General features: G+C 72.6%; 51 protein-coding genes and 3 pseudogenes (1 of these 54 only partly in view). 24 read left to right on the top strand and 30 right to left on the bottom strand.

From position 1 onward, the window contains the following. Window positions 1-658, top strand: the 3' portion of a protein-coding gene (locus ORI94_RS31875) for an SPFH domain-containing protein (RefSeq protein ID WP_266082062.1). The gene continues 662 nt to the left of window position 1, outside the view; 658 of the gene's 1,320 nt are visible here — the last part of the coding sequence; its start codon lies off the left edge, out of view; it ends in the stop codon at window positions 656-658. A 153-nt stretch (window positions 659-811) separates the two neighbouring features. On the opposite strand, the gene ORI94_RS31870 is transcribed toward ORI94_RS31875, so the two are convergent. The 17 genes from ORI94_RS31870 to ORI94_RS31790 form a co-directional block, all read right to left on the bottom strand. Beyond that, window positions 812-2,233 (bottom strand): NADH-quinone oxidoreductase subunit N, encoded by a 1,422-nt coding sequence (locus ORI94_RS31870; RefSeq protein WP_266082060.1) that lies wholly within the window; start codon window positions 2,231-2,233, stop codon window positions 812-814. Then, window positions 2,230-3,735 (bottom strand): complex I subunit 4 family protein, encoded by a 1,506-nt coding sequence (locus ORI94_RS31865; protein WP_266082058.1) that lies wholly within the window; start codon window positions 3,733-3,735, stop codon window positions 2,230-2,232. Before ORI94_RS31865 ends, ORI94_RS31870 begins: the two co-directional genes overlap by 4 nt. Before the next feature lie 5 nt (window positions 3,736-3,740). Further along, window positions 3,741-5,687 (bottom strand): NADH-quinone oxidoreductase subunit L, encoded by a 1,947-nt coding sequence (locus ORI94_RS31860; RefSeq protein ID WP_266082056.1) that lies wholly within the window; start codon window positions 5,685-5,687, stop codon window positions 3,741-3,743. After that, entirely contained in the window at window positions 5,684-5,989 is a 306-nt protein-coding gene (locus ORI94_RS31855) for an NADH-quinone oxidoreductase subunit NuoK (RefSeq protein WP_266082054.1), read from the bottom strand. The genes ORI94_RS31860 and ORI94_RS31855 overlap by 4 nt, the downstream gene beginning before the upstream one ends. After that, on the bottom strand, window positions 5,986-6,549 hold the full coding sequence (locus ORI94_RS31850; RefSeq protein ID WP_266082090.1) for an NADH-quinone oxidoreductase subunit J: 564 nt from the start codon (window positions 6,547-6,549) through the stop codon (window positions 5,986-5,988). Before ORI94_RS31850 ends, ORI94_RS31855 begins: the two co-directional genes overlap by 4 nt. Window positions 6,550-6,569: 20 nt before the next feature. Next, the gene (locus ORI94_RS31845) at window positions 6,570-7,499 is read right to left on the bottom strand and encodes an NADH-quinone oxidoreductase subunit H (protein ID WP_266082050.1); all 930 of its coding nucleotides are present in this window, start codon (window positions 7,497-7,499) and stop codon (window positions 6,570-6,572) included. Next, window positions 7,492-8,847 (bottom strand): hypothetical protein, encoded by a 1,356-nt coding sequence (locus ORI94_RS31840; protein WP_266082048.1) that lies wholly within the window; start codon window positions 8,845-8,847, stop codon window positions 7,492-7,494. The genes ORI94_RS31845 and ORI94_RS31840 overlap by 8 nt, the downstream gene beginning before the upstream one ends. Further along, the gene (locus tag ORI94_RS31835) at window positions 8,838-9,188 is read right to left on the bottom strand and encodes an NADH-quinone oxidoreductase subunit A (protein WP_266082046.1); all 351 of its coding nucleotides are present in this window, start codon (window positions 9,186-9,188) and stop codon (window positions 8,838-8,840) included. The genes ORI94_RS31840 and ORI94_RS31835 overlap by 10 nt, the downstream gene beginning before the upstream one ends. Before the next feature lie 1,238 nt (window positions 9,189-10,426). After that, the gene (locus ORI94_RS31830) at window positions 10,427-11,305 is read right to left on the bottom strand and encodes a PIG-L deacetylase family protein (protein ID WP_266082044.1); all 879 of its coding nucleotides are present in this window, start codon (window positions 11,303-11,305) and stop codon (window positions 10,427-10,429) included. Then, on the bottom strand, window positions 11,305-12,585 hold the full coding sequence (locus tag ORI94_RS31825; protein WP_266082042.1) for a glycosyltransferase family 4 protein: 1,281 nt from the start codon (window positions 12,583-12,585) through the stop codon (window positions 11,305-11,307). The genes ORI94_RS31830 and ORI94_RS31825 overlap by 1 nt, the downstream gene beginning before the upstream one ends. Further along, window positions 12,582-13,505 carry a sugar phosphate isomerase/epimerase family protein gene (locus tag ORI94_RS31820; RefSeq protein WP_266082040.1) on the bottom strand — a complete coding sequence of 308 codons (924 nt, stop codon included), beginning with the start codon at window positions 13,503-13,505 and terminating at the stop codon, window positions 12,582-12,584. Before ORI94_RS31820 ends, ORI94_RS31825 begins: the two co-directional genes overlap by 4 nt. Continuing rightward, window positions 13,502-14,989, bottom strand: coding sequence for a YcaO-like family protein (locus ORI94_RS31815; protein WP_266082038.1), 1,488 nt, complete (start codon window positions 14,987-14,989; stop codon window positions 13,502-13,504). Before ORI94_RS31815 ends, ORI94_RS31820 begins: the two co-directional genes overlap by 4 nt. Then, window positions 14,986-15,813, bottom strand: a complete 828-nt coding sequence (locus tag ORI94_RS31810) for an MBL fold metallo-hydrolase (RefSeq protein WP_266082036.1) — start codon at window positions 15,811-15,813, stop codon at window positions 14,986-14,988. The genes ORI94_RS31815 and ORI94_RS31810 overlap by 4 nt, the downstream gene beginning before the upstream one ends. Continuing rightward, window positions 15,810-16,961: a Gfo/Idh/MocA family protein gene (locus tag ORI94_RS31805; RefSeq protein ID WP_266082034.1), complete on the bottom strand. Its 1,152-nt coding sequence runs from the start codon at window positions 16,959-16,961 to the stop codon at window positions 15,810-15,812. Before ORI94_RS31805 ends, ORI94_RS31810 begins: the two co-directional genes overlap by 4 nt. Continuing rightward, complete coding sequence (locus ORI94_RS31800; protein WP_266082032.1) at window positions 16,955-18,202, bottom strand: class I SAM-dependent methyltransferase; 1,248 nt, start codon at window positions 18,200-18,202, stop codon at window positions 16,955-16,957. The genes ORI94_RS31805 and ORI94_RS31800 overlap by 7 nt, the downstream gene beginning before the upstream one ends. Continuing rightward, window positions 18,199-19,107, bottom strand: a complete 909-nt coding sequence (locus tag ORI94_RS31795) for a hypothetical protein (RefSeq protein WP_266082030.1) — start codon at window positions 19,105-19,107, stop codon at window positions 18,199-18,201. The genes ORI94_RS31800 and ORI94_RS31795 overlap by 4 nt, the downstream gene beginning before the upstream one ends. Window positions 19,108-19,145: 38 nt before the next feature. Beyond that, window positions 19,146-20,399 carry an inositol-3-phosphate synthase gene (locus tag ORI94_RS31790; RefSeq protein WP_266082028.1) on the bottom strand — a complete coding sequence of 418 codons (1,254 nt, stop codon included), beginning with the start codon at window positions 20,397-20,399 and terminating at the stop codon, window positions 19,146-19,148. A gap of 832 nt (window positions 20,400-21,231) precedes the next feature. On the opposite strand from ORI94_RS31790, the gene ORI94_RS35415 reads away from it, so the two are divergent. Further along, a complete protein-coding gene (locus ORI94_RS35415) occupies window positions 21,232-22,848 on the top strand; it encodes a YhjD/YihY/BrkB family envelope integrity protein (protein ID WP_323056106.1) in 1,617 nt (538 codons plus the stop codon). Window positions 22,849-22,860: 12 nt separating this feature from the next. On the opposite strand, the gene ORI94_RS31780 is transcribed toward ORI94_RS35415, so the two are convergent. The 3 genes from ORI94_RS31780 to ORI94_RS31770 are packed head-to-tail and all read right to left on the bottom strand — an operon-like array spanning window position 22,861 to window position 26,322. Beyond that, the gene (locus ORI94_RS31780) at window positions 22,861-24,354 is read right to left on the bottom strand and encodes a phytoene desaturase family protein (protein WP_266082025.1); all 1,494 of its coding nucleotides are present in this window, start codon (window positions 24,352-24,354) and stop codon (window positions 22,861-22,863) included. Window position 24,355: 1 nt separating this feature from the next. Continuing rightward, the gene (locus ORI94_RS31775) at window positions 24,356-25,480 is read right to left on the bottom strand and encodes a glycosyltransferase (protein ID WP_266082023.1); all 1,125 of its coding nucleotides are present in this window, start codon (window positions 25,478-25,480) and stop codon (window positions 24,356-24,358) included. Further along, a complete protein-coding gene (locus tag ORI94_RS31770) occupies window positions 25,477-26,322 on the bottom strand; it encodes a carotenoid biosynthesis protein (protein WP_266082021.1) in 846 nt (281 codons plus the stop codon). The genes ORI94_RS31775 and ORI94_RS31770 overlap by 4 nt, the downstream gene beginning before the upstream one ends. 187 nt (window positions 26,323-26,509) lie before the next feature. On the opposite strand from ORI94_RS31770, the gene ORI94_RS31765 reads away from it, so the two are divergent. From ORI94_RS31765 to ORI94_RS31725, 8 genes are all read left to right on the top strand, one after another. Next, window positions 26,510-28,210 carry an FAD-dependent oxidoreductase gene (locus ORI94_RS31765; protein ID WP_266082020.1) on the top strand — a complete coding sequence of 567 codons (1,701 nt, stop codon included), beginning with the start codon at window positions 26,510-26,512 and terminating at the stop codon, window positions 28,208-28,210. Window positions 28,211-29,471: 1,261 nt separating this feature from the next. After that, entirely contained in the window at window positions 29,472-30,593 is a 1,122-nt protein-coding gene (gene lxmK, locus ORI94_RS31755) for a class V lanthionine synthetase subunit LxmK (RefSeq protein ID WP_323056105.1), read from the top strand. Then, on the top strand, window positions 30,590-31,651 hold the full coding sequence (locus ORI94_RS31750; RefSeq protein WP_266082013.1) for a T3SS effector HopA1 family protein: 1,062 nt from the start codon (window positions 30,590-30,592) through the stop codon (window positions 31,649-31,651). The genes lxmK and ORI94_RS31750 overlap by 4 nt, the downstream gene beginning before the upstream one ends. 62 nt (window positions 31,652-31,713) lie before the next feature. Next, on the top strand, window positions 31,714-33,552 hold the full coding sequence (locus ORI94_RS31745) for an ABC transporter ATP-binding protein (RefSeq protein ID WP_266082011.1): 1,839 nt from the start codon (window positions 31,714-31,716) through the stop codon (window positions 33,550-33,552). Then, window positions 33,549-34,190: a flavoprotein gene (locus tag ORI94_RS31740; RefSeq protein WP_266082009.1), complete on the top strand. Its 642-nt coding sequence runs from the start codon at window positions 33,549-33,551 to the stop codon at window positions 34,188-34,190. The genes ORI94_RS31745 and ORI94_RS31740 overlap by 4 nt, the downstream gene beginning before the upstream one ends. A gap of 18 nt (window positions 34,191-34,208) precedes the next feature. Beyond that, window positions 34,209-35,000 (top strand): class I SAM-dependent methyltransferase, encoded by a 792-nt coding sequence (locus tag ORI94_RS31735; protein WP_266082007.1) that lies wholly within the window; start codon window positions 34,209-34,211, stop codon window positions 34,998-35,000. Between the two features lie 69 nt (window positions 35,001-35,069). After that, window positions 35,070-35,999, top strand: a complete 930-nt coding sequence (locus ORI94_RS31730; protein WP_266082005.1) for an ABC transporter ATP-binding protein — start codon at window positions 35,070-35,072, stop codon at window positions 35,997-35,999. 5 nt (window positions 36,000-36,004) lie between these two features. Next, complete coding sequence (locus ORI94_RS31725) at window positions 36,005-37,285, top strand: ABC transporter permease (RefSeq protein ID WP_266082002.1); 1,281 nt, start codon at window positions 36,005-36,007, stop codon at window positions 37,283-37,285. A 431-nt stretch (window positions 37,286-37,716) separates the two neighbouring features. Here ORI94_RS31725 and ORI94_RS31720 read toward each other — a convergent pair whose 3' ends face one another. Then, window positions 37,717-39,033 carry a M16 family metallopeptidase gene (locus ORI94_RS31720; protein ID WP_266082000.1) on the bottom strand — a complete coding sequence of 439 codons (1,317 nt, stop codon included), beginning with the start codon at window positions 39,031-39,033 and terminating at the stop codon, window positions 37,717-37,719. Further along, window positions 39,030-40,313: a M16 family metallopeptidase gene (locus ORI94_RS31715; RefSeq protein WP_266081998.1), complete on the bottom strand. Its 1,284-nt coding sequence runs from the start codon at window positions 40,311-40,313 to the stop codon at window positions 39,030-39,032. The genes ORI94_RS31720 and ORI94_RS31715 overlap by 4 nt, the downstream gene beginning before the upstream one ends. A 184-nt stretch (window positions 40,314-40,497) precedes the next feature. Between ORI94_RS31715 and ORI94_RS31710 the strand changes: the two genes are divergently transcribed. Continuing rightward, a complete protein-coding gene (locus ORI94_RS31710; RefSeq protein WP_078878571.1) occupies window positions 40,498-40,689 on the top strand; it encodes a hypothetical protein in 192 nt (63 codons plus the stop codon). A 101-nt stretch (window positions 40,690-40,790) separates the two neighbouring features. Here ORI94_RS31710 and ORI94_RS31705 read toward each other — a convergent pair whose 3' ends face one another. Together ORI94_RS31705 and ORI94_RS31700 are read right to left on the bottom strand one after the other, a co-directional pair. Next, the gene (locus ORI94_RS31705; RefSeq protein ID WP_266081994.1) at window positions 40,791-41,264 is read right to left on the bottom strand and encodes a hypothetical protein; all 474 of its coding nucleotides are present in this window, start codon (window positions 41,262-41,264) and stop codon (window positions 40,791-40,793) included. After that, window positions 41,261-41,533, bottom strand: coding sequence for a helix-turn-helix transcriptional regulator (locus ORI94_RS31700; RefSeq protein ID WP_266081992.1), 273 nt, complete (start codon window positions 41,531-41,533; stop codon window positions 41,261-41,263). The genes ORI94_RS31705 and ORI94_RS31700 overlap by 4 nt, the downstream gene beginning before the upstream one ends. A 65-nt stretch (window positions 41,534-41,598) precedes the next feature. On the opposite strand from ORI94_RS31700, the gene ORI94_RS31695 reads away from it, so the two are divergent. Together ORI94_RS31695 and ORI94_RS31690 are read left to right on the top strand one after the other, a co-directional pair. After that, window positions 41,599-42,576 carry an LLM class flavin-dependent oxidoreductase gene (locus ORI94_RS31695; RefSeq protein ID WP_323056104.1) on the top strand — a complete coding sequence of 326 codons (978 nt, stop codon included), beginning with the start codon at window positions 41,599-41,601 and terminating at the stop codon, window positions 42,574-42,576. Then, window positions 42,569-43,645 carry a hypothetical protein gene (locus ORI94_RS31690; RefSeq protein ID WP_266081990.1) on the top strand — a complete coding sequence of 359 codons (1,077 nt, stop codon included), beginning with the start codon at window positions 42,569-42,571 and terminating at the stop codon, window positions 43,643-43,645. Before ORI94_RS31695 ends, ORI94_RS31690 begins: the two co-directional genes overlap by 8 nt. Here ORI94_RS31690 and ORI94_RS31685 read toward each other — a convergent pair. Further along, on the bottom strand, window positions 43,635-44,336 hold the full coding sequence (locus ORI94_RS31685; protein ID WP_266081988.1) for a GOLPH3/VPS74 family protein: 702 nt from the start codon (window positions 44,334-44,336) through the stop codon (window positions 43,635-43,637). The two genes, ORI94_RS31690 and ORI94_RS31685, sit on opposite strands and share 11 nt — an antisense overlap. A gap of 325 nt (window positions 44,337-44,661) precedes the next feature. On the opposite strand from ORI94_RS31685, the gene ORI94_RS31680 reads away from it, so the two are divergent. The 4 genes and pseudogenes from ORI94_RS31680 (at window position 44,662) to ORI94_RS31665 (ending at window position 47,682) form a co-directional block, all read left to right on the top strand. Next, entirely contained in the window at window positions 44,662-44,868 is a 207-nt protein-coding gene (locus ORI94_RS31680; protein ID WP_266081986.1) for a hypothetical protein, read from the top strand. 73 nt (window positions 44,869-44,941) lie between these two features. Further along, window positions 44,942-45,334, top strand: a pseudogene (locus ORI94_RS31675) (transposase); the annotation flags it as partial. A 45-nt stretch (window positions 45,335-45,379) separates the two neighbouring features. Continuing rightward, the gene (locus ORI94_RS35410) at window positions 45,380-45,877 is read left to right on the top strand and encodes an ATP-binding protein (RefSeq protein ID WP_416237937.1); all 498 of its coding nucleotides are present in this window, start codon (window positions 45,380-45,382) and stop codon (window positions 45,875-45,877) included. 209 nt (window positions 45,878-46,086) lie between these two features. After that, window positions 46,087-47,682: a hypothetical protein gene (locus tag ORI94_RS31665; RefSeq protein WP_266081984.1), complete on the top strand. Its 1,596-nt coding sequence runs from the start codon at window positions 46,087-46,089 to the stop codon at window positions 47,680-47,682. Window positions 47,683-47,746: 64 nt separating this feature from the next. Here the strand turns inward: ORI94_RS31665 and ORI94_RS31660 are convergent, their stop codons facing one another. Beyond that, window positions 47,747-48,673 (bottom strand): phospholipase D-like domain-containing protein, encoded by a 927-nt coding sequence (locus ORI94_RS31660; RefSeq protein WP_266081982.1) that lies wholly within the window; start codon window positions 48,671-48,673, stop codon window positions 47,747-47,749. 347 nt (window positions 48,674-49,020) lie between these two features. Between ORI94_RS31660 and ORI94_RS31655 the strand changes: the two genes are divergently transcribed. Next, window positions 49,021-49,371, top strand: coding sequence for a hypothetical protein (locus tag ORI94_RS31655; RefSeq protein WP_266081980.1), 351 nt, complete (start codon window positions 49,021-49,023; stop codon window positions 49,369-49,371). Between the two features lie 42 nt (window positions 49,372-49,413). On the opposite strand, the gene ORI94_RS31650 is transcribed toward ORI94_RS31655, so the two are convergent. After that, a complete protein-coding gene (locus ORI94_RS31650) occupies window positions 49,414-49,668 on the bottom strand; it encodes a transposase (RefSeq protein ID WP_266081978.1) in 255 nt (84 codons plus the stop codon). Window positions 49,669-50,143: 475 nt separating this feature from the next. Here ORI94_RS31650 and ORI94_RS31645 point away from each other — a divergent pair, with 475 nt between their 5' ends. From ORI94_RS31645 to ORI94_RS31625, 5 genes are all read left to right on the top strand, one after another. Beyond that, entirely contained in the window at window positions 50,144-50,392 is a 249-nt protein-coding gene (locus ORI94_RS31645; protein WP_266081976.1) for a hypothetical protein, read from the top strand. A 111-nt stretch (window positions 50,393-50,503) separates the two neighbouring features. Beyond that, the gene (locus ORI94_RS31640) at window positions 50,504-51,844 is read left to right on the top strand and encodes a condensation domain-containing protein (RefSeq protein ID WP_266081973.1); all 1,341 of its coding nucleotides are present in this window, start codon (window positions 50,504-50,506) and stop codon (window positions 51,842-51,844) included. Further along, a complete protein-coding gene (locus tag ORI94_RS31635) occupies window positions 51,841-52,389 on the top strand; it encodes a C40 family peptidase (protein ID WP_266081971.1) in 549 nt (182 codons plus the stop codon). The genes ORI94_RS31640 and ORI94_RS31635 overlap by 4 nt, the downstream gene beginning before the upstream one ends. A 100-nt stretch (window positions 52,390-52,489) precedes the next feature. After that, complete coding sequence (locus tag ORI94_RS31630) at window positions 52,490-53,575, top strand: alanine racemase (protein WP_266081969.1); 1,086 nt, start codon at window positions 52,490-52,492, stop codon at window positions 53,573-53,575. A 120-nt stretch (window positions 53,576-53,695) separates the two neighbouring features. Beyond that, window positions 53,696-55,231: an MFS transporter gene (locus tag ORI94_RS31625; RefSeq protein ID WP_266081967.1), complete on the top strand. Its 1,536-nt coding sequence runs from the start codon at window positions 53,696-53,698 to the stop codon at window positions 55,229-55,231. Here ORI94_RS31625 and ORI94_RS35405 read toward each other — a convergent pair. Further along, window positions 55,134-55,802 (bottom strand): alpha/beta hydrolase, encoded by a 669-nt coding sequence (locus tag ORI94_RS35405; protein WP_323056107.1) that lies wholly within the window; start codon window positions 55,800-55,802, stop codon window positions 55,134-55,136. The two genes, ORI94_RS31625 and ORI94_RS35405, sit on opposite strands and share 98 nt — an antisense overlap. On the opposite strand from ORI94_RS35405, the pseudogene ORI94_RS31615 reads away from it, so the two are divergent. Then, window positions 55,701-56,016: pseudogene (locus tag ORI94_RS31615) on the top strand (response regulator transcription factor); the annotation flags it as partial. The gene ORI94_RS35405 and the pseudogene ORI94_RS31615 overlap by 102 nt on opposite strands. A 74-nt stretch (window positions 56,017-56,090) precedes the next feature. Here ORI94_RS31615 and ORI94_RS31610 read toward each other — a convergent pair. Together ORI94_RS31610 and ORI94_RS31605 are read right to left on the bottom strand one after the other, a co-directional pair. Further along, entirely contained in the window at window positions 56,091-56,708 is a 618-nt protein-coding gene (locus ORI94_RS31610) for a hypothetical protein (RefSeq protein WP_266081965.1), read from the bottom strand. A gap of 181 nt (window positions 56,709-56,889) precedes the next feature. After that, window positions 56,890-56,991, bottom strand: a pseudogene (locus tag ORI94_RS31605) (IS5/IS1182 family transposase); the annotation flags it as partial.

The following is a 56,991-nucleotide window of genomic DNA, read 5'->3' as shown; positions in this document are numbered from 1 at the left end:
CCTGCGCGGCTCGGACGTGGCCGACATGCAGGAGCTGCTCAACAGCCAGCTCTCGCGCTACGGCGTGCGCATCACCGGCTCCAACATCCCGGACGTCCAGCTGCCGACCCAGTACCAGCAGCACCTGGCCACCAGGGAGCGCATCGCCAAGGAGCGCACGGCGTACGAGCAGGAGTGGGGCCTGACCCGCAAGCGCCGTATCGACAGCCTGGGCATGGACATCGAGCGGGCGAAGAAGGTGCGCGACGCGCGCATCGTCGAGGTGAAGGCCGCGTTGAACAGGGCCCGTGAGCAGGTCGCCCAGCTGCTCGAGGAGCAGGAGACCAACGCCCAGCGGGTCCGTTTCGAGATCGAGACCCGCGGCCGCAGCGGCCTGATCTCCGCCGAGAACGAGGCCCGCGCGCAGCGCGCCCTCGCCCAGGCCTACCGCGACAACCGCGCGGTGCTGCAGTACGAACTGGCCCGTCGCCGCCTCGAGGTGGGAGCGGAACTGGTGCTGAAGGCACCGCAGCCGGTGGTCGTACGCACCGACGGGGGCAGCGGCGACCACTCCGCCCTCTCGACGCTGATCGCCGCACAACTGCTGCCGCGGATGGCGGGGCTGCCCGAGTCCGCGACGCCGCACTCCGACGGTGGAGGAGCGGACGGTGAGGCCTGAGGCCTGAAGCCTGAGGCGCGCGGCCTCGCGCGGTGCCGCGGCGAGGCGTGGGCACCCCCTCTCGAACGCGGTCAGAGGGTTTTTGTCGCCTCCCGGAAGGAGGGTGCGGATCCCGTCCCGGGCAGGGGCGGGATCCGCACCGCACCCAGCGCGTCAGCGCAGGAGGGGCCCCGCGGAGAGCGGAAGGAGGGCTTCGCCGGCGATGCCGAGGACGAGGGAGACGGCGCCGGCCGCGTAGGAGGTGACGGCGGCCCAGCGGCCCAGGACCGCATGGGTGCCGAGGGGCGCGGGCTCCGCGGTGGCGAAGAGGGGGGCGAGCCAGCGCAGGTAGTAGAAGAGGGAGGCGACGGTGTTGACGACGGCGAGGGCCGCGAGCCAGGTGTAGCCGCCGTCGATGACCGCGCTGAAGATCTCCAGCTTGCCGAGGAAGACGCCGCTGGGCGGGGTGCCGACCAGGCCGAGGAGGCAGACGACGAGGACGGCCGCGAGACCGGGGCGGTGGCGGGCGAGTCCGCGGTAGTCGGCCAGGGTGCGGGCGTGGGGGAGCTCGGCGACGACGGCGAAGGCGCCGAGGTGGGTGGCGGCGTAGGCGGCGAGGTAGAACAGCAGGCTCCTCTGGGCCAGGTCGGTGCGGGTGGCGACGGCGAGGGCCATGAGGAGGTAGCCGACCTGGCTGATGGTGGAGTAGGCGAGCAGGCGTTTGACGGAGGTCTGGAAGAACGCCGCGAGGTTCCCCAGGGTCATGGTGACGGCGGCGAGGACCGCGAGCAGCAGCGGCCAGTTGACGTCGCTGCCGGGGATCGCCTGGTGGAGCAGGCGGTAGCCGGCGATCAGGCCGCCGACCTTGGGGAGGGTGGTGACGTAGGCGGCGACCGGTGCGGGCGCGCCGTCGGTGACGTCGGGCACCCAGAAGTGGGCCGGGACCGCGCCGGTCTTGAACAGCAGTCCGGCGAGTACGCCGACGAGTCCGACGGCGACGAGGCCGTAGGGGGCGGTGGGCAGGGTGGTGTTCAGTTCGCGGTAGAGGGTTGCGTGGCCGGCCGCGTACAGGAGGGCGGTGCCGGCGAGCATGGTGGTGCCGAGCAGGGCGCCCATCAGGTAGTACTTCAGGGCGGCTTCGGTGCCGGAGGCGTCCTTGGCGAAGCCGGCGAGCGCGTATGCGGGGATGCCGGCGAGCAGGTAGGCGGCGAAGAGCATCAGCAGGTCGTTCGCGCCGGTCAGGGCCAGGGTGCCCGCCCCGGTCAGGCACAGCAGCACCCAGTACTCGGCCTCGCGTTTCTGGCCCCGTACGGTCTCCACGGACATGCCGATGATCAGCAGCAGGGCGGCGAGGACGATGAGACGGCCGACGCCGGTCGCGGTGTCGACGGCGAACGCGTCGGAGAACACGGTCTGTCCGCGGTCGGTGATCATGGTGACCGCGGTGGCCGCCAGCCCGGTCGCGCAGGCGGCGGCTGCCAGGAAGCCGATGATCCACTGGCGGCGGCGGGGCAGCCAGGAGCCGGCGAGCAGACCGGTGACGGCGGCGCCGACCAGGGAGAGTTCCGGGACGAGCGCGGTCAGGTTCTCGTTCACCGTGCCACCAGTCCGGTGAGGGTGCGGCCGGCCGGTTCGATGACGTCCAGGAGCCAGCGGGGTACGACGCCGATCACCAGCGCCAGGGCGAGCAGGGTGACGGTGGGCAGGGCCTCGTGGCGGTGCAGGTCCGCGATGCCGCCGGTGGGGATGGTCTGCGGCAGGCGCGGCACGCCGAGGAACAGGCGCCGCAGCGCGGTCAGGAACAGGGCCGCGGTGAGGAGGACCCCGGTCAGGGCGATGGCGGTGGCGACCGTCTGGGAGGCGAGGGAGCCGGTGAAGATCTGGAACTCGGCGATGAAGCCGGAGAAGCCGGGGATGCCGAGGCCGGCGAACGCGGCGACGCCGGTCACCGCCGCGAAACGCGGGGTGTGTGCGGCCAGGCCGGAGTAGGCGTCCATCGCGTACGTCCGTCCGCGGTCGTACAGCACGCCGCTGAGCAGGAACAGGGCGCCGGTGATCAGGCCGTGGCTGACCATCTGGGTGACCGCTCCGGTCACCGCCAGGGAGCGGGCCCGGGCATCGGTGCCCGCCAGGGTCCCGGCGGCGCCGACGGCGAGGACGACGTACCCCATGTGGTTGACCGACGTATAGGCGATCATGCGCTTGAAGTCGGTCTGCGCCAGCGCCACCAGGGCGCCGTAGACCACCGACACGGCACCGACGATCACGATGACCAGGGCGTAGTGGCGCCAGCTGCCGGGCAGCAGGGGCATCGCGATGCGGACGAAACCGTAGGTCCCCATTTTCAGCAGGATCCCGGCCAGGATCGCCGAGCCGGCGGCGGGGGCGTCGGTGTGCGCGGGCGGCAGCCAGGTGTGGAAGGGCACGGTCGGTGTCTTGACCGCCAGGCCGACGCCGATCGCCAGCAGGACGAGACCGGCGTACAGGCCGTGCCCGGCCAGCGGATTGGCACTGGTGAGGTCCACGATGTCGAAGGTGTGCGGGGCGGCGGCCAGGTAGAGGCCGATGAAGCCGAGCAGCAGGGCGAGGGAACCGCTGAAGGTGTAGAGGAAGAACTTCAGCGCCGTCGCGCGAGCGCGTCCGCCGTGGCCCCAGCCGGCGATGACGAAGAACATGCCGACGATGGACAGGTCGAAGAAGACGAAGAACAGGATGAGGTCGAGGGCGACGAACAGGCCGACGCTGACGGTCTGCAGAAAGAGGAACAGGCACACGTACGAGCGCACCCGCCGCCTCTCCTTCAGCGAGTACACGGCGACGGCCAGGAACAGCAGGCAGGTCAGCGCCACCAGGGGCAGGGACAGCCCGTCGACGCCCACGTGGTAGCCGACCCCGGCACTGGGGATCCAGCGCGCCCGCTGCTCGTACTGCATCCCTCCGCCGGTGTCGAAGCCCGCCCACAGCGCGACGACCAGGGCCAGGTCGGCGGCGGCGGTGGCGATCCAGACCCAGACGTACGCCCGGTCGGGGACGGCGCGCGGCAGGAGCGGCAGCACCGCGCACACCACCAGCGGCAGGAAGGTGACAACGCTCAGCACAGGGGTTACCTCACCAACAGGATGATCAGGACCAGTACGGCGAAGCCGACGGCGGCCTGCGCGTAGTACTGGTGCAGCAGTCCGGTCTGCGGGCGGCGCGCCCATCGGCCCAGGTGCCGGGCGCCCGAGGCGACCGAGCGGACGGCGGAGTCGATGCCGCCGTCGTCCACGCGGCGGGCGAGCCGGGCGGCCGCGAGCCCGCCGCGCGCCGTCTGCCGCACGGCGGAGTCGATGCCGCCGTCGTCCAGACGGCGGGCGAGCCGGGCCGCCGCGAGCCCTCCGCGCGCCGTCTGCCGCACGGCGCCGTCGACGACGCGGTCGTCGAAGAGGGCCAGAGCCCGTGCCAGCCCGAGCACGGGCCGGACCACGACGGCCTGCGCGGCCCGCTCCAGGTACAGCCATCCTTCGGCCCCTCGCACGGCGGCGCCGGGCACGGGCGCCGGTCGGGACGCCCACCACCACGCCAGACCGGCGGCGGTGAGCGCGACGCCGGCGGACAGGCCCAGCTCCCACGGCTCGGGGGACGGCTCGCCCGGGTCGCCGACCAGTTGCTTCAGCCACGACGCAGGCCCCGGCAGGGCCAGCACCCCCAGGGCGGCCGAGGCGAGGGTGAGGGCGAGGAGCGGAACGGGTGGCGTACGGGCGGTGCGGGTCCCCGGCCGCTCGGTGTCGTATCCGGACTCCGGGTGCGCGGGCAGGGGCCGGGTGACGTACCAGACGGCTTTGACGCTGTAGACGGCGGCGACGGCCGCCGCCGCCAGCCCCACGGCGTACAGACCGGTCGCCTCGGCGCGGGCGGCGGCGAGGACTTCGTCCTTGGCCGCCCACAGCGACAGGGGCGGCAGCCCGGCCAGGGTGAGCGCGCAGACGGTGAAGGCCGTGCCGACCAGGCGGTGGGAACGCGCCGCGCCGCTCAGGGCGGGCAGTTGCCTGGTGCCCAGCGCGGTCAGCCAGGCGCCCGCGGCGAGGAAGAGCCCCGACTTGGTGGCGGCGTGGGCGACGAGCTGGGTGGTGCCGGCGGCGACTCCGCCACTGCCGGCGGCCAGCACCATGAAGCCGATCTGCGCGGAGGTGGAGGCCGCGAGCAGTTGTTTGAGGTCCCTCTGGGCCACGGCGACCACGCCCAGGGCCAGGGCGGTGACCGCTCCGGTCCAGGCGACCAGCGGACCGGCCCAGCCGGTGGCGGCCAGCAGCGGGTGCAGACGCAGGAGCAGGTAGGCGCCGGCGGCGACCATGGTGGCCGAGTGGAGCAGCGCGGAGACGGGACCAGGACCCTGCATGGCCCGCGACAACCAGAAGGAGAACGGCAGTTGCGCGGATTTTCCCAGGGCGGCCGCGACGACGCCCGCGGTGGTCAGGTGCAGCCACGGCGAACCGGCGTGCGGCAGGGCGTCCAGGCGCAGTGAGCCGATGCCCGCGGCCATGGCGGCGCCGGCGGCCAGGTACAGGCCGAGGTCGGCGGCGCGGGTGGTGAGGAACGCGACGTCGGCGGCTTGCGCCCGTTCGGGCTGGTGCCACCAGTAGCCGATCAGCGCCCAGCTGGTGGCGCCCATCACCTCCCAGGCCATCAGCAGCAGCGGCAGCGTGGTCGCCGTGACGGTGACGAGCATGGCGCCGGCGAAGACCAGCATCAGTCCGAAGAAGCGGCCCTGGTTCTCGGTGGCGGTGAACTCGCCCACGGCGAAGGCGAGGACGGCCGTGGTGACGGCGGCGACGGTGACCACCATCACCGCGGACAGACCGTCCACCGCCAGCCCCGCCCGCATCCCGGCGAACAGCGGCGCGTCGTCCTTCGGCCGGGTCGCCGCGGCGGCGACGGCCACGCCCAGCGTCGCCACGGCCACCACCACACCGAGGGCGGGAACACCGCGTCGGCGGCGGGGCCCTGCCAGAGCGAGCACCGCGCCCCCACCCAGGGGAAGGGCGATCAGCAGCCATACCAAGCCGTTCATCCCTTCAGTTCCCCTGCCATGTCGGTCATGTCGACCTGGCGGGCGCGGTAGATGGCGGTGGTGACGGCGAAGCCCACGGCCATCTCCACCGCCATCGCCACCACGGCCGCCACGATCACCACCTGACCACTCGCGGCGGCCGGGGAGAGGAAGTGCCAGAAGCAGGCGGCGGCCACGATGATCCCGCCGATCATCAGCTCGATCCCCATCATGATCATGACGATGGACTGCTGGGAGAGCGCGCCGAACAGACCGGTGCAGAACAACCCGGCGGCGAGGACCAGCAGGAGTTCGAACGTCATCGGCCCACGCCCCCGCCGGCCGGGTCGTTCGCGGGCCTTTGCCCGAGGTCGTCGCCGAAGCGGTCGTAACGGCCCCGCCGGGTGGCGAGCACGGTGGAACCGACCATGGTGGCCAGCAGGACGAACCCGAGGGTGACCATGGTGAGCATCTGCTCTTCCATCAGGGACATGCCGACCTGGAAGGTCGTGTCCGCCGGTCGGGTGCCCGCGCGGTCGGGCCACTGCACCAGGAAGACCCCCGCGACCAGGGCGGCGAACACGACGCCGCTGACGGCCGACGCGCCGCGCTTGTTGTGCAGCATCGACATCGGCATCAGGCCGGCCGGGTTCATCATGTAAGCGATCATGAAAACGGCCATGATCACCATCTCCATGACCATCATCAGCACGATCACCACTCCCAGGTACGGCAGTCCCAGCACCGTCACCACGCCCCCCACGCAGACCAGCGACGCCAGCAGCGCGAAGGTGACCCGGGCCATCGAGTCCAGCGTGAACACCAGAACGCCGAAGACGAGGGCAAGCGGACCCAGCACCCACAGCAGCACCGTGCCCATCATGCCCATGACGTGGTCCTTTCCTAGAGGGTGAGATTGACCAGGGCCGGCACCAGGGCCTGGAGGACGGCCAGCGGAAGAAGCACCACCCAGGCCAACTCCACGTACCGGTCGGCGCGGACCACCGGCAGCCGCTGCAGCACCCACACCAGCACCGCCAGCACCGCCAGCGTCTTGACCAGGGACCAGGACCAGGCCGGCAGGCCAGGTCCGGCCCCGCCGCCCAGGAACAGCGGCACCGCCATCGCCGCCCCGGCCGCCAGCCACAGCCACCGCCCGGCCTGCAGCAACAGCCGGTCCACCCCGGACGTCTCCCCCAGCACGCCGCCGGCCACGTCCCGCCCGGCCGGGTAGGCGAACGGCCCCAGGAAACTGAAGGCCAGTACGCCGGCCAGGTAGACGGCGAAGGCGAACGGCATCCACACCGCGTACCACAGGCCGTGCTGGGCGCCGGCGATGTCGCCCACCCGCAGCGACCGGGCGCCGGTGGCGGCCGAGATCAGCGCGAACATCAGCGGCAGCTCGTACGCCAGGCCCTGGGCGAGGAAGCGGTAACCGCCGACCAGGGAGAACGCCGAGTCGGGACCCCAGCCGGCCAGCCACAGCCCGGCCCAGGTCAGCACCTCCATGGCGTTGAACCACACCACCCCGACCGACAGGTCGGCGACGGCGTGGTCCCCGAACGGGATCACCAGCGTGGACAGCACCGCGGCCACCGGCACGGTGACCACCCCCAGCCGCCACAGCAGCCGGTCCGGTGCGGGCAGCCGCCGCGGCTGGGCCAGCAGCGCCCGCGGCACACCCAGAAGCGGCCGCACCGCAGTTCCCGGGGTGACCGGCCGGCCCGCGCTGCGGGCCTCCAGCGCCGCGTTGCCGGCCACGGCCAGCACCGCGAAGCCGAGCAGCATCGCCGGGGCGGCCAGCAGCGTCCACCACGGTCCCGCCTCAGCCACGGACCACCTCCGACGAGCGGCCGGCCAGCTCGTCAGGGTCCGGGTCGAGGCTGGCGACGACGAGACGGGCCGCGCCCAGCTCGGCCCCCACCAGCAGGCGGGGAAGCAGCTCGGCCAGGGCGGCCGACGGCGGGCGGCCGGCGTCCCACCGGCCGCGCGGGCTCTCCCGTACCGCAGGATCGAGGGGTGCTGTCCCGCCCAACTGCCGCACGTCGTCCACGACGTCGGTGAGCCACTGCCGGTAGCGGGCCGGTACGTCCCCGCCGGCCCGTGCGGCCGGGCCGGTGACACCGGCGGCCCGGGCGTCGGCCGCGCTCAGCAGGCCGACACCGCGCGTCAGCCAGTACAGGGTCCGTGACCGTCCGACCCGCCGGGCGAAGCGCTCCACTCGGGGCAGGACCACCGAGGCGGGTGCCCCCTCCAGCAGGTCGTCACGCAGCCGCCCGGCCGTCACCGCCTCGGCGGGCCAGCCGACGACGGACAGCAGCCGGCCCAGACTGTCCAGGTGCGCCGCCGCCCGCCGCCGGGCGGCCTGCCCCGTACTCACCGGCTCGCCTGCCGCGGCCCGGCTCCAGGGCCGGGACCAGAAAGGATCGGCCGGCCTCCCGGCGGGCGGCTCGTCGAGGTCGGCCTGCTGGACGACGTCGCCCTGCAGCACCACACGGAGGGTCAGCCCCGCGGGCCAGTCGGCCAGGAACGGCCCCAGCGGCACGTGCAGACGGTCCAACGTCAGGCCGTCACGGTCCTCGCCCCGCTCGGCCATCGGCAACCCGCCCGGCATCTCCATGCCCCCGTTTCCACGGCCGCCGTGTCCGCCGCCGTGGCCCGCGTGTCCGTTGTGGCCGCCGTGCTCCGCCCCGCCGTCGTGGCCCTGCTCCGACGCGTCAGGTGGGTCCTGGTGACCGGCACGGTCGTCGTCGTGGCCTTCGTGGTGCGCGTCACCGTCCTCGTGCTCCTCGCCCTGGCCACCGCCGTGCGGGGCGTCTTCGCGGTGCCCGTTCCCGCGGGCGGTCCGGCGGGCGTCGGCGCGCTGACGGTCCGGTGCACCCAGCCGGGCGCTGCCGGCATCGAGCATCGACGGCACTTCGTCAGCCGTCGCCGCTCGCACGCGTGCACGGGGCTGCGGCATGTCCTGCCACAGCCGCTCCAGTGCCGACCGCAGCCGCGGGCAGTCAGGGCCCGCGACGACCATCAGGTCGGCCCCGGCGGGAGTGGAAGCCGGCGGCCAGTCCCGTGACCGCAGCTCGTTCTCGGCTGCCAGCCGCACCGGCGTCCCGCCCGGAGTGGTCACCAGCAGCACGCGCGGCCGGGCCGCGGCCACGCGCAGCAGGACGGCTGTCAGGTCCATCGCAGTGCTCCCTCCCGCCACGCGTAGACGACTCCGGTGAGCAGGACGCCGAGGAAGACGAACATCTCGATCACCGCGCTGGGCCCCATCACGGAGATGACGAGCGTCCACGGGTACATGAAGACCATCTCCATGTCGAAGGCGAGGAAGAGCATCGTCACCGTGTACCAGCGCACATGGAACCGGCTCACCGCATGCTCGCCGGGCTCCAGACCCGACCCGAACGGCTGTGCGGCCAGCGGAGTCCGCGCCACCCGCAGCGCCCACGCGGCCCCGTACAGCCCGGCGACGGCCAGCGCAGCGACGCCCAGGAGGGACAGTGCGGCCGCGAAGCCACTCACCTTCTTGTCCCACCGCCCGCCACCGCACCCGGCGCACGAGGGGGCACACGTCCTGTCGAACTCCCGGTCGGCGGGACTTCTGCTCGTGCCATCCCGTGTCGCTCCCTTCCGTCCGCGTCGTCCCGCCGCTCACCCCGGGGGACAGGACCAATCCGAGGGGGTTGTGCGGCAGCCAAAGCGGTTACCCGCACGGCCGCCCTGTCCGGTGTCCGTCCGAGCATCACGGCCGCGGTGGCTGAGGCCCGGCCGCCACGCTGGACGGCCGGTGAACCGGCACCGCAAGGACCAACCCGCTCGAGCAGCCTGCCGACCGGACGGGCGCGCCGCGGGCGTCACCGCCGTGCGAGCGGCGTCGGCACCGGGCTGCGGGTCCACTTCGCGGACCCGCACAGCCCCTGGCCACGAGGCCCCGGCGAGAACACCGGCGGACTGCTGCGCCAGTGCTCCCCGAGGGCGCTGACCCGCCGCGGCCGCGGCCGTACGGCAGCGTGTGAAGGACTTCGCAGCCGTGCCGGTCGCTGTGCCGTGGGACGGCCCACGCCCGGCCGGGACGCCGGTGGAGGCCGAGCACCGGCGTCCCGGGACGTACAACCTCCTGGTGACGGGCGGGAGCCTGGGGCGGTCAGCCGGAACCACTTCGACTCCTGCGTCCGGAGACCGGCGAGTCGGTCGTGTCCCCGGCCCGGTGGCCCGGCCACTCGAACCCGGGCTGCGCGCTCCGGAAGCGCGCGTGCTTCCCGTCCCGCGCCGGCGCGCGGCAGCACCGCCGTCGACGCGCTCTTCGCGCAACCCGGAGACCGGCAAGAGTCCGGTCCCGGCCCACATCCCCGGAGAAGCCCCACAGATGCCCCCGCCCCCTTCCGAACCAGCGTTTCACCCGGTCGGGAAGGGGCGGGGCGTTTGTCGATCAAGTCGCGGAAGGGACCGGCGAACGCGGTGGCCTGCGCCCACGGGTGGTTGACGGTCGCCGACCTGCGGCAGTGGCCTCTCGGCTGTTTCACGCTCGTGTCCGTCGAGGCAGCCCGAAGTTCCCGTAGTCCCAGGAGGCCCCACTGCCGACAGCCGTTCTCTCGGCGCTGCGGCGTCTGCGCTGCCGCCTTCCGCCACCACCGGCACGACCGACAACTGAGGGAAGAAGGGCCGCCTGGATCCGGCGACGTAGTGCCAGTGCCACCGGCGGTGCGCGCCCACGAGAGCGATGACGCGGGCCCGGTGGGGCGAAGCGGGCGAGGGCGGGATCACCCGCACCTCCCGGGTGCGCTGCTTCGTCCCGCCGCGGAGCCCGCCGCCCTGCCGAGCCCCCCGTACAGGGCGTATTCCTCCAGCATCCGGCGGGCCGCGTGCCCGGCCCTCAGCGATTCACCGGCCATGTACGACTCCCCGGCGCGCAGGGCCTCGGACCGGGCCGCCGAGGACAGGACCGTGCCCGTTCGTCCGACACCACCGAACTGGAAGTCGAGCTGGGTCGCGTAGCACTGTGCTGCGGCGGTCTTGTCCGCCAGGACGGCGCCGATGTCGACTGTCACCTCACTCGTCCCGTTGGGCATGCCGTGCCGGGCCCCGGTCTCCGGCTGCGGCGCCCGGACGGCATAGGGCATGTCGCGCCACCAGCCGATCCGCGGGGACGGTGCGGCGGCGGCGACCGCCCGGGCGGTGAGGACGTGGTCGACGTGGCCGCCGATGCCCTGGGGAGCGAGAACGAGGTCCGCCGACGCGACGTGGTGGTGGAGCAGTCGCCGCAGCTCTGCTTCCGCGGTGTCGTCGGGGCGGGGAGGCCGGAAAAGCTTCGACGGACTGTCGTAGCCGCGGTGCGGGGCCTCGGGCAGAGGGAGATGGACCGGTCGGAGGGTGCCCAGCCGCTGCTGGGCGGCCCTGTCCTCCGCGCGGCGCAGGGCCATGTAGTCCACGTCGGGAGGAAGTCCTTTGTCGAGCTGGGTGGACAGCGCGAAGGGGCAGGGACCGTCGACCGACGCGGTGAAGCAGGTGACCACCCGGACGTGCCAGCCCGTCCGGGACAGCAGCGCCAGTACGCCTCCCGCGGAGAAGACCGCGTCATCCAGGTGCGGGCTGACGGCGACGGCGGTCCGGACGCCTGCGACGCCTGGAACGGGCGGCATCACAGCAGGTGGGGTTCGCGGCGGAACCGGCAGGACAGGTCCACGACGGATGCCGTGCCGTCGCCGGCCCGGGTCTCCCCGGTCGTCGTTCCGGCCGGCCGCGCGGCGCGCACCTCCTCGTACACGCCGCAGATGCGCGCGGCGGCCACCGGCCACGACCACCGGGTCCGCACCTGCCGCAGCGCCGTGCGCGCGAGGCGGTCGCGCAGCGGCGCGTCGTCCACCATCCGGCCGACTGCCTCGGCCAGGGCGTGGGGGTCGCGTGGCGGCACCAGCAGCCCGTTGAAACCGTCCCGTACGCAGTCCACCACGCCGACCACGTCGGTGGACACCACGGGCAGTCCGCTGGCCATCGCTTCCAGAATGGTGTTGGAAAAACCCTCGGCCCAGGTGGGGCTGACGAAGACATCCCCCGTGCGGTAGACGGCGGGGGCGTCGTGGTAGCCGGTGGGGCCGAGAATCTCCACGGTGCCGGCCAGGCCGAGCTGTCGTGCCCGGTGGGCCAGCCGGTCCAGGTCGGGGCCGGTACCGGAGAAGCGCAGCCGTAGCCGCCTTCCCCCGGCGTGAAGAAGCCGGACCGCTTCCAGCAGGTCCAGGACGCCTTTGCGGACATCGATCCGACCGTGGTAGATCAGCACCGGCGGATCGCCGAGAGCCCCTGGCCGCCGTTCGGGTGCGGGGCTGAAGAGATCGGTGTCGGTGGCTCCGGGGACCACGGTGAAGCGCTCGGCCGCCATGTGATGGCGGGCGGCGACCGCGTCCCTGAAGGACGACGAGCCGATCAGGAGGGCCGGGGCGTCCCGCAGCACCCGGCGGATCGCCGTGCGGTGGGTGGTGCAGCAGGTGCCGACCCAGTGGCCGTCGCCGCCCTGGATGGAGACCACGGCGGGGACTCCGAGCCGCTCGGAGGCCTCCAGTACGGCCAGCCCCGTCGGGTAGCCGTACTGGGCGTGCAGGACGTCCAGCGGCTCGCGGGCGTGCAGGCCGGCGACCGTGTCGCGCAGTGCGGCGACGTCGGCTTCGAAGTCCGCCGGCATCCCGTCGCCCACGGCCTGTTCACCCCGGGATTCCAGCGCCACCAGGCGCACACCGTCGGGAACCCGCTCGGGCGGGGGAGGACCGCCGCCGTAGACGGCGCTGCCCTGGCGGTCACCACGGTACTGCGACACCAGGGTGACCTCGTGACCTGCCGCGGTCAGGGCCCGCAGCAGGTTCTCCGCGTAGGCGCTCATGCCCGACACGGCCGGCCAGTAGCGCCGTGAGACGAAGCAGATCCTCATCGCGCTCCCTGCGGTGCGCCGACGTCGCGCGGGACGGGGGAGTGCGAGGGACCGCCGGCTCCCGCGCCCTCGGCGCGGCGCAGCGCCTCGAGCGCGGAACCCGCCAGGGTGTCGGCACGGTGTGCGTCGCGGGACAGTTCCAGGCTCACCAGCCCGTCGTACCGCACGGCGCGCAGCGCGCCGAGGACGGCGGGCAGGTCCATGTCGCCCTCGCCCGGGGCGCGGTGCTCGTGCCGGCCGTACGGCATGTCCTCCACGGCGACCGCGCCGAGGTCCCCGGCGTGCCGCACCACCGCCTGATCCGGTGTCAGATCTCCGGTGACCAGGCAATGACCGGTGTCCAGGGCCAGACGCAGGCCGGGGACGAGAGCCGCCAGCAGGCAGTAGCCGGCGCAGTCCTCGACGAGCATGCCCGGCTCGGGTTCGAAGGCCGCCACGACGCCCCGTTCGGCCGCGTACGCGGTGACGGCGCGCGCCCCCTCCACCAGGTGGCTCCACGCCGTCCTGCCGGGGGCGGTGTCCGTGCCCGCCGCCGGGACGCCCGCCCAGAACGAGACCGCCTCACCGCCCAGGTCGGCGGCGATGTCCACACACAGGCGCAGGAACGCCAGGCGGCGGGCCCGGCCCGCAGGGTCGGCGGTGATCAGCGTCGGCTCGTGCTTGTGCCGCGGGTCCAGCAGGAAGCGCGCTCCGGTCTCCACCGTGCTGTCCAGGTCCAGGCGGTCCAGGCGGCGGGCCAGCGACGCCGTGCGGGCGGCCAGATCCGGTGCGAACGGGTCGTGGTGGGCCACGTCCACGGTGAGCGCGACGCCGTCGTACCCGCTGTCGGCCAGCAGGGCCAGCGCGTCGTGCAGACGGTGCGAGGTCATGCCGTTGGTGTTGTAGGCGTAGCGCAGCCTGTCGGCGGAGGGTGTGGTCATCGGGGCGCTCCTGCGGTGGTGCGGGCCAGTGCGTGCCGGTCGGGTTCGCGGTAGAGGGGGTACAGCGCCCCCACCGCCGCCCGCGCGGCCTCGGTGTCGAACCAGGCCGGACCGCCGAGGCGTTCGCGCGCCCCGGGCGTCAGGTGCACCGGCCGTGCTCCGGGGTGGGGAAGGGGCCCCACTCCGGCCAGCGGGTGCCCGCGTTCCATGAGCCTGCGGATTCCGCGTTCGCCGATCCTCGCGTAGGTCATGGTCTCCACCTCCATGCCGGGGACGAGCACCTTGACCGCGTGAGCCCCGCGGCCGTCCGCCTCGATCACCAGGACGTCGAAGTCCGCCAGGCGCAGCAGCAGGTCCTCGAGAAGAACGCCGGGGTCGTCGAGTGAGCCGGACGGCACGGTCGGCAGGGAGGAGAAGGACACGGTGGACCGCCGGGACAGCACGGCGGGCTCCAGCAGCTCCCGCAGCCGCCGGGCGTCCAGGGAGACCCAGGCCCGCATGGCCGACAGCGCTCTGGGCTCCTGTTCCGTCAGGGGCGAGGACAGCTCGCGTTCGAGGTACCCGGGCGGGGCGATGCGGGCGACCGTCTCCAGGGAACCGTGGGAGAACACTTTTCGCGCGCGGGAGGAGACGTACTCCGTCAGAGCCTTGCGCAACGCCGTCTCGCGGTCCGGGTGGGCGGCCTCGCCGCACGCGGTGAGCGCCAGCGCTGCCGCGCCCTCGCGCGTTCCCGAGGTCTCGTCCGTGCCGACGACGTGGACGTCGGCCAGGCCGAACTGGGTGGAGGCCAGCTTGGGCAGCACCTCGATGCCGACCTCCCGGAGCCGGTCGAGGAGGCGGCGGGTGACCGGGTCGTTCACCTCGTCCAGGTCGACGACCACGCCCTGGTCCATCGCGCGGTGCGCGGTGGCGTTGCCGTCACGCTGGAGAATCTCCAGCAGCGCGTGGGACAGGGCCCGTTCCCGGGTGTCTCCGGCTCCCAGCCCGTTGGTGACCGGTGTGGTCAGCCAGCCCCCGGGTGGCGGGCCGCCCGGCAGGTCGAAGCCGCAGGAGGCGGCGAACTCGGCGGGCACCACGACCTCCTCACCGGTGCGGTGGCGGCGCGCGGGCACCCAGTCCAGGGGGCGCTCGGGGCCGTAGTCCGCGCCGGCCGGCAGCACGAGGCCGACCGGGTCGGCGACCCGGTCCCGGCCTCGTTCGCGCACCAGTTCCGCGTAGGAGGCGCGACGGCGTTCGGTGCGGGCCATGTGCCGTGCGAGCAGGACTCCCTCGGCGAGTTCGCCGTAGGCGCCGATACGGGCCCGGGTGAGGTCCGCTCCGTATCCACAGCCGCTCTTGCGGACGCCGGCCGCGTCCAGGTGGTCGGCCGAGACGACCGGCAGACCGGTGCGGTCGGCCGCGCCGATGTCGAAGTCCTGCTGTCGGCCGGGGGCCAGCGCGTCCCGGTAGGCCCGTACCACCGGGTGTTCGGCGGCGGCGCTCACCGGTCGCCTCCCAGCCGGAGGGCGGCCGTGCCGGGCCGGCCGGCCAGCTGGTGGTCGAACAGGCGCAGGACGTCCGTGGTGGTCACCGGGGCGGCGAACTCGAAGGGAGTGGCCACCGCCTCGAAGTCCAGTGCGCCGATCACCGACCGGTAGTGGCGCACCTCGTCGTGGGAGAGAGGTATCCGGGCGTGGTAGGCCTTGTGGCAGGACAGGGCCCGCGGCGCGGTGCCGTCCAGGTCGACCTTGAGGGCGTCGCCGCAGAAGAGGATCTTCCGGCGTTCGTCGTGCAGCACGCAGTGGCCGGGGAAGTGGCCTCCGGTGCGGTGCACGGTCAGGCCGGGCGCCAGCTCGAGGCGCTCGTCCACCGGCCAGGTGACCCGGAACGCCTTCGTCCACGGCAGGTCCTGTACGCCGACGGCCACCACCTCAGGGGCGAAACGGCGCTGGAGCTGCCACAGGGCGCCGTAGCCGTGAACGTGACTGGCGCCCAGCCGGGTGACGCCGCCGAGGCGTTCGATCTCGGCCAGCGCGTCGGGCGGGTAGTAGGGGGCGCCTTCCCAGGCGACGTTGCCGCCGTCGGCCTCGATCAGCCAGCCCGTCGAACCCAGGCCGAAGGCCGGCGAAGCACGGAATCCGGTCACGCCCGGCGCGGGCCGGTACCAGTCTGCGACCAGGAGGGCGTCGACCCTCTTCTCGTCGCAGAGGTCCCAGCCCTCCTCGGGCAGTGCGTTGCGCACGTCGCAGCAGACCGGGCAGGCGGGTGGGGTGGTGAACCACTGCTGCCAGTGTCCGCAGTGGGTGCAGGCGTACATCGACAGGGTCATCGTCGGCCTTCCTCGGCGGTGAACGGGACCGGCGGCAGGGACGTGTCCGGCGCGCAGCGCGCGCGGGCGCGGGACAGCGCCTCGAGCAGCAGCCGGTGCAGGGCCAGGTCGCGGTGCAGCGGCCACGGCCAGGTCCGCCGCACCGGGCAGCCGGCGCGCACCGCGAGTGCGGCCGCGGAGAACCTTCCGATCTGGAGGGCGAAGGGGGACGCGTCGGTGTCGAACGGCACGGGCACGCGGCGCGCGGTGTCCGCGCCGGTGAGCCACAACCGCCCCCCGGGGTCCTGGCCGAGTGTGTCGACGGCGGTCAGCTGCCCGAGGGTGCCGACGATCTCGAGCCGGCGGCGGGGCAGCGTGTCCGGGGTGTTGTAGGCGACGTGCAGGCCGACCAGGACCGCGTCACCGGTGCGGCCGGCCAGTACGGCGCCGTCGTCGACCGGATAGGGGTGGACGCGGTGCTGCACCAGCGCCGTCAACTCCGCCACGTCGTCCCCTCCGAGCAGGACACCCACCAGGTCCAGTCCGTGCGGTGCGAGGTCCAGGGCGGCCCCGCCGCCCGCCCGCGCCGGATCGACGCGCCAGTTGTCGTACGGGCGGCCGTCCGGCGACCAGGCGGGCGGCAGCCAGCAGCTGTAGGTGATCCGCACCGCCGTGACCGTTCCCAGGGCCCCGGAGGCCACCACCTCCCGCGCGGCCTGGTGTGCCGGGTGGAAACGCTGGTCGTAGGCGGTCGCCGCCAGAATCCCCGCCCGGTCACAGGCGGCGACCAGCCGCTCGGCGTCGGCGATGCCGGCGGCCAGCGGCTTCTCGCACAGCACCGCGGCCCCCGCCGCCGCGGCCGCCGCCGCCGCGGGGCGGTGGGCGTGGTTGGGCGTCGCGACGTACACCGCTTCGGGCCGGTGCACGGCCAGCAGGGAGGTGAGGTCGGCGGCGGTCCGGGCACCGGGCGCCCGGGCCGCCAGCCGGGCGGCGGCCGCCGGATCGGTGTCGGTCACGGCGACGAGACGGGGCGACGGGCCGCCGGCCCCGTGGTCGGCGGCCGCCAGCAGTCCGGGCAGGAAGTGGTCCCGGGCCACCCAGCCGCAGCCGGCGACCGCCCAGCGGCACCCGGCGGCGGGAGCGGCCTGCCCGTTCGCCGCGTTCACCATCGCTCCGGAAGGTCCACAAGCACCCGGCGGCGGGCCAGATCGGCCACCTGCGGCGTCAGCCGTCCGGCCCGGGCGTCGGCGAGCAGGGCGGGGGAGAGGTCGACGCGGTCGGGCAGGTAGGTGCGGGCGGCGGGTCCGTACTCGTCCCGCCAGCGTTCCCCGGGCCAGCGCAGCAGACCGTCGTGGTACAGCGGGTTGGGACGCAGGGACCGCCCGGGGACGGGCCGGTCGGGGGAGAGGGGGCCGCGCACGGGCGGCGGAGGCGGGATGCTCACCAGGGCCATGGCCTCGCAGCCGGCCAGCTCCCCGGCTCCCTGCGACCGGGGGAGTGTCCCGTCCAGTGCGGCGCGGGTCAGGTCGGCGTCGTCGTAGCAGACCGCCCCCGGCAGCAGCGCGCGCCATCCGGCCGGATCCAGCGGGAGGCCGGCGGTCGGCCCGTCCACGAGGGAGTTGTGGCAGTGGCCCAGGACGACACCGCCACCGCCGGCGTACGCCAGCGCACGCCGTACCACCTCCTCTTTGCGCGGCAGGAAGTACAGGGCGTCGTGGCAGGCCACGTAGGCGGGGCGGTCCGGAGGGCGCAGCGGCCACGGCGCGGTGACGTCGGCGCACACCAGCCGTGCCCCGGGGACGACGAAGCGGCGGGCCAGCCACAGTTTGGCGAAGACCACGTCGATTCCGGTCACGTCACGGTGCCCGCGCAGCCGCAGTTCCCGCAGCAGGTGCCCGGCGCCGCACGCCAGTTCCAGCACCGGCAGACCGCCGGGGGAGTGCCGTGCGGTCAGGGCGAGCACAGCCAGCCAGGTCGGATCGCTCCACCGGTGCAGGAAGTACGCCCCGACCCTGCCCATGCCCAGCAGCGTCACCGCTTCGCGCAGGGTGGCCGACCTCAGCGCGGTACGCACATCGCCCAGGGACGGGGCCGGGCCGTCCCACCAGTCGTCGGTGTCGGCGAGCAGGACGAGCGCGGCACCGTCCGGATCGCCCTCCTCGATGCGGCGCACCGCCCGCCGACGCAGTTCCTCGCGGCCGGTGCGCAGCCAGGGGATGCCCGCCACGACGGGCCAGCGCCGTTCGCCGTCGGACAGCAGCCCGGGACCGCAGGCCCGCAGCGGGGCCCCGTTGCCGGGGCTGACCAGGCCGGCCGTGCCCGGCCCCGCCGCGCCGCCCGTCCGCTCTTCGGCCGCCGCGGGGCCGGCTGTCGCGTTGCCGGTCGCCGCGTGGCCCGCCGGGCCCCTCACGCCGTCTCCGCCGCGTCCAGCACCGCCCGGTGGAAGCCGGACACCGCGCAGGGGTGCACCAGGTCCAAGTCCTCCAGGGCCTGCTCGGCGGTGAAGGCGGCGGCTCGCGCGTGGTGGCGGACCTGCAGCACACGGTCGAGCACGTCGGCGGCGTGGAAAGCCCGTGCGGCCGGGGCGTCGGCCCCCTCGCGCAGAGCGAGCAGCGGCTCCACACGCGCGGTGAGAGCCCCGGGCAGGTCGGCGAGTCGCTGTCGCGTCAGCCGCGCGAGCACCGTGGGCAGGTGCCGGCCCAGCAGTTCCTCCCCGGTGAAGCCCGCGTCGGGCAGCACGGCGTTGTGCAGGTGGTGGGCCAGGCCGAGCAGGAAGACGTCGCCGGGAGCGGCGTCGAAGGGCTCGGCCAGCAGCACTCCGTAGACGGCCACCGCCCAGCAGTGGTCGCCGTGGCTCTCGGGCGGCTCGACCATCAGCCGCGGTCGTCCCGGACACGTGGCGCCCGCCCGGGGCTGGGCGCACAGCGCAGCCGCGAACCCGGGAGCCGCATCCGTGCCGCACGGGTCCCGCACCAGGTCGGGCAGTGCCCCGACCAGCAGACCGGCCGTCACCGGGTCCAGCCGGTCCGCGTGCTGGGCGACGGACCGCTCCAGCACGGCCACCGCGTCCCCGGCCGTCAGCCCGCACCGTCGCAGCACCGGGCCGTCGATCCCCGCCAGACGCGCGCCGGCCACGGCGGCCGCGCATGCGCGCACAGCGATCCGGTCGGGATCCCCGTCCCGCATCAGCTCCGCCCACGAACGGCAGAAGGAACGTTCCGCCATGGAAGCGCCGCTGCCGGCCGTACGGACTCTCTTGAGATCGCCGATCTCACGCAGCAGCGGAACGACCGCCCGCAGGGCTTCGCGCGGCACCCGCCCGTCCCGCCGCGCGGAACGGGGAGCGGCCTGCGTCACGACCGTCCGCTCGTCGTGGTCCGCCCCCTGCCGTCCAGCCAGTCCAGCAGGGCCTGCTCCTGGCGGTGCAGGGCGTGTTCCGGGACGCTCCCGTCGGCGGTCATCGGGGCCTTGAAGAAGAATCCGAACTGCTCCTGCACTCCGCGCTCCCCGCGCCGCCGCGCCTCGGCCAGCAGCCGGATCAACTCCAGCACCAGCGGAGCGGCCAGGACGGAATCCCGGCACAGAAAATCGATCTTCATCTGCATGCGGCGGCCGAGGAAGCCGACGAGGTCGATGTTGTCCCACGCCTCCTTCTCGTCGCCGCGCGGCCGGTAGAACTCGATGCGCACCTGATGGTCCTCCACCGGGTAGCCGAGCACCGCGTCCAGCACCGACTCCTTGGTGGCCGTCTTGCTGGCCATCGAGTCGGGGTCCTCCAACGCCCGGCCGTCGCGATTGCCCAGCAGGTTGGTGGAGTACCAGCCCTCCACCCGCAGCGCCCGCGAGCGCAGAGCGGGGGCGAGCACCGTCTTCACCATCGTCTGCCCGGTCTTGCCGTCCTTGCCGGCGATCGGCACGCCCTGCCGCTCGGCCAGGCGTATCAGTGCCGGCACGTCGGCCGCGCAGCTGGGGGTGAAATTGAGGTACGCCATGCCTTCCCGCAGTGCGGCATAGGCGTAGAGCATGGCGGGGGTGATCGCCCCGTCGCCCGTGTCCAGCGCGGCTTCGAACGCCTCGGGCGAGGCGAGAGCGGGTGATGCGGTGTCGGGCAGGCGCTCGGTCGAGGCGAGGTTGACCACGACCACCTCGTCGAGGCCCTGCTCGTCCCGGAACCGCCGCAGGTCCTCCCGGATGCGTTCCGTGCGCTCGCGCGGGCTGTCGAACGGCACGACATGGGCACCGGTCACCGCGCGGCAGTAGGCCGGGTCCGCCACCGCCGGCCACGGCCGCAGCTGCTGCAGCCGGGCAGCGGCGGCCTCGATCTGGGCCGGTTCCAGAACACGGTGCAGGTGAGCGGCCTTGGCCAGGTCGTCGGCCGACATGTCCCAGCCGCCGAACACCAGATCCTCGTAGGGCACGAGATCCGTGCGCGACGCCAGCGGCAGCCCGTCCCGTCCGCAGGTGCCGAGCTTGAGCAGTTCCACCCCGGCCACGGCGGTGGTCGCGACTGCCCCTCCCAGCCCCACGACGGCGGCTCCCAGCCGTCCGGTCGTCGTTTCCGGGTTCTTGTGCCGGGCGGATCGGGCCTCGGCCGGTCCCTCATGCATGGCTCTCTCCGTTCGCTTCGCCCACGGGGACACGGCCGGGCTCCGTGCAGAGGTCACGGGCACGGCCGACGCTCCTGCGCGGTCCGCGGGAACCTTGTCTCGCATCGCAGTCGGGTGCACCGAAGCGATGCCACCGAGTGTTCGCGCGGCCACTGGTCGGTGCACCCGCGGAAAGACATCACGGTTCCGGTGTTTTTCTCCCGGCCATGTTGTGGTGACGCGCTGAACTGCGCTTGTTGCGCCCACGGCACCGTGCAGCCCGGTCGGCCAGCCGTTCCAGGGAGGCGGCCGAACGGGTGAAACGTCAGGCGCCGAACGGATGAGATCGATCCCGGTGCTGTGCGTACGCGCGAAGCGTGCGTCGCGGACGCGGCGATCGTGACCCGGCAAACGGGTGTCCCGAGCGTCTCGGCGTCGCCCCGGCGCCCTGCCCCGGCCGGACGACGACGCCGGCGTATCGCACCGGACACCTCGGCAGTTCCCTGCACGGTGGAACTCTGCGGTCTCCGCGCGGCCGGCGCCCCTGGCGCGACGTCGTGCGGGACACACCGCGTCACCGTGTGCCCCGCGTGGTCTTGGGTGAACGGGCCCGCGGCACGAGCCGCTTTTTTGAAGTGCCGCCCCCGCACCGCGCTCTCGTTCACGGCGTCCTCGGTCCAGCACCGTGCGATCCGCCGCGGAACCGGATCACCCCGTGCTTCCGGTCCGCATCGTGCCCGGTGACGTGGTCGGACGGCGACCGCCGCACCGGATGTGCTGTGTGTATCGTCACGGCACAGCGCGAACACGAGTCGGCAGACGTGCGAAGGAGCAGTCGGTGTCGCCTGGCGCCATGCACACGAAGTGGGGCGCGCTTCGCCTGCTCACCGCCGAGGTGCGCGGCGCCGTGCGCGGCAGGCAGTTGGCGCTGACCGCGGCCGGAACCACGTTCTTCGCCATGGTCGCCGTGATTGCCCTGATGCTGGTTCTGCTACGGCTGTCGGTGTTCGTGGTGGGAAGGGAGGGCCTTCGTCAGGCCGCGGAGGACATCGGGGACGCGCTGCCGTACGGGCACGGAGTGCAGTCGGGGCTGCGCACCGTGGCCGGCGCGGCAGCCCGGCTGTCCTACCCGGCTCTCGCCGTCGCACTGGTGCCCGCCAGTGTGTACGGAGAGGGACTGCGCAGAGGCTTCCTGCACCTGTCGCCGGTGGCGGCGCGGGACGACACGTTCACCGCCTGGCGGGGCAGGCTGGGGCTGGTGCCGGCCCTGGCGGCGGGCCCGCTGCTCATGAGCATCGTTCTGCACGCCGGCCCGCCGCTGGCCCGACTGGCCGACGCCGGCGGTCACCGCCTCGGCTGGTCCGCTGTCCTGGCCTTCCACTTGCTGTGGCTTCTGCTCTCCACGGAGGTGTTTCTGCTTTTCCGGTTCGTCGGCGTGGGTACCGCGGGGTTGCGGGCAACGGTTCTGGCCGCGTTCGTGACGGGGGCTTTCCTGTGCGGCTTCCTCGGCGGATTCGTGTTGTTCCTGGCCGTCCCGGTCGACTGGAGCGTGCCGTTCGGCGGGCTCGTCGTGCCCGGAGCCGTCGTGGCGCTGGGCCTGTGGATGTACCTGCTGCACACGGTCCTGCTCGTCGGCTATCAGCTGATGCTCTGCCTGGACAGTCACCCGGGCCCCCTCTTCGCGGTGTCCCGTCTCCCGGGGGACGGCCCGTCCGACGAACCCGCGACCGAGCCGCGGGACCACACCACCGCGACCACGGGGGCGCCCCCTCGCGGCCGCGGCAAGGTGTTCGCGGGACTCGGGGCGCGCGGCCACGACGACGTCCTGGTCCGATGGGCCAAGCTCCACGGAGGGTACGACCCTTCCGGCAGCGTGCTTGCCTCGATGTGGGTGGCGCTGGCGCAGCGCTGCGCCGGCACGCGCCTGATGCGCGCCGTGCCGCCGGACCTTCTTTCCGCGGGAGGGCCGTTGGCGGCTGCCGCCGCCGTGGGGGCGGCAGCCCAGGGCGGCCGCTGGCCGCTGGCCGCCTGCGCGCTGGTGATCGTGGCGGGTCTGCTCGACGGGCTGGACGGAGCCGTCGCCGTGACGGCCGACCGGGCCCGCCCTTTGGGCGCCGTGGTGGACGCCATGTCCGACCGGGTCGCGGACCTTCTGCTGGTCGCCGTCCTGTACGCCCTGGGTGCGCCGGCCTCCTGGTGTCTCGTGGCTGCCTGTCTTGCCCAGTTGCACGAGTATCTGCGGGCCCGGGCCAACGCGGCGGGGATGCGCGGGGTGGGCGTGCTGAGTATCGCGGAGCGGCCGCTGCGCGTGGTGCTGTGCGCGGTCGCGTGCCTGGGAAGCGGCCTGTGGCCCGACGGTACGCCGGGCACGGGGTGGAACTGGGCCGAGGTGTGCGTCATGGGCTGGACGGCGGCCGCGGGGGTCGGCTTCGTACAGTTGGCGGCCGGGGTGGCGCGGGCGCTGAGATAGCGGCCGACGGGGTCAGGCGTTGCCGATGTCGGCTGCGACGATCTCCGCGGACAGCGCCACCAGCGGCAGGCCGCCGCCGGGGTGGGCGGATCCGCCGACGAGGAAGAGCCCGGGCACGGGGGAGCGGTTGGCCGGCCGGAGAAAGGCGGCTCGGATGCCGTTGGAGGAGCTGCCGTAGATGGCGCCCCCCAAGCTGCCGGTCTGCTGTTCCAGGTCGAAGGGGGTGCGGGTTTCGCACCACAGCAGTCGTGGGCGCACGTCGACGCCGCGGCCGGCCATGACGTCCAGGACGCGTTCGGCGTAGGACTCCTTGAGTCCCGGAGTGGTCCAGTCGACGGTGCCGCGGGTGCCGTCCAAGGAGTGCCGGGGAGCGTTGACCAGAACGAACCATGCTTCATGCCCGTCATCGGGACGCAGCGCGGCGTCGTCCGGCGCGCTGATGTACACCGTGGGGTCGGTGGCGGGACGGCCCGGCATACCGAACACGGCATCGAACTCCGCGTCGTAGTCCGCCGGGAACAGCACGCGGTGGTGCGGTGTCCGCGGATCCCGCCCGCGAAGCGCCAGCAGGAGGACGAATCCGGCGAGCGAGGACTGGGCGCGTGCGAGGGCGGCCCGGGGGCGGCGCCCGCGCCGGTCCGCCGTCAGGTGGCCGTAGAGCGCTTTCGCGTCCACGCCGGAGACGACGATGTCCGCTGCCGCCGTGCCGCCGTCCGCCAGGCGGAGGCCGGTGACACCGCGGGCCGAGGTCTCCACTGCGGCGATCCGGCAGTCGTAGCGGAACCGCACCCCCAGCTCGGTGCACCGCTGCTCGAGGGCGTCGGCCAGCAGGCGCAGGCCGCCGGGCACGTACCAGGTGCCGTAGCGCTGTTCCACGTAGGAGACCACCGCCAGGACGGCGGGTGCGCGTCGCGGGTCGGAGCCGCTGTAGGTGGCGTAGCGCTCCAGCCACATGCGCAGCCGGGGATCGCGCAGATAGTGCCGGCCGGTGCCCCGCAGGCTGCGCCAGGGGGCGACAGCGGTCAGCCCGCGGGGCCGCGCCGAGCGGCGCAGCAGTCCGGCCGGGCCGCCGAGCGGCCGGCGCAGCACACTCTCGCCCACCAGCCGCCACAACTCGCCGGAGGCCTCGTGCAGCCGGGCCCACTGCGCCCCGGCTCCTTCCCCCAGAGTGTCGTCCAGCACACCGGGGACCAGGCGCGGGTCACCGGGCATCGCCAGCCGGGTTCCGTCGGCGAACCGGTAGCTGCAGGCCGGCTCGACCGGCACGAGCGGTACGCAGCGCTCCAAGGGAGCTCCCGTGTCCGCGAACAGGCGGCGATAGACCTCGGGCAGAGTCAGCAGCGACGGCCCGGTGTCGAAGACGAAACCGTCCCGGCGTACGGTGCCGAGCTTGCCTCCGCAGGTGGCCGCCCGCTCGTACACGGTGACGTGGTGACCCTGGCGGGTGAGCCGGGCGGCAGCTGCCAGCCCGCCCATGCCGGCTCCGATCACGGCGACGCGGGGCATCTCAGCACCGCCCTCGCAGCGGCCTGCCCTTCCAGGACAGCGTGGAGCGGCGGTGGCCGAGCCAGGACCATCCCGTCAGCACCGCCAGCAGTGTGACGGACGCCGGGTGGGCCAGCGCGTCCGGCCAGCATCGCCCGCCCGTGCGCCGCGCGGTCAGTACCCGCCCCGTCACGGCCGCGGCGTACCCGGCCGCCCCCCAGCGCGACCCCCGGCACGCTGCCAACGGCGGCATCACGTATGCCCAGGTGAGGAGAGCGCACGCTGCTGCCGCGCCCCCGCCGGACCCGAATGCCGCCCACAGGGATTTGCCGTACCCCTCCCGCAGCTCGCGCCAGCCGTCGTACATCTGGCAGATCGCGATCTGGCTGCCGTCCACGATGCCGCCTCGGCCCCCGACGCGCTTGAGCGCCCGGACGAGCGCCATGTCCTCGAGGACCTTGTCCGCGACCGCGGCGAACCCGCCGCATCCGTGCAGGGCGGTGGCGTCCACGACGAGGAACTGGCCGTTGGCCGCGGACAGCGCCGGCCTCGGTGAGGTCTCCGCCCGCCGCAGTGGCAGCACGGTGAGCCACGACCACTGCAGCAGCGGCTGGAACAGCCGGTTGGCGGGCCCCCTGGCGACCTGACGGGGGAAGGGCGAGACCAGATCGAGTCCGGACGAGCGCAGCAGGTCCACCGAGGAGGCCACCGCGTGCGGCGCGAGCACCACGTCCGCGTCCACGAAGACCAGCACGCTGCCCCGCGCGAGCGACGCGAGCTGATGGCAGGCGTGGGCTTTGCCCGGCGACCCGGGCTCCGGCGCCGTGCCGTGCACGACCCGGGCGTGCCGGTACGCTCCGCACAGGCGGCGCACCACGGCGCCGGTGTCATCGGTGGACTGGTCGTCGAGCACGATGACCTCTGCCCGGAGCAGGTGTTCCTGAACCAGCAGCGACTGCAGCGCAGGGCCGACACGCCCGGCCTCGTTGCGTACCGGCATCAGAAGCGACACCGACTCGCCCACCGGCACCGGATCCGGCGGAGGGATCCGTAGGCTTCTGCTGTTCAGGGCGCTGTGCACCGTGCCGGCGACCGCCAGCAACGCGCCCCCCGCGACCAACGCCCGCGCGGCGTGGAGCCGGCTCACCTCCGTCCCCCGGCGGCACCTGCCGCCCGCACCGCCAGCGGAACGGCGACCAGCCCCATCAGCACACCACCCACCAGCGCCACCTGCGGACGGCTGAAGAACACCAGGCACGCCATGACCGAGGAGGCGTAGGTCCACAGGTACAACACGACAGCCGGGCCGGCGGGCCGGCCGTTCCCGGTGGGGCGCCGCACCGCGTGCCCGCAGAGCGCGTCCATCGCAGCGATCATGACGACGGACACGGCCACCCACCCGAGGAAATTGGTGAGCGGCACACCCTCCACCCCGGGGAGCGCCGGATGGGGATCCGTCCAGCTCCAGTGACCGGCATCGACCATCTGCGGATCGAGGAAGACGTCCCAGGACGCCAGCGCCCACCCTCCGGCCACCGCCGTGCGCACCCGGGTCGAACGGGGCCCCGCACGCCCCCGGCCCGGGGCCAGTGACCGTCCCGCCTCCAGCGCGGGCCAGGCCATCATGATCCAGGCGAGCGGCACCACCACCGGCACCCCCGCCACGCTCAGCCCCAACGTCCCCGTGTACTCATAGGTACCGAACGGGAAGCCCGTACGCACCCCCACGACCTCGACCGCCAGGCCGCCCAGCCCTGCCACCGCCAACAGCACCAGCGGACCCCGCACCCCGTGCCGCAGAGCGGCGGCCGCCATGGAGGCGAGGCAGAAGACCACCACGCCGACGACGGTGAGCGCGTCACGCCGCGAGCCGGACACGAGCGGGTAGGGAATCTGGCACAGCACGGCGGCCGCGGCCAGCGACCAGGCTGTCCGCGGGCCGGCCCCGAGCCTGCGGCGCAGCGCCGGCCGCTCCTGTACCTGGACCATGTCGTGAGCATAAGGACACGACCCGGCTTCACCGCCGAGGCGGCAGGGCCGGTACCGGAAGCTTCACCGGTACGGACCATACGACGGCGCGGCGGCCCGCACGCCTGCCGCCCGGGATCGAGACTTGGGCGATCCGCGCCCGGCCCGACCGTCCGGCCGGCGACAGCGGTAGGAAAGCGGTCCGACGATGACTCACACGCTGCGCAGGGTCCCACGTGCGGCAGACAGACCGGGACGCGACCGGCGTGCGGTGCGGATCAGTGCTCCCGCAGACCTCCAGCCAGGTCGGCACACGGGGCCGCCGCCTCGCATCGCGGTCGTCGGTGGCGGCATCGCGGGTGTCACGGCCGCCGTCGCCCTGGCGGAGCGCGGCATGGCGGTCGACCTGTTCGAACAGCGGCCGCACCTCGGCGGACGCCTGGCCGGCTGGCCGACCGAACTGCGCGACGGTTCTACCGCGACCATGTCACGCGGCTTCCACGCCTTCTTCCGGCAGTACTACAACCTCCGCGCCCTTCTGCGGCGCATCGACCCCGGCCTCGACGTCCTGACGCCCGTGCCGGACTACCCGCTGCTGCACGACACCGGGCACACGGACACGTTCGCCGGCCTGCCGACAACCCCACCCTGGAACGCGGCGGCCTTCGTGATGCGCAGTTCCACCTTCCGTGCCGCAGACCTCAGGACGATCGACCGGCGCGCCGCTCTGCACCTCTTCGACGTGGACGTGCCCCGGATCTACCGCAGGCTCGACCACCTCGACGCCCGGACCTTCCTGGAGCGGATCCGCTTCCCACCGAGCGCCCACCACCTGGCCTTCGAAGTCTTCTCCCGCAGTTTCTTCGCCGACCCCGCCGATCTTTCGGCCGCCGAGCTCGCTCTCATGTTCCACATCTATTTCCTCGGTTCCAGCGAGGGACTTCTCTTCGACGTTCCCCGGCAGCCCTTCCCGGCCGCCGTGTGGAACCCCTTGCACGATCATCTGCATCGGCTCGGAGCCACGGTCCGTACCGGGACCGCCGTGGCTGCCGTCGTGCCCGGGCAGCAGCGACGGTTCACCGTCATGGCCGATGACGGAACGACGGCCGCGGAACATGCCGCCGACGCCGTCGTGCTCGCTGCGGACACCAAGGGCCTGCAGCGCATCGTCAGTACCTCGCCGACCCTGGGAGGCCAGGACTGGCGACGACGGATCGCACGCCTGCGCAGCGCGCCCTCCTTCCTGGTCTCGCGCCTGTGGCTCGACCGGCCGCTGAACGCGGACCGGCCCGCGTTCCTGGGCACCGGCGGATTCGGACCACTGGACAACATCAGCGTCCTCGACCGCTACGAGGACGAGGCACGGGCATGGGCGCGGCGCACGGGCGGATGTGTCGTGGAACTGCACGCCTACGCCCTTCCCGACGACGCCGACCCGCAGCGGGTGCGGGCCCGACTGGCCCAGGAGATGCGACGCGTCTATCCGGAGACGGCGAACGCCGCGGTGATCGACGAGCGTCACGAACTCCACGCCGACTGCCCCCTGTTCCCCTCCGGCGGATTCGGAGACCGGCCCACGGTGACGACTCCGGACCCCTGCCTCGTTCTGGCCGGCGACCTGGTGCGCGTCGACCTGCCGGTGGCCCTCATGGAGCGCGCGGCCACCAGCGGCTTTCAGGCGGCCAACGCCCTGCTGGCACAGTGGGGCGTACGCGGACACGATGTGTGGAGCGTTCCCAGGGGAGGCCGCACCACGCTGCTGCGTGCCATGAGCGCGATGTCGGCGGGGAGACGGCGCCCGGTGAAGCCCCGCACACCGGATACGGCAACGCCGTCGGCTCCCCCCGCCCGCACATCGACCCCCGTCGCACCGGTCGCCGCCGAACCACCGTCCGCACCCGGAAGATGACATCGCGGTGTCCGGGGCCCGGCTTCCCTCCCGGCGCACCGGCCACCCCCCGCCCGGCGCGGCCACATGAGGGGCCCCGAAGTGCCCGGAGCCGCCTTGGTGCTGTGAGCCGACGGCCTGGCCGAGTCCCGACCCGCCGGCATACAGGATGGGAAAAACAGGCTTCCGCATGCCCTGCGCACGGAACCTGCCGGTCCTGACCCACTGGCGGGCGCCCCGAGAACCGGTCACACCGTTCCCTTGACCCGCGACTTCAGATGGGCAGAGGCTCAAGTCGGTACTGATCAGGGCACACGTTCGCGGTTCCTCGCCGTCTTGTGATCGTTCTGCGCCCGTGGCGTACCGGCGTGACGTCCGACTGGGGGCGGGAAGGCACTCATCGGTCGTCGCCCGGCACGTTCGCGCCGCGGTGCTCTCTGATATGCGCCCCGCGTTCCAGTGAATAGCGAGAAACGCGGCGCTGAATTGCGGACCCCGGTAAGTCGGCCGCCGTATTCGGAATCTCGGATTCCATAAATGACCGCGATGTGACGTCGGACACATGTGTAAAGTCTTGATCAAGCGGATCCGATGGTTCATATACTGGCGACGCGCTCGGTGCCGCGGATCGACCGCCGTTTCACGAGGTCTCAGTCGAGGGGGGAAGCTCATGCCGCTGAGCAAGGTGGACCAGGACGTCGCAGCCCCTTTGGCCCTCGCCTGACCGTCAAGGCAATTGTTGCCGATGGCTATTCGACAGGCGTGAGCCGTCTCCTTCCTCGAGTGTTCCAGTGCATCGGAACCCGGCGCCCCACCGTCGGACGACCACGAGGTTGATAGGTGAATCGTAATACTTCCTTAAGAGACTCCCACCTCAGATTAGGAAACGATCACTTGAGAATTCTCCAACTTGTCTCCCAGGGCTGCACCATGACGCAGGTGGCCCGCCGTATGGAGATGAGCGACCGCACCTTGCGGCGCAAAGTACGGTCGATATGCGACCGCGTCGACGTGGAAACCCCGATAGAGGCAGTGGTCTGGGCCGTGCGTCGAAGAATCATCTGAGCGGCGCGGGCGGGGAAAGCGTAGAGACGAGAGAGCGTATGCGGCGGCGGCCGGTGACGGGGAGGAAACCGTCGACGGCCGCCGCCCCGTACCCGGGCCCGGTGACGGCCGCGCCGTCGGCGGCCGCCCCGCGCGGCACGCGGCGCACCCTCGTCGTCGGTGGCCGATGCCGGTCACTTCGTTGTCCGTCGGCCTCGCCCCGCGATAGAAAACGTCTGTGGCAGGCGAAACGAGCACATACCCGCAGGGCCGGCCTTCCGCGTCGGCTGTCGACAGTCCCGTGGACGCATCGGTCGAACAGCTCCTGATGCAGCTCCGGCTGGGTTCCCTGAGCTCTTCGGAGGTCTCTTCCTATCCCGGCCGGAACGAGAACTGGGCCGGTGTCACGGACACCGGTCATTCGGTATTCGTGAAACGGCTCAAAGGGAGCCCCGGGGAATCCCGGAAGCGATACCGAAGGATCGTGGCGTTCGAGCGCCTCGCCAACAGGGGCACCCGCCCCTTTCCCCGCCCGGAGTTCCTCGGCGGGGACGAGGAGCACCGACTGCTGGTGTTCCGGATGCTCGACGACATCAGGTCCGGCAGTGAACTCGCCGCGGAAAAGGAGTTCACCGAGTCCATGTCGGCCCGGGCGGGCCGGACCCTGGCCACGCTGCACCGACTCCCGTTCCGGGAAGAGGACTTCCCCGAGCCGGACCCCCATCCGTTCCCGCCGGTCGACGACCTGCGGTCGCTGCCGCTGGAGACGTACGTCCACGCCACCGGTGCCTTCGTCCAGGCATGGGGGCTGTTGCAGCGCGACGCCGCGCTGCTCGAGGAACTGGAGCGGCTGCGGGCGGCCGAGGACCGAGTCGCCCGCGTCCCCGTCCACGGCGACCTGAGGCTGGATCAGTTCCTGCTCGCCGACACCGCGTTCCACGTGAACGACTGGGAGGAGTTCCGGCTCGGGGACCCGGCACGCGATGTCGGGGCGTACGTCGGAGAATGGCTGCACCGCGCGGTGCTGCGGATTCCCGCGCAGGAGACGGACGACGCGTTCTCGGCCGTGCTCACCCACGAGGAGGTCGTGGCGCGCGGCAGCGAGGAACTGGCCCGCGTGCTGCCGCTGATCTCCGCGTTCCACCGCGGTTACCGCGAGGGCGGCGGCCCCGAGGACGACGGACTCGTGGTGCGCGCCACGTCCTACGCGGGGTGGCATCTGATCGACCGGCTGATCGCCTCGACCAGGGAGAGCGGCCGGCTGTCGGCCATCGTCCGGGCGGCGGCGGGCATCGGCAGGACCGCGTTGCTCGACCCGCGGAGCTTCGTGCGCACGGTCGGCCTGGGGGAGGCCTCATGAGCACGACCACCGAAGAGCCCGTCCCGTACGGGGAGCGGGCGGTGGAGCGGCCCGCCGCGCACGGGGCGCCCGCACCGGTACTGTCGGCCGGTCTCCGCCTCGCACTGGAGGACGTGCACATCGCGCCGGACGGCCGGACGGCCCGGGTGCGGGACGACGAGGTGACCGCCGAGTCCCCGTCGGCGATGCGCTTCGCCCTCGCCCGCACCCTGTACGAGGTGCTGCACACCGGGCGCGGGGTCAAGGACCGCGAGTCGCCCAGGACCCTGCGCGCACCCGGCTACGAGGCGCGGCTGGCGAAGGCGACGCCGCATCCGGAGACGGTCGCCGCGGGGATCCTCACCGACCGGCGCTCGGCCACCGGCCGGCGGGTCGTGGAGATCGACGGTCTGCGGGTGGGCGTCCCGGACTCGGTGACGCTGCGGGAGACCGGGCGCACGGCGGGCGGCACCGGTCGCCCGGTGGTGCTGATGAACCTCCCGTCGGCCCGCCCGCTCGTCTCGCCCGGCTTCTTCCTCGTGGACAGCGGCACGGGCCGCACCGGCGGCGGTGATCTGCTGCGGCTCTACCTGCGGGTCGCGGACGCCGACGCGGCCCCCGAGCTGTGGCGTGCCGTACTGAGCGCCCTGGAGAGCCGTTCCGTCACCTACCGAGCGAAGATCATCTCCAATCCGGCGAGCCTGCCGCGCAACGACGGCATGGTCGTCTACCTGAGCCAGGGCTCCTGGGACGCCGTCGGCGCGGTGACCGAGGAGGCCCTGGCCACCGGCCTGCCGGAGGGACCCGCCCCCGCGTTCGCCCATGAGGTCGCGCCCGGGGTGACGGCCGCGTGGGAACCGAAGGACGACCGTACGGGCATGCGCGGACTGAGCTTCGGCGAACACCGGGCGCACGTGGTCGCGCGGGCCTTCGTGGCCGCCGCGGAACAGCAGCGCGAGCGTCCGACGGCCGCCGGGCTCGCGGCGGCGTGCGTCGCGGCGAACGTGGACCCCGCCGACCCCGCCCGCAACCTCGACTCGGGCGACTGGCCGTGGCACACGGCCCCCCGGCCGGCCTGAACCGCCGGACGCGCGAACGACGGTGGCCCGACCCGACCGCACCCCGCAGGAGGTCCAGCAGCATGGCCAGAGAAACACGCCCGGACGGCACCGACGAACTGCGGGTCTTCACGCAGCTCCTGGAGGGCCGGAGGACCACCGTGGCCGCCGCGGTGGTGCTGAGCCTCCTGTCCGCCGCCGCCACCCTCGTCCTTCCCCTCCAGGTCCGCGATCTGGTGATGGCTCTGGCCGAGGACGAACGTCCCGTCGGCCCGCTGCTCATGATGGCGGGCCTCGCGGTGGGCGCCGGGCTGGCGACGGCGCTCTCCTCCTACCTGCTCGCCCGTGCCGGTGAGGGCCTGGTCTCCGAGGCGCGCTTCCGCATCGTCTCGCACATCCTGACCCTGCCGCTGCGGTGGGTCCGGCGCGAAGGGGCCGGCAACCTGGTCGCGCGCGCCAACTCCGACAGCACGCAGCTGCGCTCCGTGGTGGACGTCGGGGTGGCGCAGATACCGTCCTCGCTCTTCCTGGCCGTCGGCACCCTGATCGCCATGGGGGTGCTGGACTGGGTCCTGCTGCTCGTCGTGCTCGCCACCTTCTCGGTCGCCGGTGCCGGCATCTTCCTGTGCGTCCGCTCGATCCGCAGCGGTGTGGAGCGCCAGCAGAACGCCATCGGGGCCATGTCGCAGCAGATGACGGCGGCCGTCCTCTCCCTGCCCACGGTCAAGGCGTTCCTCGCCGAACGCCAGGTGGCGTCCACGCTGGGCCACAGCGTCGAGGACGCGCGCCGGGCCGCCGTGTCGGTCGCGCGGGTGACCTCCCTGGTCGGACCCACGATGCAGTTCGGCCAGCAGCTCTCGATCATCGCGGTGATGGTCACCAGCGGCGCCCGGCTGGCCTCCGGGGACCTGGGCATCGGCGAGTTCGCCGCCTTCATCGTCTACCTGCTGCAACTCGTCGCGCCGCTGACCCTGCTGGTCTCCGGCGTGGCCCGGATGCAGAGCGGCCTGGCCGCACGCGGACGGCTCAACAGCGTGCTCACCGTCGCCCCGGAGAGCTCCGGGGCGGCCTCCCCAATCGAGCCGTCGCCCACCGCGCCCGCGGTGGAGTTCGACGACGTCACCTACACGGACGGCGGGCGCACCCTCATCCACGGGGCCGCCTTCGCGGCCCCCGCGCGGGGACTCACCGCCATCGTCGGGCCGTCGGGAGCGGGAAAGACGACACTGCTCGCGCTCACCGAGCGCTTCCTCCTGCCGGAGTCGGGCCGCATCGTTGTCTGCGGGCGGCCGGTCGAGCAGTGGCCCCTGCACCAGCTGCGCGGCGAGATCAGTTACGTCGACCAGAGCTTCACCCTGGTGGAGGGCACGGTGCGGCAGAACCTCCAGCTCGGACAGGACCAGGACCTGCCGGACGCGGACCTGTGGCGGGCGCTGCAGACGCTGGGGCTGCGTGGTGCCGTCGAAGCGCTGCCGGAGGGTCTCGACACCGAACTGGGACGGGCCGAGGACCTGTCGGGGGGCCAGCGGCAGCGGCTGGCGGCCGCCCGCGTCCTGCTGCGGGACACCCGCGTCGTCATCTTCGACGAACCGACCTCACAGCTCGACAGCGAGAACGAGGAACGGCTGCGGGTGCTGATGCGCTCCCTCGCCGCCGAGCGCGCGGTGATCGTGGTCGCGCACCGCATCTCCACGGTGCAGGACGCCGATCTGATCGTGGTTGTGGACGAGGGGCACATCGTCGACCGGGGCACGCACGAGGAGTTGCTGACGCGCTCCGCGCTCTACCAGGAACTGGTGCACGGGCAGTCGCTGCGCGACCCGGCGAGGCGGGCGGCCGGCGCCGCCCCGGCGGATCCCGGCGCCGCGCCGCCCGGCGGCCCGGTGCCGACCGCTCCGGTGGCCGGGGCGGTGTCCCGGTGACCGGTACGGCGAACGCGGGGGAACCTGTGGGGGCGCGCCGCCTGCTGGTGATCGGGACCGGATCCGTGACCGCCGCGCATCTGCCCTTCTGGGCCGGTTGGCTGAAGGCCGGGCACCCGGGGACACAGGTGCGCTACGTCCTGACCAAGGCGGCCACCAGGTTCGTCACCCGGGACGCGCTGACCGCCATCGGCGGCTGCGACGTACTGGCGGACCGGTGGCCCGACGAGCCCGAACCGAGGGCCCGGCACGTCGACCTCGCCCAGTGGCCCGACACGGTCGTGGTGCTGCCGGCGACGCTCAACTACCTGGCCAGGCTGGCCGCCGGACTGGGCGACTCGCCCTCCCTGCTCGCGCTTCAGTGCACACGCGCGGCGATCGCGCTCGCGCCCGCGCTGCCGCCCGGCGGCGCGGAGAGCGCGGCGTACGCGGAACACACCGCCCGGCTCCGGGCGCGCCGCAACGTGGTCGTCGTCCCGCCCCACCCCGGCCGCAGCACGACCAGCGGGAAGCGCGAGGCGTGGGCGCCCGCGTCCTTCCCCGAGGTCCTGGCCGCGGCCGACGGGCTGCGGGCGGCGCTCGAGGCACCGGACCCCGGCGGCCGCACGGGGCCCGAGCAGGAACACGCACCCGCCTGACACCTCACGGAGGCACGCATGACCACCGAAACACCCCGGCAGACCCGGCAGACCCGGCAGCGGGCGGCCTCCGAGGACAGCAGCGCGTACGGGGAGTCGCTGGCGGACGTCTACGACTCGCTCTACCCCGCCTCGGGGCCGGCTGTCGACTCCCTGGTCGCCTTCCTGCGGGAGCTGCGCCCCGCACCCGCGTCGCTGCTCGAGCTGGGGGTCGGCACCGGGCGGCTGGCGATCCCGCTGGCCCGGCACGGCTACCGGGTGCACGGCGTGGACGCGTCCCCGGCGATGCTGGCGAAACTCCACGAGAACGACCCCACGGGCGAGGTCACCACCTCGGTGGGCGACTTCGGCGCGCTGGCTGTCGAGGAGCGGTACGACCTCGTCCTCACCGCGCTCAACACCTTCTTCATGCTCCCCACCCAGGAGCAGCAGATCAACTGCCTGCGCGGCATCCACGACGCGCTCGCGGACGGCGGTGCCGCGGTCTTCGAGACGTACAACCCGCAGGTCTACCACCGGCTCACCGAGGCGACGACCCGGGTCGGCCATCCGGCACCGGACGCGCTGCTGCTCGACACGATCCAGGTGAACCAGTCGCTCCAGTCCGTCCTGGTCGTCCACACGATCATGGAGTCCGGCCGGCTGCGGAAGGTGCCTGAGGTCAGCCGCTACGCCTGGCCCGCCGAGTTCGACGTGATGGCCCGGCTCGCGGGACTGCGGGTGACCGGCCGCTGGGCCGACTGGGACCGCAGCCCGGTCACGGACCGGGCGGAGAAACACGTCTATGTGGTGGAGCGCCAAAGCGTGTGACCAACTTGACGGGATGTTGTGTTAACGCAATACTCCAGTGAGTCAACACATTGCATCGGGAGGTGTGACATGGCTGGGCCGACGCTGGAGGTCGACGGCGTACGGAAGAGCTACGGCAGACGCCGGGCCGTGGACGGCATGTCCTTCGACATCCGCGCCGGTGAGCTGTTCGGCTTCGTGGGAAGCAACGGGGCCGGCAAGACCACCACGATGCGGATCGTCCTCGGAGTCCTCACGCCCGACGCGGGAGAGGTGCGCTGGCTCGGCCGCCCGGTCGGCTTCGACGCCCGCAGGCAGTTCGGCTACATGCCGGAGGAGCGGGGCCTCTACCCCCGGATGAAGGTCGGCGAACACCTGCGGTACCTCGGGGAGCTGCACGGCCTGTCGCCGGCCGCCGCACGGGCCGCGGCGGACCGGTGGACCGAGCGGCTGGAGCTCACCCCCCACGCGTCCGAGGAGGTCCAGAACCTGAGCCTCGGCAACCAGCAGCGGGTGCAGCTGGCCGCCGCGCTGGTCCACGGACCGAGGGTGCTGGTGCTCGACGAACCCTTCTCCGGGCTCGATCCGGTGGCGGTGGACGTCATGCGCGACGTGCTTGCCGAACGGGCCGCCGACGGAGTGCCCGTCATGTTCTCCAGCCACCAGCTGTCGCTGGTCGAGCGGGTCTGCGACCGGGTGGGCATCGTCGACGGCGGGCGGCTGATTGCCTGCGGGACGGTCCGGGAGCTGAGCGAGAACGCCGGCCGCCGCCTGCTGGTCGACGCCCCGGAGGCGGACGGGAACTGGGCCGCGGGACTGCCGGGCGTGGAGGTCGTGAGCCGCGAGGGCACCCGTACGTGGCTTCGCCTGGCGAAGGGCGCGGACGACCAGCGGGTGCTGCACGCGGCGCTGGCCACCGGGCCGGTCTCCGCCTTCGTGTCCGAACACCCACCGCTGACCGAGCTGTACCGCGACCTGGTCACCGGGACGGACGAGCGGCCCGGGGGCGGTGAGCGATGAGCGCGATGACACGGACACCGGACGGAGCCACCGGCCGCGACACACCGGACGGGGAGCGAAACCCCGCCTCGGGCCGGGACACCGCGGGCCCGCAGGCCGGCCCCGGCGCGCTGTCGGCCCGCAGGGCGGTCGGCCTGGTCGCCCGGCGGGAGATCAGCAGCAGGATGCGGACGAAGTCCTTCGTCCTGAGCACCCTGGGGCTGTTGCTCGGGCTCGCCGCCTACGCCCTGGTCGTCGTCGTCGCCCAGGAGGGGCCGGCCAGGGTCGGTGTCGAACGAGAGGCCTCGGCGCTGCGCCCGGTGCTCGCCGCGGTGGCCGAGGAGACGGGTGACTTCGAGTTCGTCCCCGTCGAGGGCGACCGCACCGATCGGCTCCTGCGCGACGGGGAACTCTCCGCCGTGATCGGCGGCGGAGCCGACGGGCAGCTCACCCTGTCCGTGGAACACGAGGCCGACGAGGACCTGCTCGCCGTGATACGGGCCGCGGCCGCCGAGGAACGCGCCACCAGGGAACTGGAACGCGCGGGCGTGGACCCCGTGGAGTTCAGGCAACGCGTGGCCTCGGCCACGGTGCAGGTCGACGCCCTGGACCCCTCGGAGAACAGCGCGGCCGAGCAGTTCGCGCTGATCCTCGCCTCCACCGGTCTGCTGTACTTCTTCTTCGTCTTCTACGGGATCATGCTGGCGCAGGGCGTGGTGGAGGAGAAGACCAGCCGCGTCGTGGAGCTGCTGCTCTCCACCATTCGCCCCTGGCAGCTCCTCGCCGGGAAACTGATCGGGGTGGCCGTGGCCGGTCTCACCCAGCTCGTGCTGCTCGGCGGCGCGGCGGTGGCCCTCGCGCAGGGCACCGGCACCGTCACCCTGCCGACCGCCCTGGGCGGGACCCTGGTGACGCTGGGCGTCTGGTTCCTGCTCGGCTTCTTCCTCTTCGCCGCCATGCTGGCCGCGGCGGCCGCGCGCGTCTCACGGCAGGAGGACCTCCAGGGGGTGGTGCAACCGGTGATGCTGCTCATCACCACGCCGTTCGTGCTGGGCATAGCCCTGCTGAGCAAGAACGCGCACGACCCGTTGATCGAGTGGCTGTCGCTCGTACCACCGCTCAGCCCGATCCTGATGCCGGCCCGCATGCTGCTCGGTACCGCCCCCGTCTGGCAGATCGCCCTCTCCCTGGTCCTGGCGGCCGCCGCGCTGGCCGCGATGACCCGGGTCGCCGGGCGGATGTACGCCAACAGCGTGCTGCGCAGCGGCTCCAGGGTTCCGCTCGCCGAGGCACTGAGGCTGCGCTGAGGAGGCCGCCCCCGGCCGTCACCCCTGCCCGCCGCCCCTGCCCGCCGCCCCTGCCCGTCACCCCCTCCTGTCCGTCACTCCCCGCTCCGGTCCGTCACCTCCCCCTCCTGTCCTTCGTCCCCACTCCGGTTCTTCGTCCCTCACCCCTGTTCGCACCACACCCACCCGGCCCGCCGGGCCATCCGACAACTGAGGAGTACCTCATGAGCACCACCCTCTGGATCGTCATCGCCATCGCCCTCGCCGTCGCCGTGATCGCGGGGATCAAGAAGAGCCGGGGCTGACCCGCCCGATCGGCGCACGTCCCCGAGGGGGGGGGGGGGGGGGGGGGGCGCCCCCCCCGGGCCCCCCCCCCCCCCCCCCGCGAGGCACGTCCCGGGGGGGGCGGGGCGCGCGCGCGCCCCCCGGCCGCCCCACGCCCCCTCGATCCGTCAGAAGTCGAGTTCGCCGGTGGCACCCCGGCGCAGCGGTGCCACCGCCGCCTCGTCGGCGACGACCACGCCCGTGAAACCGCCGGGGCAAAAGAACCGGTGGGCCGCCTCGACGACCGCGTCGTGCGGTACGCCCCCCAGCAGCGGCCCCCAGTCGTGCAGCCAGTCCGAACCGACACCGACGTGCAGCAGGTTCGCCAGACCGGACGCCAGCGCGCCCGGCGAGGACATCGCCGTAGCGGTGGAGCCGACCGCGTAGCTCCGGGCGGCGTCCACCTCCCCCGCCGACGGCGGCTCGGCCGCCATGCGCTCCAGCTCCGCCCTGATCACCGCGAGGGCCGGCACGGTGTGCTCGGCGGCGGTGTCGGCCTCGACCATCAGCGTCGAGGCCCCCGGCACCGACTCCATGCCCGAACCGAGCTGATAGGCGTACCCCTTCTCCTCCCGCAGGGACGCGACCAGCCGGGAGGCGAAGGATCCGCCGAAGACCAACTGCGCGAGATGCAGGGCCGGGTAACCCGGGTCCGTGCGGGGCAGCGCGGGGGCGGCGAGCCGGATCACGCTCTGGACGGCGCCGGGCCGGTCCACCCACAGCAGCGGTCCGCCCGCGAACCACGACGACGCGTCGGGCCCGTCGCCCGCCGGCCCCGGCTCCCACGACCCGAAGGCGTCCGCGACCGCGGCGACGGCGTCCTTCGGCCGCAGGTCACCGACCAGCACGAGCACCGCGCCCCGGGCGCCCAGATGCCGCGCGTGCAGTGCGGCCAGGTCGTCCGGTGTGCAGGCGGCCGCCGGTCCGGGTGCCGGCTGTCGCAGGGCGGCGGTCCCGTCGCCGTACCGCCGCCGCAGCAGCGCGTGCTGCGCGAGGGCCGCCGGCTGGTGGGTGGCCAGCCGGATACGGCGTACCAGCGCCTCGCGCCCGGGGCGGACGGCGTCCTCCGTCAGCCGCGGCTCGCGGACGGTCTCGGCCAGCAGGGCGAGCACGTCGGGCAGGGCGTCGGCCATGGTGTGCCCGGCGAAGGTGAACCGGTGCGCGTCCGCGGCGGCGTCCAGGGTGGCGCCGTGTGCGGCGAGAGCGGCGTCGTGGGCGTCCGCGCCCCGGTGCGCGGTGCCCCGCAGCAGGGTCGTGGCCAGCAGCTGGCACCGGGTCACTTCGCCGGGTTCCCGCGCGGTGTACGGGACGGTGAGGCGGATCTCCACGACGGGGACGACGGGGGCCGAACAGACCACCACACGCAGTCCGTTGAGGAGGGTGGTGTCGACGTCGGGCAGCGGCAGCCGCCCGCCCGCGGGGCCCGGCCCCGAGCCCCCGGTCACGCCGCCCTCCCGCGCGCCCCGGCCGGTACGAAGCGCACGACCGCCCGGTGCGAGGAAGCGAGCCGGGCGGCGGCCCGGCCCACCTGCTCCCCGGTCACCCCGCTCCGTACCAGCTCCGGCAGTGTCTGCGTCAACTCGGCCTCGCCGAACAGTGCTTCGCGCAGGCCGAGCAGCTGTGCCCGGGTGCCCGGATCGCCGAGTTCGCGCAGCGCCCCCGCGGCCCAGCGCGCGGTCGTGGCACGCAGCAGGCCCGGGTCGACCCCGTCCTTCGCCAGTGTCTCCAGCGTGCCGTCCAGCGCGGCCAGGACGTCCTCGGCGCCGCGCTCGTGCACGGCGAACAGTGTCAGCAGATCGGGCCCCCTCGTGTCCAGCGGCAGCCCGAAGAGGCCGCAGCCCACCGAGAGGCTCGTCACCTGCGCGGCGGCCGGTCCGCGACGCAGCAGGGCCTGTCTGCCCTGGCCGAGCAGCGCGGCCAGGACCAGGTGCGCGAGGTAGTCGGCGCGCTCGGTCACCGGGTCCGGCATCCGGTAACCCACCGCCACGGCGGGCGTCCCGGCGTGCGGGTCGGCGACCGTCAGCCGCCGCTCCCGATCCGGTGACGGCTCGTGCGCGTCCGGCGCGGCCACCGACGGACGCGCCGGCACGGACGCGAAGTGGCCGCGCACGAGACGCTCCGCCGACCCCGGGTCGAACGCGCCGGTCAGTGTCACCACGGCGTTTCCGGGCCCGTAGTGGTCGGCGAAGAACCTTTCGCACCGCGGAATGCCGACGGCCGCGAGATCGGCGGTTTCGCCGTAACCGTCCCTGGTGTTCTCCGGGCGCGAATGCAGGGCGCCCGGCAGCACCCAGGGGAATGCGCCGTACGGACGATTACGCACCATGAGGCGGATCTCCTCGTCGATCACCGCGGTCTGCGTGCGCAGGGTCTGCGCGGAAAGGCAAGGGGCGCGCATTCGGTCCGCTTCGAGGGCGAGCAGCATTTCCACGGCGGAGGCCGGTGCGGCGGCGTAGTAGACCGTCACGTCCTGGCGGGTTCTGGCGTCACCGAAACCGCCGGCGCGCTGGAGCCGGGGCAGATAGCCCTCGGGCGCCGCACCCCGGCCACCCTGGAAGACAAGATGCTCGAAGAGGTGCGCGAGGCCCGTGTGCTCCTTGGGCTCGGTCCGGAAACCGACGCCGTAGTGCACCGCGAGGCCGACCGAGGCGCCGACGGGATGCGGTGCCAGCAGTACCCGCAGACCATTGTCCAATTCCAGGCGGCGCAACTGAGTCCGGATCACCCGGGCGAGCATAGGCCGAGGCAACCTCCCACTCAACGGGAGGAGTTGACCGATAGCGGCCAGTGTCCGCATGCGGCCAACTCCATTGCCATCGCGACACCGGCCGGGAAATGGTTCTGGCACGGCCGGAGAACGTGATCGCCGAAATCGCCGATCCGGTCACCATCCGATTCCGCTCACACCCATGGGAGTGAACATGAACACCGAGTCCCTCATCGCCGGTTACTCCGCCTACGCCGCCGCCGACGAGATCGTTCCCGCGGTCGAGGCCCCGGGCGCCACCATCACCATCACCACCTCGTCGCAGGCGTGCATCTCCGCCGCGTCCGCCGTCTCGGCGGTGTCGATCGACAACACCTTCGACCACTCCTGCTGAATCGCGTGATCCGCTGAGAAACAGGGCGGGTGCCCACCGCCGCAATCGGTGGGCACCCGCCCTGTCGCACGATAGCGGGTCGCCGGTTTCCGGCGGTCGGTTCACTCGTACTCGTCCTGGCAGGACTCGGAGTCCTCGGCGCCCGTGTCGGACAGCCCCAGGATGATGGAGGGCAGCGCCGACGACGTCAGCATCAGCGTGGTCAGCAGCCCGGGCATCCGCTCGATCACCCCGGGGTCGTCCTGGAAGACGACCATGAGCAGAACGACGGCCATGCCGGCGGCGATCGCGCACTGGTACCCGATGAAGGAGACCCGGTCGCGCAGCCCGCGCTCGCGTTCGTCCAGTCCCGCCACCGGCCGTTCGGCCACGCCCCGGGTCATCGAGCGCAGCACGCCCCACAGCAGCAGCCACAGGGCGAATCCCACGAGCCACCACGAGTCGGAGAACGCGTTGCCGTCCGAGACCAGTGAGAGCACCACCATGGCGGCGCTCAGCGCGCAGAGCGAGAACGCCACGGGGCGCATGGGGCTGCGGACCGGACCCGTCGTCACGTCGGAACCTTCCCGGCTCACGTGCGTTCCTCCTTTTTGTACAGCTGGGCGGACAGCGGGGTGAAGGGTTGACGACTGAAGATCGCTTCGACCGGAAGGTCGAACACGTCGCTGAAGCGGAAGGCCAGATCGAGGCTCGGGAAGTAGTCGCCCCGCTCGATGGCGCCGATGGTCTGCGGGTGCACCTCCACCAGTTCGGCCAGCGCGACCCTGCTGAGACCGCGCTCCGCGCGCAGCACTCTCAGCTGGTTGTAGATCGGCATTCCCTCGCGATGGCTCACTGGGCTCATGCGAGGAAATGTAGTGCTAACACAACAGCTCGTCAAGAAACAGCTACAGGAAGGTAGGCTTACCTGTGACCGACGTGCTCCCGAGCGTGCTCGTGCCGAACATGCCCGACACCCCGGACGCCCTGCGGCCCTTCGCCGAACTGGTGCGCGACACCGGCGCGCGCCGGCTGTGGACGGGCCAGTCGCTCAAGGTGGAGACCCACCAGGCGTTCGCCCACCTCGCCGGCGCCGGGGTGCGCGTCCCCGTCGGCACCGGCGTGACCCTGATGCCGCTGCGCCATCCCTACGAGGCCGCCCTGCAGGCCCGCTCCCTGGCCCTGCTGACCGGGAGGACGGTGGTGGCCGGATACGGCGTCGGCGCACCGGCGTTCGTGCGCAGCCTCAACGGACGGACCTATCCCAGCCCGCGCACGATGGCCGCCGACTACCTGCGCACGGTCCGCTCGCTGCTCGACGGGGAGATCGTCGACCACGCGGGCGACTACCACGCGCTGCGGGGGCGGCTGATCCCCATGGACCACCCGGGCGTGGAGGTCGGCGTGGGAGTACTGCGCCCCAACATGGCCCGCACCGCCGGCGGCGTCGCCGACGTCGCCATCACCTGGATGACCCCGCCCGGATACGTCGCCGGGACCCTGCTGCCCGCCCTGGAGGAAGGCGCCAAGGACCGGGACGCCCGCTGCCGCGTCGCGACCGTCGTCCACGTCGCGGTGGAGCGAGGCGGCCGGGACCCGTACGTCCTCGCGCACACGGCCGCCTCCGGGCATCTGGCGGCCGACCACTACACCGACATGCTGCGCCGCGCCGGTGTGCGGGCCGATCCGTCCGACCCGAGGGCCGGCGCCGCCGCCCTGGTGGACAGCGGCACCTACGTGTTCGGCTCGGCGGACCACATCGCCGCCCGCCTCGACGAGTACCGGGGCGCCGGGGTGGACGAGGTGATCCTCAACTGCGGCGGGGTGCTCTTCACCGAGGGCCGGGACGCGGCGTTCCGGGACGCCCGGGAGATCATCGAGGCGGTCCGGCGGCGGCACGGTGGCTGAGCCGGTCACCGCCCGGGAGACGGAACCGGTCACCGTGCGCGAGTACGGCACCCGCTATCTGCGGATCACCGTGCGGCACCACGGGGGCACGGCATTCAGCTGGCTGCGCGCACCCGGGCCGGCCCACACCCGTCCGCAGCGCCTTCCCGCGGCGGCGGTCGAGGCGGCCCTGCGCCGGGCCGGCACGGCCGTCGGTGACGCGGCGGACGGTGACGCCGCGGACGGCCGGCCCGGAGCCCGGCTCGCCCTGGGGGAGTGGGCCGGCGGCCCGGCGCCGGACGGTGAGGCGCGCCAGGGCGTGCTGTACCGCGTGCAGGGCGCCGTCTCGGTGGCCCGGCTGCTGCCCTCCGGCGACAGCACCGCCCACCGGCTCGCGGTGAGCGCGCTGGCGGACGCGGGCAGGACACTGCGGCGGCTGCACCGGGAGCCGTGGGACTTCCCGCAGCGGCCGCCCCACCCCGGCCTGCGGCGGCTTCGAGCCTGGGCCGCGGGGGAGGAGAGCACCCCGGGAGCGACCCGGCTGCGCGCACTGGCCCGCACCCGGCTCGGCCCCTCGCTGTGGGCCCGCCTGACCGACTGGTCCGAGGCCGCGAACGAACCCCCCGGCGGGCCGGGCGCGGTCCTGCTGCACGGCGCGCCGAGCACCGGCTGGCTGGTCCCCTCCGCCGCCGGCGGCCGGGCCGCCCTGCTCACCGGCGAGGAGGTCACCGGCGGCGACCCGGCCCTCGACCTCGGCTGGATCCTCGGGGAGCTGCACGAACTGCGCGCCGCCGCCGCACGCGGTCTCGGCGCCGCCGGGCAGGGACCACCGGTCGACTACCCGGCGGCGGCGCACGCCCTACTCTCCGGTTACGCGGGCGGTACGGGCACCACCGGCGTCACCGCCCTCCCGTCCGGCACCGAACGCGCGGCCACACTCCGACTCGCCGTCCACATGCGGGACTTCGCGTCGTTCGTCGGCTGGCACGAGGACCTGCGCCGCTACTGCGACCTGCTGGCGGAGGCGCTCGCCGAGGACGGCGCCCCCGCTCTCCAGTGGGGCACGGCCCCCGGGAACGTCAGTTCGTGACGATCGTCGTCGTCACCGTCACCGCGATGATCGCCGTCAGCGCGTCCTCCGCGGCCTTCACGACATGACGCACCGCCGTCGCGGACCACCGGCCCCGTGAGACCGACTCCATGGCCGCCTCCACCCGGCGCCCGTCGGCGCCCGGGAAGGCCAGGCGGTGCAGTTTCGCCCCGTGCAGCAGGGCCACCAGGCTCGCCGTACGCTCGTCCGGCGCCGCGCCCTGCAGGACGACCGCGTGCAGGCGCTGCCGTACCGCCGCCTCCACCGAGCCGTCGGCCTCCGGGTAGCGGCGCACGGGGAAGAGGCCGAGCACCTTCTTCTTCTCCTCGCGGACCAGCCCCTTCTCGATCAGACCCGCGTTCGCCCGGGCCACGGCGTCCGTCTTCAGCCGGTTGATCCAGTCCCTGGTGCTGCCCGGCTCCTCCTTGCCGGCCACGGCCTCGAGCGCGGCGTCCAGGGCGGGCTCGCCCGGCGGCGTCGCGTCGACGACGGTGACCTTGTCGCCGGTCACGTCGATCCGGCCGGCCAGTGCGAGCTCCACCAGCGCGGCCGCTGCGATCGCCGGGGCGACCTTCGCCGACTCCTTGGCGGTGCCGGACTCGTCGTCCAGCGAGAGGAGCAGGAGCTGCTCGCCCAGGGTGGCCGAGGCCGTCCCGGAGGTCTCCGTGGAGGTTGCCGTGGGGGGTTCCATCGCTGTGTCCGTTCCTTCGGTGTCCGGGTGGGGTCGGTCGTCGGTGAGGAAGATCCTCACCTCTGTTCTCCGGAACGCACCTACCCACCGCCGTTCCCGCACCACCGGTCCCGCGCGGCCGATCCCGGTCACCGACTCCGGCCACCGGGACGCGGCCGTGCCGACGCCGTCCTGCCCCACCGGACCGGTGGGGCCAAAGGACCCGTCGGCCGGCCTTGACTCTGTCGGGGATCTTGGGACTCGGGTTCATCTCCCTTGCCGCCACCAGCATTCCGAGGTCAGCCCCCGCGAGTCGAGGCAGCGCCGGAACGCCGTGAGGTCGCGGGTGGAGTTCGGACTTGGACCGTCCGAGGCGGACGCGGCCTGCCGTCACGCCCGGAGCAACCGCTACCGCATCCTGCTGATCACCTGCGCCCTCGTCCCGGAGGAACGCCGCGTCTTCGACCTGCCGAACCCGTTCTCGGCCCAGGGACGCGACCGTTTCAGGACGGTGAGCCGGGGGGTTCACTACCAGTGCTCGCCCCTGGGTTAAGGGGTCCTTGCAGAATGATCCTCTTGTGGCACGGTGGGGGTGTATGTGACTCCGTGTTTTGTGGGGTGTGACCATGGCGCGGCGGAAGCCGTGGGAGGTCAGTGACGAGTTGTGGGCGGGGATCGAGCCGCTGCTGCCGAAGCATGAGCGGCGGTTCCGGCACCCGGGGCGCAAGCGGATCGATGACCGCAAGACGCTCCAAGGGGTGCTGTTCGTCCTCTACACCGGCATCCAGTGGGATTTCCTGCCACAGGAGTTGGGGTTCGGTTCGGGTCCCACGTGCTGGCGGCGACTGGCCGAGTGGCAGCAGGCCGGAGTGTGGGAGGACCTCCAGCGGGTGCTGCTGGACCGGCTTCGGGCGGCGGACCGCCTCGACTTCTCCCGTGCCACGATCGACGCCGGGCCCGGACGCTCGCCGTACCGTCTGCCGTACGCGCTGCGCCACGCTCGGCACACTCATCGTCACGTACGGCGACAACCCAGTCCAGCGAGTCGACCAGTACAACGCGATCTGTATCGGCGCCGGACCTGCCGACGGCACGTCACTTCCCGGCAGCGTGGCCGCCATGTCAGTCCCCCGCCCCCAGAGCCCCACGTCGGCCCGTACGCTCACCCAGGCTTCTCCGCCACCCGCCGCGGCGCCCGCCTCGCCCGGCTGCTCGCCGCGCACCAGCTCACCGAGTGGAGCCACCCGCACGGCACCGAGGCGCACGACACCGTCGTCCTCGTCGTCGCCGAACTCGCCACGAACGCCGTCCTCCACGGCCACGTCCCCGGACGGGACTTCGCCCTGTCCCTGTCCCACGACGAGAGCCGAGGCACCGTCCGGATCGAAGTGACCGACACCCACCCCGCCCAGCCGACGCAGCGGACCCCCAGCACGGACGAGAACGGCGGCCGCGGCCTGCTCCTCGTCGACGCGCTCGCCGCCGACTGGGGCGTACAGGACCGCCTCGGCCCCGGCAAGACGGTGTGGGCCGAGTGCGTTACGGGCGGCTCCCCGATCTGACCACCGTCGACCGTGAACATCCCTCCGGACCCGCCGCACCCGCAGAGCGGGCCGCCCGGCCGAGACCGTCGGGCCGGGCCCCTGCTCCGTCCGGGGCATTGGGTGCTCGGGCACCGCGGTATTACGGTGACACCTCGTGGGATGCCTCGACCGCGTTCGAGGGGGAACCGGTCCGCTTCGCGGGGCATCCGGGGGCGAGGGGAGCCACCGTGCAGGTGCTGTATGCCGTCAGTTTCGATGTCCAGGATGTCCGGCCTGCCCAGGAGCCGGGGCATGTCCTCGGGCGTCTCCGTCACCATCTCGCCGACTGGCTCGGTGACCGAGGGCGCATACAGGCGCCGTCGGCAGCCGAGTTGGACCGTGCCGGGAGGGCGGTGCTCGTCGGGAAGTACCCCGGCCACGGCGAGCGAAACCTGAACTGGTCGGTGGCGGGTGACGAGCGGACCCGTGCGCTGCGGATGACCATCCACCAGCCGCTGTCCGACAGCCCGGCCCAGTTCGTCACCCGGGTCACCGTCTCCCAGTCGGAGGACGGCGGCGGCGGCTTCAGGGTCGTCATGGGCAGGGAGATTCCCGACGGCTGGATCGCCCCCGTGCAGGACCCGCGGCTCAGGCGCCCCCACCTCCTGCGGGCCGTACTCGCCGACGAAGATCTCGACGTGCGGGTGCTGGGCCAGCGTGCCACCGGGCGCTACGAGAGGATCCGGGAGGAGGGGCATGCCGGCGTACTTCTCGAATCCCTGGCGCTGAGCACGCGTCTGCCCATCCTCCTGGTGCACCCCAGGGATCCGGCGGGATGGAACGGGGCGGCCGAGGCTTCGGGACAACTCGCCGGACTGGCCCAGGTGGTGACCCTGAACTATGTGACCGCACAGGCCGTCCGCCGGGTCCACGAGCAGGTGGCCGTGCCCAGCGGCGGCGCCCGGCTGGTCTGGCCCAACCTCGGCCTGGAGCATCCGGCCTACTCGCGGGAGGAGGTCTCCCAGGCGTCCTTCGTGGAAAGGCGGCTGATGCCGTCGCTCGCCCACCTCTCCGTCATCGCGCGCGGCAGTGACACCGCGTGGGAGAGAGCGCGGCAGGCCTCGTACCGGGCCGGGGCGCGCAGGGCGGCGGAGCAGCTGGCGCGCGCGCAGGCCGCCGGGGACAGGACCGCCGAGCTCCAGGCGCTCAAGGAACGCACCCAGCAGCTCGAAGAGGACGCCAGGTCGTGGGAGGACATGGCGCAGACCTGCATGGAGGAACGGGACAAGGCGCAGTCCGAAGCCGCCACCGCCGAGTCGCTGCGCCAGGACCGGGACTACTGGAAGAAGCTGTACCTGGACCTGTCGAAGGGCGGGACCGGACAGGTGGCGGAGTTCGACGCCTGGAGCGAGATCCCGGTGCTGGGAACGGACGCCCTCCCCACGTTCGAGGCCCTCGTCGAGGCGTCGGAGAAGCACATCGTCTTCACGGCGAAGGCGGCGCGCGCCTGGAAGGCATCCCAGTACCCGTATCCCCAGGAGATGACCGACCAGCTGATCGCCCTCGCGCAGGCCGCGATGGACCTCTACACCAAGCCCGGCAAGATGCCGAGGCTGGACCAGTGGTTCTACGACAACCACGGGCTGAGGTTCGCCAACAGCGACGAGAAGCTCAGCAAGAACAAGGACAAGCGCTATTTCGAGTTCGACGAGAAGCGCAGGGACGGGTTGCCGCACGTCAAGGTCCGGGATGCCGTGTCGCCCAACGAGGTCGGACGGATCTACTTCGCCCTCGACTCCGACGGCAAGCGTTTCATCGTGAACCACGTCGGACTTCACCTGTAGCCCGCTGCGCGGGTCACCCGCCCACGGACCGTACGCCCGGTGGTGCCGCAGAGACGGGCGGCCCTCAGCCTCTCCCTCCACCCACCCTGATGTCCTGGTTCCAGGCGTCGCTCCGGCCGTTCCGCCCCGTCTTGCAGACCGTGTCGTAGCAGCGCCAGAACCAGACGCCGTTTCTGCGGCGGCGCAGCTCGATGCCGGTGCCGCCGCAGCGGCCGCACTTCGGCGGGCGGGTGAACAGCTCGGCGTGCTCGTGCTCCAGGAGCTTGCGGGCGAAGTGGCCACCGCGGATCGTCAGCATGACCTCGCGGGTCCACGACTGGGACAGGGTGTTGAGGCTGCCGAGCATCACCGCCCGCTCGTCGATCACCGCGATCTTCTGGTGCATGACGTTGACGGGAACGACCGTGTGGGCGACGGCCCGGAGGTCGGCGATGAGGCTCTGGCTGTCCGGGCGGGCCTGGAGCTGGTCCGTGTCGTCGCGGACGAACACGCTCACGCGCACGCCGCGACCGGCCGCCTCGCGCAGCAGCGGCAGGATGCCGCGCACCCGGTTCGCGACCCACGGCGCCCACAGCCAGACCGAGGTGCGGGCCGTGCGGATCTCGTCCTCGAAGGTGCTGAAGAACGTCGTCTCGTCGTCGGTGCCGGTGATCTCGACGTGCCGGGCGAGCACGTCGGCGAGGGCGGCACCGAACTCCCCGCGGCTCGGGGTGTCCTCGTGCGGCGGCGTGATCAAGTGGCCGGCCTGCAGACGCCGTACGCCCGGCGTGCCGACCAGGGCGGCCAGGTGGGAGAAGGCCGTGCCCTGCTTCGAGGAGCGGATGCGTTCCCAGCTGCCGATGACGTACAGGCGGGTCTGGACGCGGGTGGCCGCCACGTTGAACAGGCGCACGCCGCTGCGCGCCCAGTCCGACGAGCCCGGCTCCCGGTGCGCCAGCGACATCCGCAGTTCCTTGCCGTCGGCGCCCTCGACCGTGTCGCAGACGACCACGGGGAACTCCCTGCCCTGGAAGCAGACGTGCGTGGCACACACCGTGTACGGGACAGGGCACGGGCGGCGAGAGTCCCGCTCGCTCCCCGAACTGGCCCGCCCGTGCGCGCAGTCGACGCGGGGGGCGCGCCGTTCGGGCTCGCCGGACGGGACGACCGGTAGAGCGCTACCGCCGCGTCGTTCGTGGACGGTTGGCGACGAGCAGGTGCCGCTTGCTGCCGCCGGTCCCTTGCCCTCAGCGCCGTCGGCATCCGCTGCCACACGCCTGCCCAGCCTGCCGATGGGTGTCCAGCCGGACAACCGGGCAACTGCAAGGAAAACGGCGCCTCGCTCTCGCCGAGAACTCCTTGGGCGATACCCCCATCGAGCTGGCGAACTCCAACGACTGGGAAACCGCACCACCGCCCCCCGGATTCCAGACGGAGCAGCAGGAACGGTGGCTGGAGCAGATCGGCAAGTTCCAGCACCACTTCGACGCACCCGAGTTCGACACCGAGACCCGCGAGTTCGCCGCGACTCCCACCAGAGGACGCAGGACGCGACTTTCGAGGACCTGGTCCCGCGAGCCGGCGCGGCTGCCTGCCGGTGCCGCCCATGATCGTCACCAGTTCGCCCAAGGCCCCGGCGATCTCCTGGCGGGCGAAGGCACAGGAGCTGATCGAGCGGCTCGTCGCCGAGGGCCGCGTCCGGATCACTGATCCCGATGACGACGAGGTCGCGGAATGGCGGCGCGTCGTCGACTATGCGAATCGGCCCGACGCCGGCTGCAGTTCCGCCTCCAGTTCGGCGATCCCTCGACGGGCGACCACGAGCTCAGCCTGGTACTGGCTGGTCGGCCCGGGCAGCTGCCCGGTGTCGACGAGGTACTGACGTCGCCAGACGCAGATCGTCTGCTCGCTGATGCCGAGATCGTGAGCGATCTTCCTGATCGCCCGGCCGGAATCGACGAGATCGAGGGCCTTGCGCCGGAACTCAGCCGGGTAACTACGGGGCACTGAAGCCTCCTTGGTGTCTGGGACATCGTCTGTCCAACAAGGTGACTCCACCAGACCCGGGGCACATCAGAGCCTCCGCCGGTCCCGGTTCGGTTCGGTTCGGTTCACGAGGTTCCTCGTCGAGCCGGATAGGCCCAGCGACATAGGTCGATCAGCCGATGTCCGCCGGCGGGTTTTCCAGCACAATCTGTGGAGGCCGAGCACGAGCTCGATCGCGGGGCTGTGCGCCGTCCGGGGGATGACCGATTGCAGGGCTGCAGACGGAACATCGGCTTCCCGGTTTTTTCCGCATCGGAACGTCGAGTGCCTCTTCATGTCGTGCTGCATCACAGGAGAAGAAGAAAGACATGGTGGTGAAACGTCGTATCGGAGGGGCGCTCGGCGCCCTCGCATCCCTTGGCGGCTTGCTCGTCGCGGGACTCCCGGTACGCCGGCGGCCACGTCCGCGCCGGTCTGTCCCAGGCCGCACCCCAGCGTGGCGCCCCTATGCATCCACGACGGTGCGGACTTCACGGGACTGCTCGACAACTACCCGTCGATCGTGCCGAACCCCGGCGACGACAAGGAGGACAAGATCTCCTTGATCGTCAACGACTCCGACTACCGCTTCCTGTTCTTCTCGGACATCCCCTATCGCGGTGAAGTGCTGGAAGTCGGCCCCCACCAGACGTGGGTGGCTTCGGCGGAGTGGGACAACCGCATCTCTTCATGTATCGGGTACTGAGGACTTGGCTCCTGCGGCAGCTCAGCGCTCGGCGCAAACCGTCCGGAAAGGCGACCTGTTCAGCTGGTCGTTCCGAGCCCGAATCCGACCACCGGAAAGCGAACTTCACGCATGGCCCTCCATCCCCCGGACCTCCCTCTCGCCGCCGGGCAGGAACGCATCTGGCGAGGCCAGATGAAGAACCCCGCCAGTCCCGTCTACAACCTCGGTATCTACGTCGACATACAGGGCCACCTCGACCCAGGGCTACTGGAGCGGGCCGCCCGGCAGGTCATCGACGAGGCGGAGACACTGCGAGCCGTCATCGTCGAGGACGAGGACGGCATACGCCAGCGGATCGGGCCTGTGGATCCCTGGACGATGCCGCACATCGACCTGTCCGGAGAGCAGGACCCGCAGGACGCCGCCCGGAAGTGGATGGATGAGGAGATGGCGCGGCCCCGGGAGTGGGGCCGGCCTCCGCAGTTCTCGTGCGCGCTGCTCACCCTCGCCCCCGGCCGTCATCGGTGGTTCGGTTCCACCCACCACCTGGTGAACGACGGTTACGGATCCGCCGTCGTCGTCCGTCGGCTTTCCGACGTCTACACCGCCCTGTCGCAGGGACGCGACATGGCCGACGGCGCTCTGCCGCCGTTGCGCACGCTGCTGGACGAGGAAGCGCGATACCGGTCTTCCGCACAGTACCGCCAGGACCAGGCGTACTGGCGGGCGAAGTTCGCTGACAGGCCGACACCCCTGAGTCTCTCGGCACGGACAGACCCGCCGACGGCCGTCAGACGCCGCTCCTCCGCCACGCTGGATCCCGCAGTCGGAAGTGCGCTGAAGAAGGCGGCCGACCAAGCCGGTACCTCCTGGCCCCGGGCGCTCATGGCGGCCGTCGCCGCCTATGTGCACGGCGTCACGGGGGAGAAGGACGTGATCCTGGGGTTCCCTGTGGCGGCGCGCCCGACGTTCCTCACCCAGGTGACTCCCGGCCTGCGCTCGAACATCGTCCCCCTCCGGCTTCAGGTGGAGCCCTGGATGACGGTCCAGGAACTGGTGGGGCACACCAGGCAGGAGATGAGGGCCGCGCTGACCCACCAGCGCTACCGGCACGAGGAACTGCGCGAGGACCTCGGCATACTGCACAACAGGAAACGCCTCAACGGTCCGGTCGTCAACATCATGCCATTCGATTACGACCTGTCGTTCGGCCGGGCCCGCGGAGTGATGCGTAATCTGTCCACCGGGCCGGTGACCGACATCGACTTCGTCTGTTACGGCAGCCGACCCGAGGAGCAGGGCGGCGTGAGCCTCGATCTGGAGGCCAACTCCGCCCGCTATACGGACCACGAGTTCGAGAGCCACGGGCACTCCTTCCGCGCCTTCCTCGCGGCTCTGTCCGGTTCACCGGGGGGCCGGACAGCCACCGGTCTCAGCGTGGCGGAAGTCCTGGACCGGGGGGCGGTGTGAGCGATGGCCGGCTGCAGACCTCCGTACTGACGGATGCCTGCCCCGAACGGTGGACGTACGGCGACGGGAGCACCGCGTGGCTGCCCCGGGACGCGGACGTCGTCGTCGGACGTGCGTCCCGGTGGCTGGGTACGCCGTACTCGTGGGGAGGAGGGACACCCTACGGACCGAGCACAGGTTTCTGCGACGGCGCCAACGGCTACGGGCCGTCGGGCGAGTGCGTGGCCTCCGTCACCCCGGGGTTCGACTGCTCAAGCCTGGTGCGCTACGCGTACTGGCCGTTCAACCGGTTGCCCCGGGTCTCCGCGAGCCAGTACGCGGCGACCTCCGAATACACCGTCCGGCGGACCGCCCTGCGTGAGGGCGATCTGGTTTTCTGGCACAACGGCACACGCGTTTACCACGTAGGCCTCTACTGCGGGAACGACGAGGTGATCCACGCCCCCCGAACCGGCAAACTCATCTCACGGGTCCCGCTGGACGAGGCCATGCCGCGAAAGGACTACTACGGAGCCACCCGGCTTCTGAACCTCTCCGCCAGGTGATCCCCGCACGGACCGCTGCCGCGAGCGGGAGAGGACGGCATCCGGGCCGTCCGTCGGCGGGCTGCGGCACCGGCGCGAGGTTTCACCGAGGAGATGCACCATGACACTCACACTCACCATCGACACCGTGCGCTGGCGGGAACACCATCGCAGCGTCCTCGACCGGTTTCCGGGCCTTGTGCCGGTCTGCAAGGGAAACGGCTACGGGTTCGGCCAGCACAGGCTGATGCGGGAAACGACCCAACTCGGCATACGGCTCGCCGCTGTCGGCACCGTTCAGGAAGCGTCCCTCGTGCAGGATTCCTTTCCCGGAGACCTTCTGGTGCTGATGCCGTACCGCAACGGGGAGGTGTCCCCGACGCTGTCCGGCAGGACCATCCGTGTCGTCTCCTCCGCCGGGCACTGCGACGGTCTCGCGGGGCGCCGAGTCATGGTGGAGCTCAGGTCCTCCATGAGGCGGCACGGCATCACGGAGGCCGATCTGCCCGCCCTGCGCGCGGTGATGAGCGGGTGGGAGTTCGAGGGTTTCTCCATCCACCTTCCGCTGAACCGGGTGGGCGGCGTCGGCGGGACCGAAGAGGTCGCCGCCTGGGTGCGGCGACTGCGTGAGGAAAGGATGCCGCTCTATCACGTCTTCGTGAGCCACCTGTCGGCCGAGGAGATGGCCAGGCTGCAGAACGACTTCCCGCGGACTCGCTTCCGGCTGCGCACAGGAACGAAGCTGTGGCTCGGCGCCCCGGGGGCCACCCGGTACCACAGCCGGGTACTCGACATCACACGACCGGAGCGGAGCAAGCGCTTCGGTGCCGGACGGCGGCAGCCGCTCTCGGGCCCGTACCACGTCGTCGTGGCGGGCGGCACCTCGCACGGGGTGGGGCTGAGGGCGCCCAGGAGGCTGAGCGGTCTGTGGGACCGTGCCCGCCACGTCGCGGGCATCGGACACACCTGCCTCAACCACCATCTGTCGCCCTTCGTCTGGGACGGCAGGCGGTGCAGGTTCGTCGAACCTCCCCGCCTGCAGGAATCAGTCCTGCTGGTGCCCGGGGGCAGTGTGCCGCCGGAAGTCGGCGACGAGCTCGCGTTGCAGCTGCGCTACACCATCACCCGTCCCGACCGTGTCGTGGAGGAACCACGGGTCACAGCAGGCGCGCCCCTGGCCGTCGACTCTGCGGCGAAGCGGGGATGATCCGCCCCGGCTGCCACGCCGGCACGCGATTCCCGCTCCGGGACCCGCGCGGCATTCAGCCGCGACACCGCACGAGGCCGCACGGAGGAACGTCGGATGACCCGCCCGCACCCCGGGGACATGAGCCGTTCGGACACGAAGGCCGCCATACGCAGCCTGCTGATCGGGCTCTTCGCCAGTCTCTTGTCCGGAACGGTGGTCACCACGGCCCTGCCACGCGTCATCACCGACCTGGACGGCGGCCAGTCCGCGTACACCTGGGTCGTCGCTGCCACCATGGTGACGACCATCCTCAGTCTTCCGCTGTGGGGCAAGTTCGCCGACCTGACGAACCCGAAAACGCTCATCCACTGCGCCCTCGGCCTCTTCGCTCTCGGTTCAGCGCTCGCCGGACTGGCGCAGAACCTTCCCTTGCTCATCGCGGGCCGGGCCGTCCAGGGCCTGGGGGTGGGCGGTATCACCGCACTCACCCAGGTGATCATGGCCATGTTGATCCCGTCCCACGAGCGAAGCCGGTACAACGGAAGGCTCGCACTGGTCATGATGGGCGGCACGGTCTGCGGGCCGCTGGTGGGCGGAACGGTCGCCGATGTCCCGTGGCTGGGCTGGCGCTGGTGCTTCCACCTCGGGCTGCCCCTGGCGGCGGCCGCCGCCCTCACCCTCCATCGGACTCTGCGGCTGCCACCCAGTGGCGACGGTCTGCGCGCGTCCTCCCTGGACATCAGGGGCGCCTTCCTGCTGACGGCCACGATCGGCACCCTGCTGGCCGGCATCTCCCTGGTCGGCACCGGACTCTCCCCGATGTCCTGGGAGTTCACCGCGACGGTCTGCGCCCTTGTCGTATCCGCTGCCGCATTCCTGCGCACGGAGCGGCGGGCCGCGGACCCCCTCATCCCGACGCGGCTGCTGCGCAACCGCACGGTCGTGCTGACCGCGGTCGCGGACTTCGCGGCCGGCCCCGCACTGTTCGCCTCGCCGGCCCTGCTCGGCCAGTACTTCCAGATCGCCCGCGGCCAGTCGCCGACGGTCTCCGGGCTGCTGTGCCTTCCGATGGTCGCGGGACTGCTGTTGTCCGCGACCGTCAGCGGTCACCTGATCAGTGCGAAGGGCCGCTGGAAGGCCCATCTGACGGCCGGTGGGGTACTGCTGCTCCTCAGCTTCTCGCTGATGGGCACGGTACGCGCGGACACACCTCTGTTGCTCGTCGGGGTCTACCTCTTCACCGGCGGTGCCGGTATGGGGATGACCTCCCAGAACCTGGTGCTGATCGCGCAGAACGCGGTGCCCCCGGCCGAACTGGGCGCCACCGGCTCGATGGTGGCGCTCTGCCGTAATCTGGGCGGACTGTTCGGCGTCACCGTCCTCGGAGGGGCCCTGGCCGCCCGCGTGGACACGCTGACGGAATCCGCGGGCGCCATGGCCGCTGGGGAATCCGCTGTGCGCGACGGGCGGCTGCCGGACCTGCGCGCGCTGCCGCCCGATACGGCGGACTTCATCCAGTCGGTCTACGGACGGGCTCTGGGCGATGTCTTCGCCCTCTCGGTTCCCTTCGCTCTGATCACCCTCCTGGCCGTCCTGGCACTGCCCGAGCGGCCGCTGCGGCCCGCACGGGAACCCGAGGCCACCGCCGGAACGGCCCACGGACCCGGACGGTGATCATTCCAGGACGGTGAACGACCAGGATGCGAGGTGGCCCTTGAGGCGGATGAGTCCTCTGAACGAAACGATCTCGCACAGTGGCGTGAAGTGACTGCGTGCGGACGGGCCGGATGGGCTGGACGGTCGGCTGCTCGCGCAGGGCTGCCGCTTCTTCCGGGCTCGCATACGGGCGACCCACGGTGACGGCCTCCGGGGAAGGTCGGTCCGCACGGCAGGACGTGTCCCTCGCGGGCATCTCGCCCTCGACCAGGTAGCGCGTGGCGGCGTTCAGCACGCAGGAGTGCTTGCCCAGGACGTACACGCCGTGCCCGCTGTCGTCGACGGTGACCAGCCGGGCCCGGTCGCCGAACTTCTCGCGCAGCATCTTCCCGCCCCGGTGCGGGGTCGACGCGTCCCGCCGGTTCTGCAGGAGCAGCACGTTGCGCGGTCCCTCGGCGTCGATCTTCACCGGCGGTTCGGCGGGGGCGTACGGCTGGTCGGCACGGGCGACGCCCTGCTCGCCCCGTCGATCACCCGCCGCCTGGTGGAGCGCTACGCCTCGCAGTCCGCCCGCACACCCGTCGTGCACCTCGACCTCTCGGCCCTGCCCCCCCCGCAAGACGGAGGTCCTGCCCCTGCTGGGCCGCGGCCTGTCCAACACGGAACTCGCAGCCGAACTGACCCTGAGCGAGGCCACGGTGAAGTCCCACGTGGCACGCATCTTCGCCAAGCTGTCGCTCCGAGACCGGGTCCAGGCCGTCGTACTCGCCTACGAGACGGGACTGGTCAGGCCCGGCGAATGAAGCGGAGCAGCCGGGGCCGGCCGGGCCCCCGCCCTCTGCGGGGCCCTCGCTCCCCGAGCGTGGCGACGGCCTCCTCAAGGACCGCCTGCCTCACGGGCCGACTCCCGGACCCACGGCTCGCACGTACGAGTGCCGTCTGATCCGAAGCCGTCGAGGGCGGTGGACGCGCGGCCGGGGCCGGGCGGCCGGCGCGGTGAACCCCGCCGGCCGCGCACCGCGCCTGTCGTCCCGCCCCCGGGCCACCGGCGGTTGATTCCAGGCAGGCGAACGTCGGCCTCGTCGAGCATCAGCAGGGTACGCGCCCGGGTCCGCTCCTTCATATAGGGCCAGGCGGCCTCCACCAAACCGCTGTCAAGAAGGAGTTGATCCAGCACTTCGAAGTAGACGGCACCGCCGACGTGCTCCGTGGAGTGGTCCACGATGCGCTCCACGAAGTCCCAGCACCGGGTGAGCAGCCGTGTGTCCGGGCTGTCGCTTCTCAGCTGCGGCATCAGCAGCGGCGTGGTGAAGCATCCGGCCAGCAGTTCGTACAGCATCACGGCCGCGTCCTCGGTCAGGACGGCCGCTTCCGCGGGTCGGCGGAACATCTCGGCGATGGAGTCGGCGGATTCGGGGACCATGCGCAACAGCAGCGGGGGGATCTCCTTGACCGGGATCTCCTCGACCGGATCCCCGGCGGGGGTGTCGCCCATGTCTACCTCAGCAGGTGTGTCGGTCGTGCCCATGGGCATGGGTTCGGAGCCCGTCGTGCGAGATGTCCCGGACCTCGTGAGGGAGACGGGCGACAGAACGGGCAGGACCCCACCTCTTCGGTATGATTCCTGCCCGTTCCTTCAGCGGCTGGCCGGCTAGGGCCTGTTGTGAAAGTGCTGGTCACAGCCACTCGTTGATGGCTGCGACCAGCACGGTCGCTTCGTAGCGGACGGCGAGTTTGTCGTAGCGGGTGGCGACGGCCCGGTGGCGCTTGAGCCGGTT

The organism is Streptomyces sp. NEAU-W12 (genome assembly GCF_026242095.1).
GTDB lineage: Bacteria > Actinomycetota > Actinomycetes > Streptomycetales > Streptomycetaceae > Streptomyces.
This window is presented reverse-complemented; position numbering and strand designations above follow the sequence as displayed.

What these genes read in the sequence shown, in the direction of transcription:
- ORI94_RS31860 (WP_266082056.1), bottom strand. Translation starts at nt 5,687, where the DNA reads ATGAACGGCTTGGTATGGCTGCTGATCGCCCTTCCCCTGGGTGGGGGC.
- ORI94_RS31855 (WP_266082054.1), bottom strand. Translation starts at nt 5,989, where the DNA reads ATGACGTTCGAACTCCTGCTGGTCCTCGCCGCCGGGTTGTTCTGCACC.
- ORI94_RS31850 (WP_266082090.1), bottom strand. Translation starts at nt 6,549, where the DNA reads ATGATGGGCACGGTGCTGCTGTGGGTGCTGGGTCCGCTTGCCCTCGTC.
- ORI94_RS31840 (WP_266082048.1), bottom strand. Translation starts at nt 8,847, where the DNA reads ATGGACCTGACAGCCGTCCTGCTGCGCGTGGCCGCGGCCCGGCCGCGC.
- ORI94_RS31830 (WP_266082044.1), bottom strand. Translation starts at nt 11,305, where the DNA reads ATGCCGCCCGTTCCAGGCGTCGCAGGCGTCCGGACCGCCGTCGCCGTC.
- ORI94_RS31825 (WP_266082042.1), bottom strand. Translation starts at nt 12,585, where the DNA reads ATGAGGATCTGCTTCGTCTCACGGCGCTACTGGCCGGCCGTGTCGGGC.
- ORI94_RS31820 (WP_266082040.1), bottom strand. Translation starts at nt 13,505, where the DNA reads ATGACCACACCCTCCGCCGACAGGCTGCGCTACGCCTACAACACCAAC.
- ORI94_RS31810 (WP_266082036.1), bottom strand. Translation starts at nt 15,813, where the DNA reads ATGACCCTGTCGATGTACGCCTGCACCCACTGCGGACACTGGCAGCAG.
- ORI94_RS31805 (WP_266082034.1), bottom strand. Translation starts at nt 16,961, where the DNA reads ATGGTGAACGCGGCGAACGGGCAGGCCGCTCCCGCCGCCGGGTGCCGC.
- ORI94_RS31790 (WP_266082028.1), bottom strand. Translation starts at nt 20,399, where the DNA reads ATGCATGAGGGACCGGCCGAGGCCCGATCCGCCCGGCACAAGAACCCG.
- ORI94_RS35415 (WP_323056106.1), top strand. Translation starts at nt 21,232, where the DNA reads ATGCACACGAAGTGGGGCGCGCTTCGCCTGCTCACCGCCGAGGTGCGC.
- ORI94_RS31780 (WP_266082025.1), bottom strand. Translation starts at nt 24,354, where the DNA reads ATGCCCCGCGTCGCCGTGATCGGAGCCGGCATGGGCGGGCTGGCAGCT.
- ORI94_RS31770 (WP_266082021.1), bottom strand. Translation starts at nt 26,322, where the DNA reads ATGGTCCAGGTACAGGAGCGGCCGGCGCTGCGCCGCAGGCTCGGGGCC.
- ORI94_RS31765 (WP_266082020.1), top strand. Translation starts at nt 26,510, where the DNA reads ATGACTCACACGCTGCGCAGGGTCCCACGTGCGGCAGACAGACCGGGA.
- ORI94_RS31750 (WP_266082013.1), top strand. Translation starts at nt 30,590, where the DNA reads ATGAGCACGACCACCGAAGAGCCCGTCCCGTACGGGGAGCGGGCGGTG.
- ORI94_RS31745 (WP_266082011.1), top strand. Translation starts at nt 31,714, where the DNA reads ATGGCCAGAGAAACACGCCCGGACGGCACCGACGAACTGCGGGTCTTC.
- ORI94_RS31735 (WP_266082007.1), top strand. Translation starts at nt 34,209, where the DNA reads ATGACCACCGAAACACCCCGGCAGACCCGGCAGACCCGGCAGCGGGCG.
- ORI94_RS31730 (WP_266082005.1), top strand. Translation starts at nt 35,070, where the DNA reads ATGGCTGGGCCGACGCTGGAGGTCGACGGCGTACGGAAGAGCTACGGC.
- ORI94_RS31725 (WP_266082002.1), top strand. Translation starts at nt 36,005, where the DNA reads ATGACACGGACACCGGACGGAGCCACCGGCCGCGACACACCGGACGGG.
- ORI94_RS31710 (WP_078878571.1), top strand. Translation starts at nt 40,498, where the DNA reads ATGGGAGTGAACATGAACACCGAGTCCCTCATCGCCGGTTACTCCGCC.
- ORI94_RS31700 (WP_266081992.1), bottom strand. Translation starts at nt 41,533, where the DNA reads ATGAGCCCAGTGAGCCATCGCGAGGGAATGCCGATCTACAACCAGCTG.
- ORI94_RS31685 (WP_266081988.1), bottom strand. Translation starts at nt 44,336, where the DNA reads ATGGAACCCCCCACGGCAACCTCCACGGAGACCTCCGGGACGGCCTCG.
- ORI94_RS31640 (WP_266081973.1), top strand. Translation starts at nt 50,504, where the DNA reads ATGGCCCTCCATCCCCCGGACCTCCCTCTCGCCGCCGGGCAGGAACGC.
- ORI94_RS31630 (WP_266081969.1), top strand. Translation starts at nt 52,490, where the DNA reads ATGACACTCACACTCACCATCGACACCGTGCGCTGGCGGGAACACCAT.
- ORI94_RS31625 (WP_266081967.1), top strand. Translation starts at nt 53,696, where the DNA reads ATGAGCCGTTCGGACACGAAGGCCGCCATACGCAGCCTGCTGATCGGG.
- ORI94_RS31610 (WP_266081965.1), bottom strand. Translation starts at nt 56,708, where the DNA reads ATGGGCGACACCCCCGCCGGGGATCCGGTCGAGGAGATCCCGGTCAAG.